We start from the raw sequence: 44,787 nt of genomic DNA on the forward strand, positions 1-44,787 counted from the left end.
GCCGAGCTGGCCGACCGGCAGGCGCTCAGCCTGGCGCAGCTGCTCGCGCCCGGTTTCGCACCGACGAGGCGGACGGTGCCGCAGCCGGCCGGGGTCACCGTACGGTCGGACCCGCACGACGGCGCCGCGACCGCACCGCCGCCGGACGCCCAGCAGCGCCCGACCCTGAGCCAGGAGTCGGTCGACGTCCCCTGAGCCGACCACCGTCTCGACGCAGCCGGAGGTCCTCGATGTCGCGCCGCGGTCGGTGGACCGTCGGCTGCTGCTCGTCCTCGCGGTCGGTGTCCTGGCGGTCGCGCTGGTCCTCGGCGGACTGACCCTGGTCGACCGGGTCCGCGGGGGTGCGTCGTCCCCGACGGTGCTCGCCGACGAGATCACGACGGCCCTGGACTCTTCGGACCTCGGCGCCGTGGTGCGCCTCGTCGAGCCGGGCGAGCGGGCGGCGCTGCGACGGGTGACCGAGGCCTGGTCGCACCGGCTCGCGAACCTCGACCTCCCGGACGCGGTCGGCGGTGGTAGGTCCGAGGGCCGGCCGTTGGACGGCCTCGACCTGACGTTCACGCAGGCGACGCCGCGGGTGGAGTCGCAGTCCGGCGACGTCGCCGTCGTCGGCCTCCCGAACCTCACGCTCCGGATTCGCAGCACGCCCGCCGCCGCGCACGGTTTGCTGCGCGCCCTGTTCACCTACGGACGGATCACCGAGCCGCAGGACGAGACCTACCCGGCTACCGCGCTCCCCTACGACCTCCCGCCGCGGTTCGTGGCGGTCGAACGTTCCGGGCGCTGGTACCTCAGCCTGTTCGCAACGCTGCTGGGCCCGGGCGTGGCGCAGAGCAGCACGCCGGACGTCCGCGCGTTGGAGCCGACCTGGTCACCGACGCCCCAGGCAGCCGTCGAGACCACCATCCGGGCGCTGGTCGGGGCGTTCGACCACGGCGATGTGGGCGCGTTCGCGCGGACCCTCGACGCGTCCAGCTCCGACGCCGTCCAGCTCTGGGCCTCGCAGGTCTCGCTCGGCGCCGCCAGCCGGCCCGGAGCGGTCGAGACCATCCGCACCAGCGCGGTGTCCGCCGATGCATCACGGGTCGCCGTCCGGGTGGACACCCTGCACGTGAGTGGGGGCTCGACCCTGGACTTCGCGGACGGCTGCGCCACGGTTCGACAGGTCCGGGCCTGCCTCCACCGCTCGGGCTACCGCTACGCCGACGGCATCCCCGAGCTGAGCAGCTTTGCACTCCTCGGGCACGACGGAGGGTTCTGGCTGACGGCCGTCCAGGGCGGGGGAGGGTGGCGCACCAGCCTGCCGGACAGCCTGGCCGACGCCCTCGTCGCGTACGCGGACCGCTTCACGCGCGAGCAGGCCCTGGCGGTGCTCCACCGACCCACCCTCGACGACGTGAGCGGGGAGCTGCGGGCCGATGTTCCGGTGGACGTGACGTTCACGAGTGCGGGCTACGCGCTGCGGACCCTCCACGTGGCGCAGACCGGTCTCTACCGGGTCGTGCCGAGCCCCGCCGGCCTCAACCGCGCGGCGGTCTACGACGCCGACGGCCAGCCCGCGATCCAGCCGTTCTACCCGAACGACTCGGTCTACCAGCTCGAACCCGGCGACCACCGGGTACTCGTCTGGGCCGATGACGCGTTCTCCGCGACCCTGGACCGCACCGACGCGCCGTACATGCAACGGGTGGAGATCCGCACGGTCCGCTGAGTCGCGTGCCTTCTGCCGTGGTTCCTCGTCAGGCGGGCGGGTGGCCCACGACGTTCACCACGGTCCCGCCCGGCAGGCGGACGAAGAACCGCCGCGGGCCCCACGACTCGGTGGTGATCGGGTAGACGATGTCGAGCCCGCGGGCCTGGGCATCGGCGTACGCGGCATCGACGTCACCTACGTCGATGCTCACGTCGACCTCGCGCAGCTTCTCGGCGGCGTCGGCGGAGACGGACGGGTCGCCGACGATCAGCTGGGTCGTCGGGACGTCCGGCGAGACCAGCATCATGAACCCGGGCTCGTCGACGGCCGGCTCGAAGCCGAGGAAGTCGACGAAGAACGCCCGGGTCTGCTCTGGGTCCTCACGGCGCAGGACCGGCATGGCGCGTCGCAGCGGCATGGACGAGACGCTACGCCCGCGGCTCGGCCGGTCCCTGGCGCCGGTGGTCCCGACTAAGCCCGGGTCAGGCGGCGGTGGGTCGCCCGGTGCGGGCGGGCGGCCTCGGCACCCAGGCGGCTGACCTTGTTGGCCTCGTAGTCGGCGAAGTTGCCCTCGTACCAGAACCACTTGGCCTGCTCCTCGTCATCGCCCTCCCACGCGAGGATGTGCGTCGCGACCCGGTCCAGGAACCACCGGTCGTGGGAGATCACGACGGCGCAGCCCGGGAACTCCAGGAGCGCGTCCTCCAACGACTGCAAGGTCTCGACGTCGAGGTCGTTGGTGGGCTCGTCGAGGAGCAGCAGGTTGCCGCCCATCTTGAGCGTGAGGGCGAGGTTCAGGCGGTTGCGCTCCCCACCGGACAGCACACCCGCCGGCTTCTGCTGGTCCGGGCCCTTGAACCCGAACGACGCCACGTACGCCCGCGACGGCATCTCGAAGTTCGCGACCTTGATGTGGTCGAGCCCGTCGGAGACGAGCTCCCAGACGTTCTTGCGGGGGTCGAGGCCCGAACGACCCTGGTCGACGTAGCTGATCTTGACCGTGTCGCCGAGCCGGAGCGCGCCCGCGTCGGGCTGCTCCTCACCGATGATCATCCGGAACAGGGTCGACTTGCCGACGCCGTTCGGCCCGATGACCCCGACGATGCCGGCACGCGGCAGGTCGAAGCTCAGTCCGTCGAAGAGCAACCGGTCGCCGAACCCCTTGACCACCCCGGTCCCGTCGAGGACGTTGCTGCCCAGGCGCGGGCCCGGCGGGATGTTGATCTCCTCGAAGTCGAGCTTGCGGTTGCGGTCCGCCTCGGCGGCCATCTCCTCGTAGCGGGTGAGGCGGGCCTTGTTCTTGGCCTGGCGGGCCTTCGGGTTCGCCCGGGCCCAGTCGAGCTCGCGCTCGAGGATCTTGGCCCGCTTGGCGTCCCGCTTGCCCTCGACCTGCAGCCGGGCGCGCTTGCTGTCGAGGTAGGTGGAGTAGTTGCCCTCGTACGGGTGGGTCTTGCCGCGGTCGATCTCGAGGATCCACTCGGCCACGTTGTCCAGGAAGTACCGGTCGTGGGTGACGGCCAGGACGGCGCCCGCGTACGACTTGAGGTGGCCCTCCAGCCAGTGCACCGACTCGGCGTCCAGGTGGTTGGTGGGCTCGTCGAGCAGCAGCAGGTCGGGCTGCTGCAGCAGCAGCTTGCAGAGCGCGACCCGGCGGCGCTCACCACCGGACAGCACGTCGACCATGGCGTCCGGCGGCGGGCAGCGCAGCGCGTCCATCGCCTGCTCGAGCTGGGAGTCGATGTCCCACGCGTTGCGGTTGTCCAGCTCGGTCTGCACGTCGCCCATCTCGGCCATCAGGGCGTCGAAGTCGGCGTCCGGCTCGCCCATGGCGGCCCCGAGCTCGTCCATCCGGCGCTGCAGGGTCTTGATGTCGGCGACGGCCTCCTCCACGTTCTCGAGGACCGTCTTGCCCTCGGTCAGCGGCGGCTCCTGCAAGAGAATGCCGACCGACGCGTCCTTGGCCAGCATCGTGTCGCCGTTGTTGGGCTTCTCCAGCCCAGCCATCAGCTTGAGCAGCGTCGACTTGCCGGTGCCGTTCGGTCCGACGACGCCGATCTTGGCGCCCGGGTAGAAGGACAGGGTGATGTTGTCGAGGACGACCTTGTCACCGAGGGCCTTGCGGACGTTGTGCATCGAGTAGATGAACTCAGGCATGAGCAGGCGAACCTTTGGCTTGGTGGGGTGGAGCGGCGTGCGAGCGGTCCGGACCGAGAGCGGTGGCCCCGCAGCCGCCCAGTATGCCAGCGTCGGGCACCGGCTCCCCTCGCTCAGGCGCGCAGCGCGGCCAGCAGCGCGGCTCCGTCGGGGCGGCCGAGGCCGGTGCAGGCGTCCCAGCCCGCCGCCGCGGGATAGCCGGGCGCCCCACTGACGGTGTTGCTGCCGCTGGTGATGTCGACGACGGGCCCGGCCGACGGCGAGGCGGAGGCGAGCGCGTACAGCGCGGCGTTCAGCTGGCCCACCGGGCTGCCCAGCGCGGAGTTGACGAGGGCGACGAGACCGGCCCACAGCGGGGCGACCGCGCTGGTGCCGCCGATCACGACGGACCGCCCGTCCACCACCACCTCGTAGCCGCTGGCCGGGTCGGCGTCGCCAGAGACGTCGGGGACGCCCCGGCCCTGACGTCCGCCCGGGTTGACCGAGACCGGAACCCCGGCCGTGGCCTGGTAGTCCGGCACCGGGAAGAGGTCGCTCACGCCACCCCCGGACGCGCCGCCCTGACCGTCGTTCCAGACCTGCTCGCTCACGATCTGGTCGCCCGAGACCTCGATCCGGGTGCCGCCGCAGGCGAGGACGTGCGGGCTGGAGGCCGGGAAGTCGGCGTGGGCCAAGCCGTCGGTGACCCGGTCGGCCGCCCCGTTGTCGCCGGAGGCGGCGCAGACGGTCACGCCCAGCCGGGCCGCGTCGGCGAACGCGTCGTCCATGGCCGTGGCCGCCTGGGCCGTCCACTCCGACTCCGCGGCACCCCAGCTGATCGAGAGCACCGACGGCTGGTGGGTGCTGTCGTGCAGCGCGGTGGTGATCGCGTCCAGGAAGCCCGCGTCGGTGTTGGGCGCGAAGTAGACCGCGATGGTCGCGCCGGGCGCGACCGCACCGGCGACCTCGATGTCGAGCAGCACCTCACCGTCGGCGCCGTTCGCGTCACCCGTCGGGGTGTTCGCGCTCCCGTCCACCCCGACGGCGACCACCGTCGGTACGGGGAGACCGAGGCCGGAGAAGTAGGTCTGCAGGTCGCTGTCGGCGTAGCCGCCGCCGAGCTCGATGATGCCCACGCACTGACCGCTGCCGTCGACGTCGGTCGGGAAGTCGTAGAGCGAGGCCAGCTGCCGCGCGGTGACCGACGTCCCCGCCGCCTGGGCGGCGGGCCGTACCCGGTGCCGGGTGGCGGCCTGAGGCCGGTCGTCCAGCCCGAGGACGGCCTGCACCCGCTCGACCAGCTCGGCGGGCAGGTGGACCGCTCCGACCCGTCCGCGGAAGGTGCCGGCCACTCCCTCGTAGCGGTGCAGCTCGACGCCGAACGCCTGCTGCAGCTCGGTCGCCGAGCCGGCCAGCCGTACGGTCCGGCGGGGACCGTCGGACCCGACCACCGTCAGGCCCTGCCGGGCCGCGAACGCGGCGACCGCCTGCAGGTCGGACTCGTCCGCCCCGGTGGCGGCGGCCAACTCGTCCCGGCTGAGGTAGGAGCGGCCGCGGACCTCCGCGGAGGTGAACCGCTGCTGCGCGGCGGGCTCGGCCGTCCCGCGGCGCGGTCGCAGCACGACCGTCACCTCCAGCCGCTCGTCGGCCGGCAGGGCCTCGAGCCGTCGGGCGTCCGCCGGAGCCTTGCGGTGGCTACCGGGCAGCGGCACCCGGTTCGTCTCGTTCGTCATGCTCGTCACGCTAGGGGACGGCTCTGACAACAGGCAGGAGCGTCAGTCCCCTTACCCGCGCTCAGTGCATCGCCACCGGTTCGTCGCTGACGGTGAACGACCGGCGGTCGACCCCGATCATGGTCCAGGCGATCGGGGCGGCCGCGGCCAGCCCGATGGCCCCGGCGAGGAAGACCCAGGAGTAGCCCTCGACCAGGGCCACCGGGCCGACGGATCCGTCAGCGGTCGCGGATGCGAGGACCGCGGCGTAGATGGCGGTGAAGACGGCGGTTCCGACGGAGCCGCCGATCTGCTGGGTGGCGGTGACGGCTGCACTGGCCACGCCGGAGTCGCGGGGCTCGATGCCGGCCAGGGCGACGTTCTGGAGCGGGACGAAGACCAGGGCCAGACCGACGCCCAGCAGCAGCTGACCCGGCAGCACCTCGGTGGCGTAGGAGCCGCCGACGCTGATCCGGCTCAGCCAGAGCAGGCCCGCTGCGGCCACCAGCGGGCCGACGGTCATCAGGACCCGCGGCCCCACGGTGCCCAGCAGCCGGGAGACGACCGGCGCGGTGACCACGATCGCTGCCGTCATCGGCAGCGACGCGAGCCCGGCCTGGAGCGGGGTCATCCCGAGCACGATCTGGAAGTGGAAGGTGAGGTAGAGCAGGGCCCCGAGCAGCGCGGCGCCGACCAGCACCGAGACCAGGTAGGCGCCACCACGGACCCGGTCGGCCAGCACGCGCAACGGCAGCAACGGGTGGGCCGAGCGCGCCTCGACCCGGACGAAGGCCGCCAGCAGCACCACGCCCAGAGCGAGGAAGGTGATGGTGTCCCAGCTGGCCCAGCCGGACTCCGCACGGGAGAAGCCGTAGACCAGGGACGCCAGCCCGCCGGTGACCAGCACCGCGCCCGGGACGTCGTAGCGGGTGTCGCCGTCCGCCCTGCTCTCCCGCAGCAGCACGATGGCGGCCACGATGGCCACGGCCGCGATCGGCACGTTGACCAGCAGGCACCAGTGCCAGCTCAGGTACTCCGTCAGCACCCCGCCGAGGACCAGGCCGACCGCGGCCCCGCCGCCGCCGATGGTGCCGTAGACCGCGAAGGCGCGGACCCGGTCGCGACCGCTCGGGAACGTCATGGAGAGGACGGCGAGCGCAGCGGGGGCCAGCAGCGCGGCGAACGCGCCCTGGAAGCCGCGCGCCAGCAGCAGCAGGGTGCCCGAGGTGGCGACCCCGCCGACGGCCGAGGCGAGCGCGAAGCCGGCCATGCCGATGATGAACGAGCGCTTGCGGCCGGCGTAGTCGGCGATCCGGCCGCCCAGCAGCAGCAGGGCGCCGAAGGCGAGGGCGTACACGGTCACGACCGAGCCGCGCTGGCCGTCGGTCATCCCGAGGTCGGCCTGGGCGGCGGGCAGGGCGATGTTGACGATGGTCGCGTCCAGCACGACCGTCAGCTGCGCCAGCGCCACCACGGCAAGCACCAGCCACCGCGATCCACCCCTGCCTCGGTCGAGGCCGGCGGGGGCCGGGGCGATGGGACGGGTGGCGACAGACATGGTTCTCCTCGATCGGTTTGCGTGAGTAACCGTACGAGTTGGTTCGGTCGAAGTCAAACGAACTAGTTCGACCGGTGTACGGTGGCCTCATGTCCGCCGCCACCGCCGTCGACGTCCGCAGCCGGGTGCTGCTGGCGGCGCGCGCGGAGTTCGCCGAACGCGGCCTCGCCGGCGCCAGGATCGACCGGATCGCGCACGAGGCCAGGGCGAGCAAGGAGCGGATGTACGCCTACTTCTGTGACAAGACCACCCTGTTCCAGGCGGTGCTCGACCTCGGGGCCGCCGACTTCCACGAGTCGGTCGATCTCGACCCGGCCGACGTGCCGGCCTTCGTCGCCGCGGCCTTCGACCATGCGCTGGCCCACCCCGAGCACCTGCGGATGCTCACCTGGGCGCGGCTGGAGGGGATGACCTACCGCCTGCCGGAGGGTCAGGCCGCGCCCGACGCCAAGATCGAGGCCCTCCGGGAGGCGCAGCGGATCGGCGCCGTCGATATCGCCTGGGTCCCGGAGGACCTGTTGGAGCTGCTGTTCTCGGTCGCGCACGCCTGGGTGCAGACCCCGATCCCGCCCGAGCAGCTGACCACCGGCACCGAGGACCACCGCCGAGCCGCCGTCGAGGCCGCACGACGGCTGGTCGCGCCCGCGAACGCCTGAGGATCAGCGAGGTGGTCGGCTAGGACCAGAACGGAGGGCGGTCGCGACGTCGCGGCTGCCCGTTCCACTCCGTCAGCGGAGCCGACTGCCACCACCACTCCGGGTCGTGGGGCAATCCCTCCACCCGGGTGCGTCCGGTGACGGCGAGCAGGAGCCGTCCGGGGTCGCCCAGAGTGGTGTCCACCCACGGGAACACGCGGTTGAGGGCACGGAGGGAGACGTCGGACGGCAGGTCGAGCTCGACACCGACGAGGTGCGCGGCGTCGCTCCCGTGCACCAGCAGCTCGGTCACCGCCATGCCCGACCAGCCGGCCGCATCGGCGAGGCCGCTGGGGTGCCAGGCGACGTCGCTCCCGAGATCGCGGAGCTGCCCCGCCAGCACGTGGGCGGCGGTCCGGGCGTTGTCGAGCTGTGCCGACGGCGGCGCCCGGCGGCCGTCCCGCAACACGGGCAGCCGGCCGTGGGCTCGACGGGCCACCTGACCGGCGTAGAAGAGCAGGGCGTCCACGATGTGCTCGACCGTGCGCGCGGCGGTCCACCCGGTCGGGCCGTCGTTGTACGCCCACACCGGGTCGTCGTCCCGGATCGTCCCCAGGGGCCCGATCGCGTCGGCCGCGCTGACGACATCCTCCGCCGCCCCCATCGCACCCCCCGTAGCTCGTCGCCTAGCCCCGGGCCTGCCGCAGGGCCGTCAGCGCGTCCTCGTAGCGCTGGCGCTCGACGGTCAACGGCTCCAGCACCAGGCGTTCGGTGACGGCGGCGATGGAGCGGCGGAGCGCCGACCGGGCCTGCCGGGCCCGCCGCCGGGCACCCACCGCCACCCCGATCCGGGACAGGGCGGCCACGAGCAGGCCGGCCACCACCCCGCCCAGCGTCAGCACCGTCGGCGCGGGCAGCCGCCACCAGAGCACGTCGGGCAGCGGCGGCAGCCGCAGGTAGGCCAGCACGAACGCCGAGCCCAGCCAGAGCAGTCCGGCCACCACGGCGGCGACCAGCACCCACTGCACCACCTGCACCCACCTCCACCAGCGACGGTGCCCGGCCAGGTCGAGGTCCGTGCCGGCGACGGCACGGTCCAACGCGTCGGGTAGCGAGGACTCCCCCGAGCGGACGGCCCGCCTCGTCGCGTCGGCCCAGCCGCGGCTCATACCGCTGGTCGCGGCGTCGGCGAGGCTGCGCAGCGCGCTGTCGACCCGGGCCCGTTGGACGCCGGTGGTGGCCGGCAGGGAGGTGCGGCCGAGCGTTGACGGGTCGATCTCGCGCCGCCGGCCGCCGACGCCCAGCCGGTCCAGGTGCAGTCGCCGCAGCGGGTCGGGCTTGAAGCGGGCCAGCCAGGCCAGCACCGGCCAGCCCGTGGCCAGGCCGCCGCGCAGCCGCCACGCCTTGTCGACGGCCTCGACCACCACGGGGACGGCCGCCGCCTGGGCGAACGAGGAGTTCAGCGCCTCCACCGCCGACTGCGGCAGCCCGGCCACGCCTCCCGTCCCGGACGCGGTCGAGAGCCGGTCGGCCGCGGCGGAGACGTCGGCGGCCAGCCGGGTGGCCGCCGCCTTCTTGTCCGCGACCCGCCGGGCCAGCCGGCTGCGCAGCTCGGGCAGTCCCGCTCCCGTCCGGGCGGAGACGCCCAGCACCTCCACGGCGCCCAGGCCCTCGGCGGCCAACAGCCGCCGCAGGTCGCGCAGGCACTGGTCCCGCTGCTCCGGGGTCAGGGTGTCGACCTGGTTCAGGACGACCATCATCACCGCCGCGTGCGAGGCCAGCGGCTTGAGGTAGCGATCGTGCAGGGCCGCGTCGGCGTACTTCTGGGGGTCCACCAGCCAGACCAGCATGTCGACCAGCTGCACCAGCCGGTCGACCTCCAGCCGGTGGGCGATCTGGGTCGAGTCGTGGTCGGGCAGGTCGAGCAGCACCAGGCCACTCAGCCCGGCGGCCGCAACCCCATCCACGGCCAGCCCGTGCCGGCGGGGGACGGCCAACCAGTCCAGCAGCTCCTCACCGGCATCGTCACCGAAGCTGGCCGCCAGCGGGCTCGAGGTGGTCGGCCGTCGGACGCCCACCGTCGCCAGGTCGGTGCCGGTCAGGGCGTTGAACGTGCTCGACTTCCCCGAGCCGGTGGCGCCGGCCAGGGCCACCACGGTCGCGGCTCCCGACACGGCCAGCCGACGGTCGGTCTGCGCGACGACCCGCTTCGCCTCGGCCACCGCCTCCTCGGCCGCCCGACCCTCGCACAGCTCCGCCGCCTCGCCAAGCGCGCGGACGCGGACGCTGAGCTGCTCCGTCTCGTCGCGTCGGCGTAGCAGGGCCAGGCCCTTGCCCGCCATCAGCGCAGCTCCTGCCGCGGGGCGGGCGGCTCCACCAGCTCGGCCTCCCAGACCTCGCCCCCGTCCTGGGTCCCGAACGGGAGCTGAGAGACCCGCGGCGCCTCGAGGGCCGGCCGTGCCGGGGCCGCCGCCAGGGCCGGCTCGGACTCGGGCGCGGCGGCGGGCAGGCCGCCTGCCCGCGCCGCCACCAGGGCTGCCGTGGCGCTCTGTAGCCGGTCGGCCGCGGCCGGGTCGAGCGCCAGCGCGTCCAGGACGGCGTGGTAGCGCAGCAGCTCGGCCGACATCAGGGCCTCGACCCGGAGGTCGAGCTCGGCCTTGGCGATGTCGGCCAGCCGGCGGACGGCCTGATCGCCGAAGACGGCCTCCAGCACCCGCTGGGCCAGCACAGCCGTCCCGCCGGCCACGCCCACCTCGGCGCCGACCAGCCCGCCGGTGTGGGCGAACGCGACGATCATCAGCGCGACCCCGAGGCCGTTGACGCCGAAGGCCAGGAAGCGGGCGCGGGACCGCTTGGTCATCCCCTCGTCGGCCACCAGGTCCAGGACGGCGCCCTGCCAGTCCCGGATCGCCCGGTCGACGGCCCGGTCGAAATCCACCGACGAGCGGGACAGGTCCTCCCGGGTCCGCTCCAGCACGGCCCGGCCGGCCGCGTTCGCCTGCCAGGACGCCTCGACTCGTTCGGCGGCGGCGTCACCCTCGGCCTCGACCAGGGACTCGAGGCCGGACTCGACGGCGACCTTCAGGTTGTCGGCCTCGGGCGGCTGGCCCTTGATCGCGGCGGTGACCCGGTCGCGCAGCCAGCTGACCTTCTGCTCCAGCGCCCGGAAGAACTCACCGGTGCCCACGAACTCGTGCCAGCGGGTCAACACCTCCCCGCGCAGCAGGGTGCCGTCGGCGGTCTGGACCTGCACCGTACGGACGGCCTCGGCGTAGCTGTGGTCGGCCTCGGCCCGCAGCCGCTCGACCGCCTCCAGCTGGTCCCCCAGCGCGGCGGCCACCCGCGGCGTCCGGGTGGTGAGGGCGGCGATCGCGCCGTCGAGGGTGCGGTGGACGACCGCGGTCCGGCTGGTCTTGTCGGCGGCCAGCGCGGCCAGCCAGCCGCGGATCGGCTGTACGGCCGACACGGGCAGCAGCCCGTCAGCGTCCACGGCGGTCTCGGGGACGGCGAACAGCGGCGATCCGGCCAGGCCCCGCTCGCTCATCATCTGACCCAGGTGGGGCGGCACGTCGGCCATCGCCCGCGGCGGCACCCGGTCCAGGACCACCGCGACGGCCGCGCTGCGCTGAGCGGCCGAGTGCAGGAAGTCCCACGGCACCTGGTCGGCGTAGCGGGCGGCCGAGGTGACGAAAAGCCACAGGTCGGCCGCCGCGAGCAGCTGGGCCGCCAGGGTCCGGTTCTCGCTCACCACCGAGTCGATGTCGGGAGCGTCCAGCAGCGCCAGACCGGGCGGGATGCTGTCGTCGGTGACCAGCTGCAGCGACTGCGTGTCGTTGCGGGCACCGGTCGAACGCGCGAGTCCCGGCAGGATGCGGTCGTCGGCGAACCAGTGCGCGTCGCTGCTGTGGTGGACCAGGACGGGCGCCCGGGTGGTGGGGCGGATCACGCCCGGCGCGGTGACCCGGCGACCGACGAGGGAGTTGACCAGCGTGGACTTCCCCGCGCCGGTGGAGCCGCCGACGACGGCGAGCAGCGGCGCGTCGATTCCGGCCAGCCGGGGCAGCACGTAGTCGTCGAGCTGGCGGGTGATGTCGGTGACCGTACGCGCCGAGTCGGCCGCCTCGGGCAGGGGCAGCGGGAAGGTGACCGGCGTGACCGCGGACCGCAGCTCGACGAGAGCCAGCTCGAGCGGGGTGCGTTCACTGCCGGGCATCGGCGCTCCTTCGCGGCTACGCCGCTGTTCTCATTCTCCGGGCGGCTTCCAGGTCGGGTCGACCTCCGAGTACTGGGTAGCAGTCTGCCCCAGCGGGTTCACCGCGGTCGGCGGGACTCCCGTGGGAGGGACGTACGGGGCCGCCGCGCGCGGAGCGGGGTAGTTGCCGCCCAGGCCAGCGGGGCCGGGATAGCTGGCCGGCGAGTAGGCCTGCGCGCCCACCGGGCGACGGCGCAGCTGCGGGTAGGCGGCTCGACCGGTGGGCTGGGTGATCGCCGCCCCGCGGAGCGTCCGGATCCGGGCCAGGAGCAGCTTTTCCCGCGACAGGCCGGTCTGGTCGACCAGGCCGCGCACCATGGCGTCGCGCAGGTAGGCCAGCTCGGTCACGGCCCGCTGCATCCGTACGGTGGCCAGCAGCACCGCCGGGCCGAGGAAGAGGGCGTGCCAGACGGCCCTGGTCCGGGTGCGCAACCGCGACAGCGCGACCGGGTCGTCGGCGGGCAGCCAGCCGACGCGGACGTAGTCGGTCAACCGCTCGCGGATCAGCCGACCCTCGCGGAAGAGCTGGCGGACGATGAACAGCACCAGGCCGATCACCACCGGCAGCGCCACCCCGAGGTAGATGTAGAGCAGCTGGCGGCCCGACACCAGCGAGGCCGTGGTGTTGAAGGCCATGTGCAGGAAGGCGGCGGCGCAGTAGCCGGCCAGCGGCGCGACGACGCGGACGATCTTGCTCCGCGACCTCATCGCCACAGCGAGCCCGATGCCGGTCATCGAGGTGAAGAGCGGGTGGCCGAAGAAGGTGAGCAGCCCGCGCAGCTGGAACGTCTGCTGCAGCGCCTCCAGCGGAGCCACCTGGCCGAAGGTCCGCGCGGCGTACCGGTAGGCGCGGCCGTAGTAGAGAATGTTCTCGACGAAGGCGAATGCCGCCCCCGACAGCCCCGCCAGCACGATCCCGCTGAGCCGGCTGACCCACTGGTAGCGCATCAGGATGGCCAGCCAGAACAGGATCGTGGCCTTGGCCGCCTCCTCCACGAACGGGGCGACGTAGATGGCGGCGCGGGCGCTGGTGGCCGGGTCACCGTCCCCGATGACGCTGAGGTGGGACGCGGCCCAGGTGTTGATCTGGGCGGCGACGAAGGTGGCGACGCAGGCGCCCCAGCCGAACGTCATCAGCCAGACCCAGAACCGCTGCGGCCGGAAGCGGTCCGCCCACAGGAAGAGCAGGGATAGCGGGACGGCCGTGATGGCGGCGTACTTGGCCGCGATCGGGACCGCCTCGGTCCCCAGGCCCGGGACGATGCCGCCCGGCACCTCCTGGTCGGGCACGACCTGGCGGTAGAGCAGTGCCAGACAGGCGACGTAGCCGAGGAGCACCACCACGGTGACCCAGAACAGGCGCGTCCTGAGCAGGCGCTTGGGCAGCGGCTCGTTCGGGTCCGGCTCGGCCGGCAGCCCGTTGCGGCTGAGGGCGCGCCGCTGCTGCTTGGGTACGGCGGAGGCGGCCACGGACATGCGGCCCAGGGTACCTGCGGCCTCTGACGCCCCGAGCGGTTCGGGGCTACTTGGCGAAGCGGGTCAGGAACGGCTCGACGACGGTCAGCACCTCGCCGGGCCGGTCCTCGTGCATCCCGTGCGGCAGGTCGAGCGACGCGAACGTGCCGTGCGGGAGCCGACCGGCCAGGTCGCGCAGTCGGGACTGTGGCAGGTAGCTCTGCTCGCCGCCCAGCACGAGGGTGTCCACGGTGATCCGATCGGCGTGGTCCCACCAGCCCGGGTGGTCGACGTTGCGCCAGCGGTGGACCGCGATCACGGCCCGCCAGTCGTGGTCGGCGGTCGGGTCCGGCTGGCGAGGGATCGGGCGGTGCGGCTCGGCGGCGTCCGGTGGCGGCATCTCCTCCAGCACCAGCCGACGGACCAGGTCGGGCTGGGTCGCGGCAAGCAGGTAGGCGGTGAGGGCACCCATCGAGTGCCCGTACGGGATGGCGGCCAGGATGCCGAGCTGGCCCATCAGGCCCACCACGTCGTCCCGCATCGCCTCGAAGGAGTAGTCGGCCATCCAGCTGCTCTCACCGTGCCCGCGGGCGTCCGGCGCGATGCAGCGGAAGTGCCGACCGAGCACGGGGCCGAGGTGGCGCCAGCCGGCGCTCGAGCTGCCGAGTCCGTGCAGCAGCAGGACCACGGCGCCGTCGGGCCGGCCCCACTCCCGGTAGCTCAGGGTGGGCCCGCCCGGGAGCGTTACGGTCGCCATGGGTGGCAGGCTATCGGCCCCGGATCCTCTGGGCGCACGAGGCGCTCGTCGGACCCAGCCCGACGGCCTTTCGACGACGTTGCGCCGCTTCGCCATCGTTGCGCCCTCTACGGACGGCGCAACGGTCGAGAAGAGGCGCAACGCCGTTCCGGTGAGCGCACCCCCGGTAGGAATCGAACCTACGACCGACAGATGAGAAGCTGGTCGGTCGCCTGCGCCCCCGGTAGGAATCGAACCTACGACCGACAGATGAGAAGCTGGTCGGTCGCCGCTCGAGTTTGAGATCACCTGCGCCCCCGGTAGGAATCGAACCTACGACCGACAGATTAGAAGGCTGCTGCTCTATCCTCTGAGCTACGGGGGCTTGGGACGCGCGGTCCGCCGTCCGGCATCCTAGCCGCCGAGCCCGTCGCGGGGGCCCGTAGATTCGGGCCCATGATCGGACCCGACCGACCAACCGACGGCGGTCGACTGCAGGGTCAGCAGGTGAGCTGGCGCTCCATCGCCGTCCCGGCGTACGGCCCCACCGTCCTCGTCTCGATCGGCCAGGGCGCCATCGTGCCCCTGGTCGCTCTGTCGGCCCGCAGCCTCGGGGCCAGCGTCACGGTGGCGGCACTGGTCGTCGCCCTCACCGGGATCGGCCAGCTGATCGGGGACCTCCCGGCCGGCGCGCTGGCGGCGCGGATCGGCGAGCAGCGGGCACTGGTCGCCGCCTGCCTGCTGGACGCGGTGGCCCTGCTCGGTGCCTTCCTCGCCCACAGCCTGCTCCTGCTCGCGGCCGCGGTGCTGGTCACCGGACTGGCCGGCGCCGTGTTCAGCCTGGCCCGGCAGGCCTACCTGACCGAGGTGGTGCCGATCCGGATGCGTGCGCGCGCGCTGTCCACGCTGGGCGGCACCTTCCGGATCGGGCTCTTTCTCGGCCCGTTCGCGGGCGCGGCCATCGTCACCACCTGGACGATCGGGGCCGCGTACGGCTTTGCCGCACTGATGAGCCTCTCCGCCGCGGCGCTGACCGCCTTCCTGCCCGACGTCACCCGTCAGGCCCGGGCTGACACCGTCTCAGCCGGCCAGAGCCCCAGGACGGTCCGCAGCGTGCTGGCCGAGCACCGCCGGGTGCTGCTCACCCTCGGACTCGGCGTCCTCGTGATCTCCGCCGCCCGGGCGACGCGGCAGTCGATCATCCCGCTCTGGGCCGAGGCCCAGGGCCTGGACGCGGCGACGACCAGCATCATCTACGGCGTCTCCGCCGGGGTCGACATGCTGCTCTTCTACCCCGGTGGCGCGATCATGGACCGGTTCGGCCGGGTCTACGTCGCCGTCCCCTCGATGATCGTCCTGGGGCTCGGGTTCCTGCTGCTGCCGCTCACCTCCGGCGCGGTCGGCATCGGCCTCGTCGCCTGCCTGATGGGACTGGGCAACGGCATCAGCGCCGGCATCGTGATGACCCTCGGCGCGGACGCGTCGCCGTCGGTCGGCCGGACCCAGTTCCTCGGCGGCTGGCGGCTCGCCGCCGACCTGGGCAACGCGTCCGGGCCGCTGCTGGTCAGCGGCGTCAGCCTGTTCGCCCCGCTCGCCGTCGCCGCCGTCGCGATCGGCCTGCTGAGCTGGGCCGGCTCGGGCTGGCTGGTCCGCTGGGTTCCGGTGTACGCCGCCGGCCCGCGCGGACGGACCCGGACCGTAAGGTGAGGGGCGTGCGCGACGTGATGGTGTGGGCCGACTGCGAGATGACCGGGCTCGACCTGGTCAACGACGCGCTGATCGAGGTGGCCGCCCTGGTCACCGACGGTCAGCTCAACGTCCTCGGCGACGGGATCGACCTGGTCATCAAACCCACCGACGCGGCGCTGGAGCAGATGGGCGACTTCGTGCGCCAGATGCACTCCTCCTCCGGCCTGCTCGCCGAGCTCGAGTCGGGCCTGGCCATGGCCGAGGCCGAAGAGCAGATCCTCGACTACCTCCGGGCGTTCGTGCCCGAACCGCGCAAGGCACCCCTGGCCGGCAACACCATCGGCACCGACCGGGCCTTCCTCGCCCGGGACATGCCGGCCCTCGAGAGCCACGTGCACTACCGCAACGTCGACGTGTCGAGCGTCAAGGAGCTGGCCCGCCGCTGGTTCCCCCGGGCCTACTACTCCGCCCCGGCGAAGTCGGGCAACCACCGCGCGCTCGCGGACGTCCGGGAGTCGATCGAGGAGCTCCGCTACTACCGGGACGCGGTCTTCGTGCCGCTGCCCGGGCCCGACTCGGCCACGGCCAAGGAGATCGCCGGCCGTCACGCCGGCGCCCTCACCGGCGCAGGTGCGGCCCCGGCGGCCCCGACCGGCAACTGATTTCGGCTCGGCCGGGCCGGACCGTTACACTCGACGCTGCCCCTGCGCCCGCCGCAGGAGCGATGGTGGGTGTAGCTCAGTTGGTAGAGCACCTGGTTGTGGTCCAGGTGGCCGCGGGTTCAAGTCCCGTCACTCACCCCATCGCCCGAGTCATCCCTGCCGGTGGATGGACGGGTCCACGACCCTCCGGCGCCCCGGCAGCAGCCGCTCGGCCGCGCTCGGCAGGTCGACGCCGCTACCGGGTGCCCTCCAGGCAGCCGGCCACCAGGCCGATTCCCCGGCTGGGCTGAGCCACCCGGCCGGTCGAGCGCGGGACGGCGGCTTCGACGCCCAGCACGAGACCCTTGGCGTAGCCGCGCTGGTCCGCCATCGTCATGGTCCGGCTGGTGACGCCGCCGGTCAGCGCGCCCATCTCGTTGTAGACCCAGGGCACGCTCGACAGCAGCTGCACGAGGGCGAGGTTGCCCGGTTCCAGCGGCGCCCGGCCGGTGTAGATGTTCTCGCGGACGCTCACGGGACGGCCCTGGGCCTGGCTCCTGGCCTTCGCGATCGCCGCGGCGGCCCGTTCACTCCGCCTAGCGACGCCGGCCCGGTCGAAGACCGTACGGTTCGCGCCACTCCCCCGGTACATCGCGTGGTAGCGCCCGGCGTGCTTCACCCCGCGCTGGGAGTAGGTGGCCTCGAAGTCCGCGGTCTGGCTGTGGTCGTCGTGCACGCTGATCGCGAGCACGGCGTTCTCGGCGGCCGCCATCCGCGCCCGGGCCGCCAGGCCGACCGAGTCGCGGGCTTGCTTCTTGGTGAGCACGACCCGGTAGCCGTCGCGGCGCAGCGCCTGCGCAGCGCACCTGCTGATGGCGAAGACCTCGTCGATCTCGGGATAGTTCGGGTAGTCGATGTCCCGGAGGCCCGTGGCCCGGTCGGTGCTGGTGATCGAGCGGCCGCTGTGGCCGGGGTCGATCAGGATGACGGGCTTGGGCGGGGGCGCGGGGGGCGAGCTGGGAGTCGTCGCGGGGGTCGGGCTCGGGCTGCGGGCGGGGGTCGGCGGAGACGTCGGCGTGAGGGTGGGCGTCGGTGGGGACGAGAGCGCGGGCGTGACGCTGGCGGAGACCTGCGGGGACGGCGACACCAGCGGGGGTGCCGGTTCCGCCGTGCAGCCCGTGAGGACCGCGCCCACCAGCCCGATCACGAGCAGGGTGCGCCGCGGTGCCCGGAACCCCACGACCATCCTCAGCGGCGGCGGCCGACGGCGAGGATGGCGACCAGGGCCGCGATGAAGATGACGCCCAGGACGGTGCCCTCGACCCCGTGGCCGCTGGCGATCAGGTAGACGCAGGCGGCGAGGAAGGCCAGCGTGACCACCACGCCGTAGTTCAGTCCGCGCGCGTTCAGCTCGGCGTCGCGCCGGTCCAGCAGGTCGATCCGGTCGAGCTCCTTCTCGATCACGGCCCGGGTCTGCTCGTCGGCCCCCGCGTAGACCTGCAGCGGGTCGGAGTAGCGCTCGGTTCCTGCGGGACGCTCGGTCATCGGCGGTCCTCCGGTCGGGTGGACGGTGGCGGCTCGGTCAGCCCGGCCTGCAGCAGGGCCTCACCGATCCGGCGGGGAGCAGCGTACGGGTCCACGGCGTCGACGCGCCGGTACGCCCGCTCGAGCCGCTGCTGGACCCCGGCCCGCCGGGCGGACGAGCGGGGCGAGACGTGGAGGTAGCTGAAGCCCCGGGCGAGAGATTCCGAGGGCCCGTCCGGGGGGCGAGGCCCCGTCCCGCCGGGCGCGGTGCCGGCCGTGCCCAGACGGTTCCGACCCGCCCAGACCAGGGTGACGACGTAGAAGAGGAGCGCAAGGACGATCACCACCGCCGCGAGCACAGCCACGACCGTCGACACACCGTCCACCGGGCACCCTCCTGCCCTCACCCTAGGCTTCCGGCGGCGACGCGACACCCGACCCGCCGCGACGGACCGCCCGTGCCCCCGGCAGGTGCGGCGACAATGGCTCCCATGCCCGCGCCGTCTGCTCCCCCACCCCTCGCCGGCCGCGTCCGGCTGAGAGGGGCCATCTGGGCCGGTCGGCTGGCCGCCGTCGCCTCCCGCGTGGCCGGTCGCGGGTCCGGCGCCTCGATCCGCGGCCAGGTGATGATGCGCCTCGACCCGGAGGCCCTGGCCAAGCTGCTGCGCGGCCGCCGGGTCGCGATGGTGTCGGGCACCAACGGCAAGACCACCACCACCCACTTCCTGGCGGGAGCTGTCCGCGCCTCGCTGGGCGACCAGAGCCGACGGCTGGTGCACAACGCGGACGGCGCGAACCTGCACCACGGGATCGCGTCCGCGCTCAGTGGCCAGCCCGACGCCGACATCGCCGTGCTGGAGACCGACGAGCGGGTCGTCGCCGACCTGGTCCGGCTGGGCCGGCCCGAGGTGCTGGTGCTGCTGAACTTCAGCCGGGACCAGCTGGACCGCCACCACGAGATCAAGGGCCTGGGCCGTAGCTGGCGCACCGCGCTTGCCGCCGCGGGCGAGGACGGGCCCGTCGTGGTCGCCAACGCCGACGAGCCGCTGATCGTCTGGGCGGCCGAGACCGCCCGCCGGGTGGTCTGGGTGGACACGGCCAGCACCTGGACCCAGGACGCGTCGCTGTGCCCGAACTGCGGCTCCGGCCTGGTCCGCGAGCAGCCCGGGAGCACCGGCGAGGGCGGCGGGCACTGGCACTGCTCGGGCTGCCGGCTGGCCCAGCCAGCCGCGGACTACCGGGTCGCCGACGGCCGGATCCTGGACCGCGCCGGTCAGGCCTGGGACCCGCAGCTCCGAGTACCGGGGGCCTTCAACGTCGGCAACGCAGCCTGCGCGCTGGCCGCGGCGGAGCTGCTGGGCGTGGACACGGCCACCGCGCTCGAGGGGATGCGGACGGTCACCGCGCCGGCCGGCCGGTTCGCCACCATGCAGGTGGGCGGGACGACGGCGCGGCTGCTGCTGGCCAAGAACCCGGCGGGCTGGGCCGAGGCGCTGCCGCTGGCCCAGACCGACACGGTCGTGCTGGCCATCGACTCCGCCGCCGCGGACGGACGGGACGTCTCCTGGCTGTGGGACGTCGAGTACGAGCAGCTGGCGGGGCGGACGGTGGTGGCCACCGGGCCGCGAGCCCAGGACCTGGCCGTCCGGCTGGCCTACGCCGAGGTCGAGTGCCGCTGCGTCCCGGACCTCGCCCAGGCGCTGGCCGGCCACCCGGCACCGGTCGACGTGATCGCGACCTACACACCGTTCCAACGGCTGCGCAAGCTGGGAGGGGTCTGATGAGCACCGTCGAGCTGAAGCAGGGGGTGGACCAGGGCCGGGGCCGACGCGTCGAAGTGGTGCTGGTCTACCAGTCGCTGCTCGGCATCTACGGTGACCGCGGGAACGCGACCGTACTGGCCAGGCGGCTGGCCTGGCGGGGCTTCGACGCCGTGCTCAGCACGGTCGAGCCGGGCGAGCCGCTGCCCGAGTCCGGGGACGTCTACCTGCTGGGGGGCGGTGAGGACGCGGCCCAGATCTCGGCGGTCAACGCGCTGCGCGCCGACGGCGGGCTGCACCGGGCGGTCGAGCGGGGCGCGGCGGTGCTCGCGGTCTGCGCCGGCTACCAGATCGTCGGCCGCTCGTTCACCGTGGCGGACGGGCCGGAAGACGCGGTGATCGACGGCCTGGGCCTGCTCGACGTGACGACCACCCGAGGTCCGGTGCGAGCCGTCGGGGAGATCCTCAGCCGCTGGGAGGGCCGGGACGGCGACGACCGGTGGCTGACGGGCTTCGAGAACCACGGCGGTTACACCGTCCTCGGCCCCGGCGCGAGCCCGCTGGCCCGGGTCGAGGTGGGCGTCGGCAACTGCGGCGACGGGACCGAGGGCGCCGTCGCGGGGACCGTCGTCGGCACCTACCCCCACGGACCGGTGCTGGCCCGCAACCCGGCGCTGGCCGACCACGTGCTGTCGCTGGCTCTCGGTGAGCCGATGGTGCCGCTGGACCGGCCCGAGGTGACCGAGCTGCGCCGCCAGCGACTGGCCGCGGTTCGGCGCTGAATGCCCCGGGTAGCGTCAGCGACGTGAAAACCAGACAACTCGGCCCCTACACCGTCTCCGCCATCGGACTCGGCGCCATGCCCGTCTCGATGAACAACGACAACACCTACCCCGACGAGGACGCGGCCATCGCGACCGTCCACGCCGCGCTCGATGCCGGCGTGACCTTCATCGACACCGCCGACATCTACTCCCCCAGCTGGGACACGATGGGTCACAACGAGCTCATCGTCGGCAAGGCCGTGAAGTCCTGGAGCGGCGACACCTCCGGCATCGTGATCGGCACCAAGGGCGGCATCACCCGCAGTGAGGGCGAGCAGTGGGGCCGCGACGGAACGCTTGCGTACCTGCGCTCAGCGGTGCAGAAGTCGCTGACCAACCTCGGCGTCGACGCTCTCGACCTCTACCAGTGGCACCGGCCCGACCGGTGGCTCGTCTACGGCGACGTGATCGCCAGCTTCAAGACCCTGCAGGACGAGGGCCTGATCAAGGCCATCGGCATCTCCAACGCCAACGTCGAGGAGATCGAGGTGGCGGTGCAGGTGCTCGGCGAGGGCGGTCTGGTGAGCGTCCAGAACGAGTTCTCGCCCCGCTTCCGCTCCAGCCAGGACGAGCTCGACTACTGCGGCGAGCACGGCATCGCGTTCCTGCCGTGGAGCCCGCTGGGCGGTACCGGCGGAGGCGCCAAGGCCGTGGCCGAGAAGTACCCGGCCTTCGCCCAGGTCGCCGCCGACCACGGGGTCAGCCCCCAGCAGGTCGTGCTGGCCTGGGAGCTCTCGCTCGGTGACCACGTCATCTGCATTCCCGGCGCCCGGCGACCAGAGTCGATCACCGACTCCGCTCTCGCCGCCGACCTGGAGCTGACCGAGGACGAGCTCGCCGCCTGCAACGCCTCCTGACCATGATCAACAGCCGCGTCGACGATGATCATGGTGTCCTGCACCATGATCATCCCGACGCGGTGATCATCGGCGGCGGCCACAACGCCCTGGTGGCCGCCGCCTACCTGGCCCGGGCCGGGCGCCGCGTCGTGCTGCTCGAGGCGCGGGACACCGTCGGTGGCGCGGTGGCCAGCGGCCGGCCGTTCCGTGGCGTGGATGCGAACCTGTCACGGTTCTCCTACCTGGTCTCGGTGCTCCCCCGGCAGCTGGTCGACGAGCTCGGTCTGGAGCTCGAGCTGGCCTCGCGCCGGATCGCCTCCTACTCCCCTCTCGGGGACGGCGGGCTGCTGGTGGAGCGGGTTCCCGGGCCTGCGACAGAAGCGTCGTTCACGGCGGTCGCACCGGCCGACCGTGCCGGCTGGCAGCGGCTGGAGGAACGACTCACTGCGCTGGCCGAGGTCGTGGCGCCCACGCTGATGCAGCCGCTCCCCCGCGAGGAGGACCTGCGCGACGGCGTCGAGCCGGACCTGTGGCGGAGCCTGGTGGAGCGGCCCGTCGGCGAGCTGCTCGAGGCGAGCCTCATCGACGACACCCTCCGTGGCGTGGTCCTCACCGACGCACTGATCGGCACCTTCGCCCGCGCGCACGAGCCGAGCCTGCGGCAGAACCGCTGCTTCCTCTACCACGTGGTGGGCAACGGGACCGGCGAGTGGCGGGTACCGGTCGGCGGCATGGGCCGGGTCGCCGCCGAGCTGGAACGGGTGGCCCGGGCGGCGGGCGCCGAGCTGCGTACGGGTGCTGCGGTGGTCCGGCTGCAGCCCGACCCGTCGGGTGGCGGAACCGTGACGCTGGCCGACGGCAGCAGGGTGACTGCTCCCTCGGTCCTCGTGGGCTGCGCACCGGCCACCCTCGCGGCCCTCCTCGGCGAGCCGGCGGTGCGGCCCGAAGGCAGCCAGACCAAGGTCAACCTGGTGCTGCGCCGGCTGCCGCGGCTACGGTCGGGACTCGACCCCGAGACCGCCTTCGCGGGCACCCTGCACCTGGCCCAGGGTTACACCCGGCTCGAGCAGGCCCACGCCGAGGCCGAGGCCGGCCGGATCCCCGACCCGCTGCCCGTGGAGGCCTACTGCCACAGCCTGACCGACCCGACGATCCTCGGGCCAGAGCTCCGTGCCGGCGGGGCGCACACCTTGACGCTCTTCGCCCTGCACACCCCGGCCCGGCTGTTCGCCGACGACCCGGACGGCCGGCGCGCCGAGGTCGGCGCGGCAGCGCTCCGCTCCCTGCAGGCCGTGCTGGCCGAGCCGCTCGAGGACTGTCTGGAGGTCGACGCCGACGGACGGCCGTGCGTGGAGGTGGTGACCCCGCTCGACCTCGAGGACGAGCTCGGCCTGCCCGGCGGTCACATCTTCCACGGCGACCTCAGCTGGCCCTGGCTGCCCGCCGGCGCGACCCCGGCCAGCGCCGCTGAGCGCTGGGGCGTCGCCACCGCGTACCCGGGCGTCCTGCTCTGCGGCTCCGGCGCCGTCCGCGGCGGGGCGGTCAGCGGCCTCGGCGGTCACGACGCCGCCATGGCCGTCCTCGAGCCGGGAGAAGTCGATTTCACCCCGCCGCAGCCGTTTGCTAATGTTGCTCCTCGCGCGCCGCTAGCTCAATAGGCAGAGCAGCTGACTCTTAATCAGCGGGTTGGGGGTTCGATTCCCTCGCGGCGCACAGACTCCCTAGCCAAACGGTTTCGGCTCGGTTCCACCCGATTCTCGGGGGCCCCAAGGACTGGTGCAGGGGCCAGGGCATCAGAACCGATGGCCCGGTAGTCAGCTCAAGTCGGTGTCGGTGTCGGTGTCGCGGTGGGACTCGGCCGACCCGACCTTGGACCGGGCCGGCTGATCTCAGCAGCCTCCGGTCCCTCACGCCACGTCGAAAGCGCACATGCGGGCGGCGAGTCGACCCAGGCGTTGCTTGAAGCCGGCGTCGGTCTCGGGTTCGGGGGTGAGGAAGGCCGGCCCGTACATGGTGCGGAGGATGCATTCCGCGTAGAGCGTGCGGGCCACCTCACCCGCCTGGTCGGGCGGGAGGGGTAGCGCAGCCGCTACGAGCCCCAGCAGTCGCTGGGACTCGGTCCCGCCGCGCCGCAGCAGGTCCGGGTCCGCGGCGGCCAGCGCGATCACCGGGCGCAGGAAGCGGTGATGCCGGCGGAACACCTCGGCCAGGCCGGCGGCGGCGTCAGCCGCCCGGGCCTCCGGCGGCGCCCCGAACGCGGGCCGTGCCTCGAAGACGGCTTGCTCGGTCGCCCGGACGGCGGTCATCCCTCGCTCGTAGACGGCGGCGAACAGCCCGGCTCGACCGTCCACCCGCGCGTACAGGCTGGGCGGGGACACTCGGGCCCGGCGGCAGACCTCGGTGATGGTGACCGCCTCGGCGCCCCCGTCCTCGAGGAGCTGGAGCCCGACCTCGAGCACCCGCTCCCAGCCCTGGCGACTGCGTTCCTGCTGAGGGACTCGGACCGTGGGGGCAAGGTGCGGGGGCAAGGTCACCCCTGCATCTTCTCTCAGCGGCATCCTCCTCAGTGCGGCGCCGAGGCCGGCTCGCGAACGCCCGTCCCCATCTCGGCGAGCTGGGCCACGATCTCGGCCGGACTGCGCTCGCCGACCTGCTTTTGCAGCAACGGCGTTCGGTTCAGGATGAGATCGCGGACGGGGCGGAGCGGGGCCGGAGCGTGGTGGAAGACCTTGCCGAGGATGTAGGCCTGCTGGACCTGGGCGGTCGTGTGCGGGATGCGGGTTTCTCGTACGCGAGGAGCGCGGCTGCTACGGCCCCGCTGTCGGTCAGGTCGACCCCGGCGAGCGCCTGGCCGATGAAGTAGCCGTCGCCGATCGACATCCCCGCACCGTAGGCCGCATACGGCGACGTCGCGTGCGCGGCGTCACCGGCAAGGGTGATGCGACCCTTCGACCACTTCTTCAGCGGCACCCGGTCCCGGATGGGCCAGCGCTGCAGGTTTCCCGCCGGGGTGGCGGCCACCAGCTGACGAAGGGCGTCGCCGAAGGGGGCCGCCGCCGCGGTCGCGTGCGCGTGCAGGTCAGCCGGCGCCGGTCGGGACGGCTCCCACGCCTCCAGCACCCACCACTGGTAGCCGTCGCGGCCCTCACTGCGGATCGAGGTGTAGGCACCCTGGGTGGTCGCGCTGTGCGCGACGACGCACTCCCCCGGCTCCGCCGCCGGTGGCAGCTCGAAGGTGTAGCCGCCGATGATCGCCAGCTTGTGTTCGCGTTTGGGCGTGTCACCCCACAGGTGCGTGCGCACCATGGAGCCGATGCCGTCGGCGCCGACCAGCACGGGCGTCCGTACCGTCGTCCCGTCCCGGAGCGTGAGCTCGACCAGCGGGCCGCGGTCGGCGATGCCGCTCACCTCCTGTCCGGTGCGCAACATGCCCTCGGGCAGGGCCGCGAGCATCCGCCGGTACAGGTCGGGGCGGAGCATGCCGATGAAGCCGCCGCCGAACTCCTCGACGACCTCGGAGGGGATCTGGACATCGGCCCGGACGCGACCCGTGCTGCTGCGGAACGTGGAGTGGCAGGGTGCCCCAAGGTCGCTCACGTCGACCCCCATCAGCGCCAGTGCCTTGATGGGCGGCGGCCACAGGTTCAAGATGTTGCCCGCCGGGCGGGCCTCGGTGTACCGCTCGAGGAGCACCACCGGCTGGCCTGCCGCGTGGAGGGCGAGGGCACTCGCCATGCCGGCGGGCCCGGCCCCCAGGACGACGATCGGTTCCTGCTGAGCTGCCATCAACCACTCCTTCGTGAGCTCGATGCGAGGACGCTAACCGCTCACCGCAGAAATGTAAAGGCCTTATAGTTGTGCCGTGACTACTCCGCCGGCCCACGAGATCACCTGGGTCGCGCACCGGGTCGACGTCGAAGACCTGGACGATGCGCGGCGGCTGGGCGAGGTCCTGGGGCTCGAGGTGCTCGCGAGCACCGAGTACCACGTGATGCTGCAGACACGCCGTGGGGACGTCATCGAGTACTGCGCGCCGGGCTACGACGCTCCCCCCTACCTCTTCGCCGACCAGGACGTCGTGCTGGGCTTCCGCGTAGCCGACCTCGACGCCGTCGTTCGCGACCTCGCGGCCAGCGGCTGGAGCCTGCTGGGCTCGGGGGGTGGGGCGGGGCCGGTGCGCTACCAGCACTTTCGAGGGCCCGCCGGGCGGGTCTACGGCCTGATCGAGGTCAGCGGCTCCGCCCCACCACCCTCCGCTGCGAACGTCGGGCAGCTCGCGGCCGGACCCGGTCTGGACGAGCACGCAGCGACGCCAGCCTCTGGGCAGCGAGCGCCACAGGAGCGGTGACGAGGGCCGCTGATGCTGCGCGACAGGAAGACCGGGTCAGAGCCCGCGGGCGAGCGCGAGCAGCAAGGCCCGCTTGAACCGGCCGCCTTGGCACGATTGGGTCAGCGCGTCGGCGGCTGCAGGTCACCGCCCGTCGGGAAGGGCGATCGACTCAGCTTGACCACAGCTCCGCCGCCCCGAAGCCGAAGACCCGGGCCAGGCTCCCTTGAACCGCCCCGGGTCTCGGTGTGAGGTCTGAGGTCTCGAGGGACGCAGATTGTCGGAGTCATCGACCTCGCCGGCTGGCGCTCACGACCGTGCTGGTCACGTCCGTCGGGCTTGCGTGCCGATGACGGCGCACCGGACAGGGTCAGTCTGCCCTGGGAGTAAGCCTTCAGCGGGTTGGAGGTTCGACACCCTCGCGGCCCTCCCGAGAGTCGTCGTCATCAGCGGCGACCTCGAAGCCCGGCTGCTTGAGCCGGAAGATCGAGCGGCGCAGCTGGATGACGCAGTCGTGCAGGATCGCCACCACCTCGTTGAGCCTCGACCGCGACTCCCCGTTCGGCATGTCCGCAGCCAGGCTGCTGGCCTTCAGGCCCGCGGCGTAGAGATCCTGGACGACGTCGTCGCGCAGGTTGGTGGCCAGCCGCTCGCGCTCGGTGACCAGCAGCAGCTGGTGGTGCAGGGTCCGCGCCGAAAGCACCTCGACAGCCAGGGCCAGCTGGGTGGTGAACTCGATCGCCCGGTCCAGCTCGAACCCGGAGAAGGCCGGACGGCCGCTGCGGCGCAGGACCACCATCAGACCGGACTGCCCGCCCTCGGCACCGAAGGGGAAGGCCATCAGCGGCCCCGCCCCGAGCCCGACGGCGGCCACACCCAGCGGGCTGCGCGGGTGATCGCCGGCCAGCGTCCGGACTCCCCGCCGCTGCTCGAGCGCCTGCCGCGCCAGGACGTCGGCCGTCGAGGGCAGCGGTAGCGTCCCTTCCCAGCCGGCGGCCGACGCCGTCGAGACGTCGTCGGGGCTGCTTGAGGTCCAGAGGGCGACGTGGTCGGCGTCGGCCAGCCGCTGCACCCCCTCGGCCACCAGCGCCACCGCCGTCCCCTGCCCGGCACTCCCGAGCAGGCCCGTGCTGAGGGTGGCGGCGTGCTCCAGCCAGACCTCCCGCTGCCGGGACTCCTCGTACAGCCGGGCGTTCTCGATCGCGATACCGGCGGTGAGACCGAAGCTGGCCAGGATGTCCCGGTCGGCGACACTGAAGGACCGCGAGCTCTCCTGGTGCACGTTGAGGACGGCGAGCAGGGTGCCGCGATAGGTGACGGGCACCGCCAGGTCTCCGGGCAGCCACGCAGCACCTACCTCCGGGGCGACCCGCTCGCGCGGAGACAGGCGACGCACGAGCTCGGGCCAGAGCCGGCTCACCAGCCGCGTCAGCTGCCCGGCGTCGGCCGGCTGGAGCTCGGTCGTGGTGGCCTCGCCGGTCGAGGCCCCCCACTCGAGCAGCTGGACCACCTCGCCGTCGGCGTTCAGCACGACGAGCGAGGAGGCCGACCGGTCGACCAGGCGACCACCGACGGCGGCGACCTGGCGGTACAGCGACGGCAGGCTGAGCTCGGCTGCGAGCAGCTTGTGCGCCCGCAGCAGCCGCTGGACCCGTCGCCGCCGGACGGAGCGGTCGAGCTCGTCCACCAGGCGTTCGTCCGCGCCCGCCGCCTGGCCCACCAGAGGCGTCGCCGGCGTCGCCGGTGAGCCGGCACGTTCGACTGCCGTAGCCGGAGAGGTGTCGGTCATCCACGCCCCTACCGCGGACCCGACGCTGCTGGGGGAAAGCGCCGCCGGCCCACTGTTCATGGTGCCCGTGCCCGGTCCGGGGGAACCGAGTCGCGTGCTCCCACAGTAGACCTCGCGTCAACGTCGCATCTCAGCCCAGACTGAGCCGCACCACCAGGTCGGCCGCGTCGCTCAGACGCTCGCCGAGATAGCAGCCCGGGACACCTGTCCGACTCCCCTCGAGCCCGAAGGCTGCTCCGGCGTAGTAGACGTCGACGCCCTGCTGAGCCGCAGCGGTGAGGGTCCGGACAGCTCCCGGCCGCCCCTTGAGAGAGTGCGACACCAGCACGACCGCCACGGGGCGGACCCGGGCGACGGCTGCGGCGACCGACCGCGTCGGGACGGCCGAGCCGAGACTGCGACAGTCGGCGCCTCGCTCGGCGAGCAGGGCCGCCATGCACTCCAGGCCCAGGCTGTGCAGGTCACTCGGACCGCACGCGAGTAACACCGTGCCGATCCGGTTCGGGGGGACCGAGTTCGCCAGTACCTGTCCCAGCCACATCTGCGTCGCCACTGTGGCCACGTGCTCCTCGCCCACGTCGGCTTGGCCGCTCTCCCACAGGCGTCCCACGAGGCGCATCGAGGGCATCACGATCTCATCGACCGTCGTTCCCAGTCCGAAGGTGGTCTGCGACTGGTTCAGCAGGAACAGCAGCCGTCGGATGTCGTAGGTCTGAGCCGCCTCGAGGACGTCAGGGATGACCGTCGTGGGACTGGTCTGGACAGGTGATAACACGTGCCTGGCTCCGAACGGGGGGTTGGATGGAGCAGCGCCACTGGAGGCTTGAGGTCAGCGTACCTGCGGTCCGGAGAGGCAGGGCGGGATCGACAACCTCCGGCTTCGTACCGCCCGGCGGAGCGGAATACCCCGGACTGATTTCAGGTTGTAGATTTCGAGATCGAATAGTTCGACCTCGGAACAGCAAGGAACGCTCATGTCACGCCTCACCACCCACCTCCGCTCCCGCCGCAACGAGCGCCGCTCCCGCCGTGAGATCGAGCGCGCCCTGGCCAACGCCAGCAGCTCGGCGATGCGGGAGGACCTTCTGATCGCGGCTCAGCGGCACAACACGCCGTTCGCCCGCTGACCTGCGGCCCGACCCAGCGAGGTTACCGAGCCCGCGCCTCGTCAGCGACGTCGAGCGCGTGGGCGACCTTCGGCTCAGCGTCCTCGGTGACCGACCGACCGCGGTACCAGCTCCAGAGCTTGCGCAGCTCCTGAACCAGGACGCCCATCGACACCGCGAAGGCGATGGCGATGACCATCGCCCAGACCGGGTGGGTGGCGATCCGGCCGCCGATGGAGCCGATGGTGGAGTAGATGCCCGCCCAGAGCGCGCAGGCGACCGTGTCGAGCAGCATGAAGCGCCGGACCGAGAACCGGGACAGGCCCAGCGCGACGATCACCGGCGTCCGACCGCCCGGGATCAGCCGTCCGGTCACCACCGCGTTGAAGGCGTTCCCCGTCAGGGACTGCTGAGCCGTCGTCACCCGGGTGCCGAACTTCGCCCTGTTCAGCCAACCCTGCAGACGACGGCGGCCGAGCCGAGCCTCCATCAGCATCACCGTGTCGCCCAGGACCGAGCAGATCCACGTGATCAGGAAGATCAACAAGACGTTGAGCTTGGAGTGGGCAGCGACTGCAGCCGCACCACTGACCATCTCACCGGTGGGCACGAAGGGGATCGCCGAGCCCACCAGGACGGACGCGGCCAGGAGCAGGTGGCCGTAGAACTGATTCACTCTCTCACGGTACGTCGGCCGGCTGAGCCGAGCCTGTGTCCGGCGGCTCCACAGGGTGTGACCCTTCAGACACAGGACTGGCGCAGTCGCGGGTTGCGACTGCGCCAGCTCTGGCTTCGAGCCCTTCGACGGGCTCAGGCGGTCCTACTTGACGCCACCTGCGGTGAGGCCGGCGACGATGCGGCGCTGGAAGAGCAGCACCGCGATCAGGAGTGGCACGGTCACGATCACACCGGCCGCCATGATGGAGCCGTACGGAGTGTCGAAGCCGGTCGTCCCGGTGAACTTGCTGATCGCCACGGTGGCGGTCTGCCGGTCCTGGTCGGTCAGGAAGGTCAGGGCGACCAGGAACTCGTTCCACGACCCGATGAACACGATGATCGCCGTCGTGAACACGCCCGGTGCCGCGAGCGGCAGGATCACCTTACGGAAGGCCACGGCCGGCGTGCAGCCGTCCACCATGGCCGCCTGCTCCAGCTCCACCGGCATCTGCTTGAAGAACGCGGTGAGGTTCCACACCGCGAGCGGCAAGCCGAAGCTGAGGCCGGGGACGATGACCGCCTGGTAGGTGTTGATCCAGTTGGGGAACCACTGGAACGGCGCCGTCGAGGAGAACATCTTCAGCAGCGGCGGAATCAGGATGATCAACGGGAACATCGAGCAGGCCATGATGAGCCACAGCACGGCGCCCTTGCCCTTGAACTGCAGCCGCGCCAGCGCGTACGCCGCCACGATGCCGAACAGGAGCGTGAGCACGGTGGTGGTCCCCGAGACGATCACCGAGTTGATCAACGCGCGCCCGAAGGCGTTGCCGCCCGCGAAGACGCCCTTGTAGTTCAACACCGACACCGGGCTGGGGATGAACTCCGTGCTGCGGCCCTCGCTCGGCTGGCGCAGCGAGGACACGATCATCCAGTAGAAGGGAATGACGCAGTAGAGGACGATGAGCGCCATCCCCACGTAGGAAGCGATCATCCCGAACAGGGCCTTGCCGCTCCGCTTCGGGTGCGAGAGCTTCGCGACCTCGGCCTGGGACAGGTGCGCCTGGGTGGGTGCCGTTACCGCGGTAGCCATCAGTGGTTCCCTCCCATCGCCTCGAGCGCAGGTGCGCCCTGGGCCTTGACCGAGTCCTCGCCGCCGACACCGGCGCCGCGTCCCCGCTTCTTCTTCTTCTTGGGCAGGCCCGAGTCACCGATCACGTCCGCACCGAGCACCTTCACGAAGATGAAGGCGACGAGCAGCACGTAGAGGAACAGCACGATGGCGTAGGCGGCCGCCGGCCCGTAGCGGGTGGCGGTCGCTTCCTGGTAGGCGAAGATCGACACGGTCTCCACCCGGTACTTGCCCTGCCCGACCATGCCCCAGGGCAGGTCGAACATGCGGAGGGTGTCGAGGGTGCGGAAGAGCACCGCCACCACCAACGTGGGCTTGACCATCGGCAGCGTGATGCGGACGAACTGCTGCCAGGTCGTCGCTCCGTCCACCTTGGCGGCCTCGTAGACCTCGGCGGGGATGGTCTGCAGCCCAGCGAGGGTCAGCAGGCCGATGAACGGCGCCGTCTTCCAGACGTCGGCGATCACGACAGCCCAGAACGAGGACGGCGAGTCGGCGAGCCAGAGGATCTGGGTACCGAGGATCCGGTTCATCACCCCGGCCTCGTCGAAGATGAGCTTCCACATCAGCGCGGAGACGATCGTGGGGATGGCCCAGGGCACCAGGATGCCGGCGCGCACGATCCCGCGGCCCTTGAACGCCTTGGCCATGATCAGCGCCATCGCCACCCCGAGAACGGTCTCGAGGATGACGCAGACGATGGTGATGGCGGTTGTGTTCAGGAACGCGTTGGAGAAGCGACCGATGGTGCCGTAGTTGCCGACCACCTTGTCCGGGTTGGTGAAGATGGCGGTGAAGTTCTTCAGCCCGCTGAAGCTCTCCCCACCGGTGATGATGCCCGTCGTGGGGTCAGGCAGGGAGTTGGTCTGGAAGAACGACTCGCGGATGGACAGCAGCACCGGGATGCCGGCCACCACGATGATCACGAGCAGCGTCGGGGCGAGCAGGATCCAGGCCAGCCGGCCCTGTCCGTCGCTGAGCGCGCTCTTCTTGTGTTTGTGACCGTCCTGCTGGACGGCGGGGAGACTTTGTGACTCCGCGGTGGCAGTTGCCATGCGGCCAACCTCCTTTGAGGAGAGATGCCCCGAGCCCCGGCGTGGCTCACGCCACGCCGGGGTCCGAAGAGCGAGGAACTACTTGATCAGCGTCTGGAGCTTGGTCTGCAAGCTGGCCATGGCCGCATCCGGCTGGGTCTGACCCTGCAGGGCACCGTAAGCGGCGTCCTGGATGGCCAGGGTGACGTCACCGTACTCGACCGCCTTCGGCCGCGGCTTCGCGGTCTCGATGCTCTTGAGCTGGATCGGCATGTAGGGGAACTTCTTGATGACGGCCGGGTCGGAGTAGATGCCCTCGCGGGTGGCCGAGGACGAGGTCGCGATCACGTTGGCCTTCATCACCTCTTCGCTGCAGAAGTACTTGATGAAGTCCGCGGCCGTGCCCTTGTTCTCGGCGTTGGTGGCGATGCCCTGGTTGTGACCGCCGAGGCTGGAGACGCCCGGACCGGCGATGCCCGGCAGCGGAGCCACCGCGTACTTGCCGACGATCTTGGACGAGCCGTCGGTCTTGGCGGCGAGGTTGTACACGTAGCCCCAGTTGCGGTGGAAGATCAGGTTGCCGGCCTGGAACGCGATACGGCCCTGCTCCTCCTGCCAGGTGATCGCACCCTTGGGGATGGTGCCGTCCTTGAACCAGTCAGCCAGCGTGCTCAGGCCCTTGATGGCCTCGGGGGTGTTCACGTTCGGCTTGCCGTCGTCGCCGACGATGACCCCGCCGGCCCCGTTGACGGCCTCGGCGAAGTTGACGGTCAGACCCTCGTACTTGTTGTACTGGCCGGCGAAGCACTCCAGCTTGGGGTTGTTCTCGCCCGCCTTGATCTTGGTGCAGTCAGCCTTCATCTCATCGAAGGTGGTGGGCGGCTGCAGGCTGTACTTGTCGAGCAGGTCCTTGCGGTAGTACAGCAGGCCGCCGTCGGAGGACTGCGGGTAGGCGTAGACCTTGTTGAAGTAGGTCGCACTGTCGACCGTGGGCTTGAGGAAGCCGTCGGTCGGGAACTGGTCGGCCGGCAGCGGCACCAGGATGCCCTTGGCCGCGAACTCCGAGGTCCAGACGACGTCGGTGCTCAGGATGCCCATCTTGGGGTTCTTGATCTGGGTGTTCTGGATCATCTGCGCCCGCTGCTGGTCAGCGTTGTCGGGCAGCTCGTGGATGATCACCTTGCCGGCCGGGTGCTGGGCGTTGAAGGCCGCCACCACGTTCTTCAGGTTCCCCGAGGTGTCCTTGCCGGTCCAGAGCTCGGTGTCACCCTGCTTGGAGAAGTCGACCCCCGGAGCCGAGGAACCGGCCGGGGTCGAGGAGCCACCGCCACCACAGGCGGCCGCGGCGAGCAATGCGGTTAGGGACGCTGCCGCGACAAGCACGCGGCGCGCCGGACGTGGAAAAGTCATTCAGGCCTCACTTCGTTGTAGAGGCACCCATCCGTGGTGCCACTTCGCCACACTAGATGATCTTCGTCACTCTGGAGCAACTCGTGCTGACCGAGTGTCGAGATTTGTTAAGGAGCCTCTCACACACCGACCCGGGCGGGAAGCAGTACCGGGAAGGCGGGGTCAGCCTCGGCGGCGGCGCGCGACCGCGCGGAGGACCACCACCAGGGACACGAGCCCTGCCGCGGCGCCGCCCAGGACGGCCAAGCGGTCGGTGCGCAGGTCGCCCCGGGCGTTGTAGACCAGCGACTTGGCGTTCTCGATCTCGGTGCTGACGAAGCGCTTGGCGCCGGCGATCTCGCGCTGCTTGATCCGCTGGGGGTGCACCTGGTCGATCAACGACTCGAGAGCTCCGGTGAGGCGGTCGCGCGTGGCGGCCAGGTCGGCTTCGATCTGGTCCTTGTCGCGATCCGGACGGCCCGAGCTGCTGCCTGCCATCATCACCACCCCTTCCCTGCTGCGGCCGACGCGGCAGCTGCCGGCGTCTGGGGGGCCAGCGTATTGCAGCGGCGCCGCAGGCCTGAGGGCGGCCGAGGATGGCGGCGGACGGGTACACGAGCATGGATGTCGGCGGCCCCCAGTAGGGTCGGAGACATGACGACCCGACTGACGACCGGCGATCCGGCCCCGGCCTTCACCCTGCCCGACGCCGACGGTCAGCCGGTGTCCCTCGCCGACTTCGCGGGCCAGCGGGTCATCGTCTACTTCTACCCGGCGGCGCTCACCCCGGGCTGCACCACCCAAGCCGTCGACTTCACGGCCGCGATGACCGACCTCAGCGCGGCGGGCGTGCACGTGCTCGGCGTCTCCCCCGACGCCCAGACCAAGCTGGCCACCTTCCGCGAGCGGTCCTCGGTGGGCTTCCCGCTGCTGTCCGACACCGAGCGCAGCACGCTCGACAGCTACGGCGCGTACGGGGAGAAGCTGCTCTACGGCAAGCTGGTCGAAGGCGTGATCCGTTCGACCTTCGTGGTCGACGTGAACGCCAAGGGGCTCGGCACGGTCGCCGTCGCGCAGTACAACGTCCGCGCGGCCGGCCACGTCGACAAGCTGCGCCGCGAGCTCGGCCTCTGACCGAGCCGGTGCCGAAGGAGGGACTCGAACCCTCACGCCCGTAGGCACAGGAACCTAAATCCTGCGTGTCTACCGTTCCACCACTCCGGCGGCGGCCGCAGCCTACCGCCTGGAGCCGTTCCGCCGGACGAGCCGGACGTGGGCGAACCCGTCGTGCTCCTCCCGCTCGGTCTGCCGCCACTGCTCGGGGTCGACGACCGGGAACAGCACGTCCCCGGGCGGCTCCTGGTGGACCTCGGTGAGCTCGAGGGCGTCCAGCCGGGCCCAGGCCGCGCGGTAGACCTGGCCGCCCCCGGCCACGAACACGAGCCGGTCGTCCAGCTGCAGGGCGCGGTCGAGAGCGGCGTCGAGGTCGCCGAAGACCACCACCCCCTCGGGGGCGTAGTCGGGGTCCCGGCTGACCACCAGGGTGGTCCGGCCGGGCAGTGGACGCCCGATCGAGTCGTGGGTGAGACGGCCCATGACCAACGGGTGGCCCATGGTCAGCCGTTTGAAGCGGGCCTGCTCGCCCGGGATACGCCAGGGGATGTCCGGACCGGCACCGATCACCCGGTTCTGGGCCACGGCGGCGATCGCGACCACCTCCGCTCGGGGGCTCATCGACGGCTCAGACCGCGATCGGGGCCTTGATGCCCGGATGCGGGTCGTAGCCCTCGATCACGATGTCGTCCATCGCGAAGTCGTCCAGGGACCCCACCGCCGGGTTCAGCACCAGCCGGGGCAGGGGGCGGGGCTCCCGCTCGAGCTGGCGTCGGGCCTGGTCCAGGTGGTTCACGTAGAGGTGGGCGTCGCCGAGGGTGTGCACGAAGTCACCCACCTCGAGGTCGCAGACCTGGGCCACCAGGTGGGTGAGCAGGGCGTAGGAGGCGATGTTGAACGGGACGCCGAGGAAGACGTCGGCCGAGCGCTGGTACAGCTGGCAGGACAGCCGGCCGCGGGTACCCGGCCCGTCAGCGGGGCTCACGTAGAACTGGAACATCGTGTGGCAGGGGGGCAGGGCCATGTCGCCGAGGTCGGACACGTTCCAGGCGCTGACCAGGTGTCGCCGCGAGTCCGGGTTGGTACGGATCGCCTCGACCGCGCCCGCCAGCTGGTCCACGTGGCCCGCCTCCGGCGTCGGCCAGGAGCGCCACTGGTAGCCGTAGACCGGGCCGAGCTCGCCGTCCGCGTCCGCCCACTCGTCCCAGATGCTCACGCCCTGCTCGTGCAGCCACTTCACGTTCGTCGACCCCGAGATGAACCAGAGCAGCTCGGCGACGATGGAGCGGACGTGCAGCTTCTTGGTGGTCAGCAGCGGGAAGCCCGCGCGCAGGTCGAAGCGCATCTGGTAGCCGAACGTGCTGAGGGTGCCCGTGCCGGTGCGGTCCCCTTTCGGTACTCCCGTGTCGAGGACGTGGTCGAGCAGGTCGAGGTAGGTCTTCACTCAGGACTCCTCCTGCGCATCGGTGGCCGCGCCCGGTCGGAGGCGGTGCAGCTCGGCGACCAGCACCGGCACGATCGCGGCGATGGCCAGGCCCCGGTGGCTGATCGCGTCCTTGGCCGCCGGGTCGAGCTCGGCGGTGGTCCGGTCGTGCCCGTCAGCCACGAAGAGCGGGTCGTAGCCGAAGCCATTGTCCCCTACCGGGGCCTCGACGAGCTGACCCGACATGGTCCCCCGGGCGACCTGCTCGGTGCCCTCAGGCAGCACCAGGGCCATGGCGCAGTGGAAATGGGCCCGCCGGTCGGCTCCGGTGAGGTCGAACAGCTGGCGCAGCAACAGCTCGTTGTTGCTCGCGTCGCTCGCGTCGACCCCCGACCAGCGCGCCGAGCGGACGCCGGGCATCCCGTTCAGCCGGTCCACGGACAGTCCCGAGTCATCAGCCAGCGCCGGCAGGCCGGTGGCCTCGACACAGGCCCGAGCCTTGAGCAGGGCGTTCTCCTCGAACGTGGCCCCTGTCTCGGCCGGTTCGGGGTACGCCGGGAGGTCGGCGAGGGCGAGCACCTCGATCTCGGGCGCCGCAGTGGCCACGATGCGTCGGAGCTCGGCCAGCTTCTTGGCGTTGTTGGTGGCCAGCACGACGACCGCCCCCGGAGCCTGTCGAAGGCTCACGCGCTCAGCGCGGCCTGCTGCAGCCGGGTCAGCTCGGCGCAACCGGCGGCGCCGAGGTCGAGCAGCTGGTCGAGGGTTCCGCGGTCGAACGGGGCGCCCTCGGCGGTGCCCTGCACCTCGACGAAGGTACCGGCGCCGCTCATCACGATGTTCATGTCGGTGTCGGCGGCGGAGTCCTCGGTGTAGCAGAGGTCCAGCATCGAGACGCCGCCGACCACGCCCACCGACACCGCCGCGACACTGTCGACCAGCGGTTCGCCGGCCAGCGCGTCCCGGCCCCGCAGCCAGGCCACGGCGTCGGCGAGGGCGACGTAGGCGCCGGTGATCGAGGCCGTCCGGGTGCCGCCGTCGGCCTGCAGGACGTCGCAGTCGAGCACGATCGTGTTCTCCCCGAGCGCCTTGTAGTCGATCACCGCCCGCAGGCTGCGGCCGATCAGCCGGCTGATCTCGTGCGTCCGACCGCCGATCCGGCCCTTGACCGACTCGCGGTCGCTCCGGGTGTTGGTGGCCCGCGGCAGCATCGCGTACTCACTGGTCACCCAGCCGAGCCCGGAGCCCTTGCGCCAGCGGGGCACCCCGACGGTGACGCTGGCCGCGACGAGGACCCGCGTCTGGCCGTACTCGACGAGCACCGACCCCTCCGCCTGGCTCAGCCAGTTCCGGGTGAAGCGCACCTCGCGCAGCTGGTCGAGTTCGCGTCCGTCGGCTCGGGTCATGGGCTCCACCCTAGGGGCGTGCACCGACAGTCCAGGAGCAGGCGGACCGGGCCAGCTCGATCGGGCCCTGGTAGTGGGGCGCCGCCTCGGCCAGCACCCGGTCCGGGTCGTGCCAGGGCGGGATGTGGGTGAGCACCAGCCTGCGCACCCCCGCCGCAGCCGCGGTCTCGGCCGCCTCGCGGCCCGAGAGGTGCAGCCCCGTCGGGTTGCCGGGCCGGTCGAGGAAGGCCGCCTCGGCCAGCAGCAGGTCGGCGTCGCGCGCCAGCTCGACCAGCGCGGGGCACGGGCCCGTGTCGCCGGAGTAGACCAGGGTGCCGCCGCCAGGACCGTCTCCGGTGACACGGAGGGCGTAGGTCTCGACGGGGTGGTCGACCCGGACGGTCTCGACCACGAACGGCCCGAGCCGCTGCTCGGGCCGCCAGTCCCGGTAGCCGAAGTGCTCGCCGATGCCGGGTCCGGGTTCGGGATCGACGACGCCGGGAGCGGTGACCTCGTAGGCCCGCACGATCCGCTCGCGGGTGCCGGACGGTCCCAGCACCGGGACGGGTGCCCACGGTGCCGTCGGGGAGTAGCGGGCGCCCACGTAGAACGCGCAGAGGTCCAGGCAGTGGTCAGGGTGCAGGTGGGTCAGCGCGATCGCGTCGACCTCGCGCGGGTCGAGCTGGGCCCACAGCCGGCCGAACGCCCCCGGCCCGAGATCGAGGACCAGCGAGTAGGTCCGGCCCTGGTACGGCGCCTGGACGAGGTAGCTGGAGGCGGGCGAGTCGGGACCCGACGTGGAACCACTGCAGCCGATGACGGTCAGGCGCACGACGTCAGCTCCTCACGCGAACTGCTCGACGTCGGAGACCAGGCCGCCCATCAGTCGGCGACCCACGCCCTCGAACGCCTCCGGGCTGCCGGTGGTGAGGAAGCGGTGGCTCGGCCTCCGCGGGTGGTCGTGGGTCAGGCCGCGGCGGGTCAGGGTGGCGTAGACCTCCAGCGCGCACTCGTCGGCGCTCGAGACCAGGCTGACCCCGTCGCCGAGGACGTAGGCGAGGACCCCGGTCAGCAGCGGGTAGTGCGTGCAGCCCAGCACCAGGGTGTCGATCCCGGCCGCCCGCAGCGGCTGCAGATACTGCTCGGCGCAGGCCAGCAGCTCGGGCCCACCGGTGACCCCGGCCTCGACGAAGGGAACGAAGCGGGGGCAGGCCACGGTGGAGAGCTCCACCTGCGGAGCGGCAGCGAACGCGTCGTCGTAGGCCTGGGAGGTGGCGGTCGCCTCGGTGCAGATCACCCCGACGCGCCCGCTCCGGGTGGTGGCCACGGCCCGCCGGGCGGCCGGCAGGATCACTTCGACCACGGGGACCCGGTACCGCTCGCGAGCGTCCCGCAGCACGGCCGCACTGGCCGAGTTGCAGGCGATGACCAGGGCTTTCACCCCTTGGGCGACGAGGTGGTCCAGGCACTCCAGGGCGAACTCGCGGACGCTGGCGATGGGCTGCTCGCCGTAGGGAGCACGTGCGGTGTCGCCGAGGTAGACCACGTCCTCGTACGGCAGCTGGTCGATCACCGCCCGCGCCACGGTCAACCCACCGAACCCGGAGTCGAAGATCCCGATCGGGGCCTCGGTGTCGGGAGTCACGGGCGATGAGTTTACGACCCGGCGCCGGTCCACCCCTCATGCCCACGCCCGACGCCCCGCCCCTGGACCTCGACGCGCCCGCCATAGACCTCGCACGCCTCGTGCTCGGCGTGACCGAGGAGCACCTGAGCCTGCCGACGCCGTGCCGCTACCCGGTGAGCGTGCTGCTGGTGCACCTCATCGGCCTCAGCCGCGCCTTCACCGACGCCGCCCGAAAGCTCGACGGACCCCTGACGCGAAGCGCCCCGAGCTCGGCGGACGTCGAGCTGGCGGCCGGATGGCGCGAGGAGCTGCCGCTCCGGCTGGCCGGGCTCGTCGGCGGCTGGCGTGACCCTGCGGCCTGGACGGGGATGACCGTCGCGGGCGGGGTGGAACTGCCCGGCACGGTGATGGGCGTCGTGGCCAACAACGAGCTGGTGCTGCACGGCTGGGACCTGGCGGTGGCGACCGGTCAGCAGATCCGGGTGGCCGAGGCGAACGTGGCGGCGTCCTGGCAGATGGTGTCGGAGACCCCGGACGACCCCGCCGCCCGACGGGGCCTCTTCGGGCCCGTCGTCCCGGTCGAGGACCAGGCTCCCCTGCTGCACCGCACGCTCGGTGCCGCCGGCCGGGACCCCGGCTGGGTGGCCGGCGCTCGGTGAGAGCTCAGGCCCAGACCTGGGTGTCCAGGAAGTCCTCGGTGGCGTCGAGATCGGTGGTGTAGGCGCCGGTGGAGAGGTACTTCCAGCCGCCGTCGCAGATGACCAGCACGATGTCCGCGGCCACCCCGGCCTTCTCGGCGCGGGCCGCCTGGGCCAGCGCTGCGTGCACGATCGCGCCGGAGGACAGCCCGGCGAAGATGCCTTCGCGCTCGAGCAGCTCACGGACGCGACGGACGGCGTCGCGGGAGCCGACCGAGAACCTCGACGTCACGTACTGCGGGTCGTACAGCTCGGGCACGAAGCCCTCGTCGAGGTTGCGGAGTCCGTAGACGAGCTCGCCGTAGCGGGGCTCGGCGGCGATGATCTTGACGTCGGGCTTCTTGTCGGCGAAGAAACGGCCCACGCCCATTAGGGTGCCGGTGGTGCCCAGACCGGCCACCACGTGGGTGACCTCGGGCAGGTCCTCGAGGATCTCGGGGCCCGTGGTCAGGTAGTGCGCCTCGGCGTTGGCGGGGTTGCCGTACTGGTAGAGCATCACCCAGTCGGGGTGCTCCGCGGCCAGCTCCTTGGCCACCCGGACGGCCTCGTTCGAGCCGCCCGCGGCCGGGGAGGACACGATCTCGGCCCCCCACATCGCGAGGATCTGGCGTCGCTCGACCGAGGTGTTCTCCGGCATCACGCAGATCAGCCGGTATCCGGCGAGCTTGGCGGCCATGGCCAGCGAGATGCCCGTGTTGCCGCTCGTGGGCTCCAGGATGGTCGAGCCCTTCCGCAGCTGGCCCGAGTCCTCGGCCACCCGGATCATGTTGAGGGCGGCACGGTCCTTGATCGATCCCGTCGGGTTGCGGTCCTCGAGCTTGGCCCACAGGCGCACCGTCGGGCTCGGGGACATCGACGGCAGTCCGACCAGCGGGGTGTGGCCGACGGAGTCGGCGAGGGAGTTGTAGCGGACCACGCTCAGCCGCCGGCGACGGCCGGGAGCACGACCACGACGTCCCCGTCCGCGGTTGCCGCCTCGAGCCCACCGGAGAACCGGACGTCCTCGTCGTTGACGTAGACGTTGACGAAGCGGCGGAGGGTGTCGGCCTCGATCAGCCGCGACTTGATCCCCGGGTGCCGGGAGTCGACGTCGTCGATCACCTGGGCCAGCGTGGCGCCCGTGCCGTCGACCCTCTTCTCCCCGCCCGTGAAGGTGCGCAGGATCGTCGGGATCCGTACCTCTACCGCCATGTCCGCCTCTTTCTGACCAGGCCGCCACGTGCCGCGGCGTTCTCCGTCCGAACGCGCGCCCACCAGGCACTATTCCGAGATCGCGAGCTCTTCCTCGGTCACGACACCGTCGAGGATCCGGTACGAACGAACTGAGACCCTCTCCTGAAGGGCGGTCGAGACCAGCACGTAGTGCGCCTGCGGCTCGGCGGCGTAGGAGATGTCGGTACGCGACGGGTAGGCCTCGGTCGCGGTGTGGGAGTGGTAGACGACGACGATCTCCTCGTCCCGGTCGTCCATCTCCTGGTAGAGGTGCAGCTGCTCGGTCGGGTCGAAGCGGAAGAAGGTGGGCGAGCGGTCGGCGTTGGTCATGGCCAGGATCCGGGTCGGGACGTCGGACCCCTCCGGGCCGACGATCACCCCGCACGCCTCGTCCGGGTGGTCGGCGCGGGCGTGGGCCACCATGGCGTCCACGTGGGACTGGGCGATGCTGAGCACGGCGGCGAGCCTAACCGGTACCCGCCCTTCGACGGGCTCAGCAGACGGTTACAGGGACGAGATCAGGGTCTCCTGGGCGAAGCCGAGCCAGTCGTAGACGCTGACCATGAAGCTGCGCGGGTCCTCCTCCGGCAGCTGGGCCAGGTCGTCGGCGCTCTCGGCGTCGGTGATCCCCAGCCGCGTGGCGACGGCGAGCCGGACACTGGTCAGCGTCCGCAGCCAGGCGTCCGCCTGGGCCGGGTCGACCCGCAGGTCCTTCGCGCCGGCCTCCGTCTCCCCGAGGGCCCGAAGCACGACCACCGCGTCCTCCACCTTCTTGCCCCGCAGGTCGCGCTCGGTGAAGCGCCGGAAGTCCGAGGACGCGGCCGCGTCGTGGGGGTAGGCGTTGGGGAACAGCCGCCGGAGCACGGGGTCGTCGGAGACCTCGGGCTCGTCGGGGTCGGCCTGCAGGTCGCGGACCAGTCGCTCGAACGAGTCCGCCTCCCCCTCGGCCGGCGCGTACTGCTCCGGCTCGCCGTCGGATACCAGCTCCACCAGCTGGTTGACCAGGGACGTCAGCAGCTCGACCTCATAGCCGCTGAGGGAGGTGCTGATCACGCCACGGCGCCGGGAGAACTTCCTCACGTGTCGGCCCCCATCACTCGTCGGACTTGTCGATGGTGGCCCAGAGGCCGTACTCGTGCATGGCGTTCACGTCGCGCTCCATCTCCTCCCGCGAGCCGCTCGAGACCACGGCCTTGCCGTCGGAGTGGACCTGCATCATCAGCTTGGTGGCCTTGGGCTTGGCGTAGTGGAAGTAGGTCACGAACACGTGGGTCACGTACGACATCAGGTTCACGGGGTCGTCCCAGACGATCGTCACCCAGGGGGTCTGCGGGAGGACCTGCTCGAGCGGCCGCTCGACGACTGCGGTGCCGCCGGCAGGGACGGCGCTGCCACCCTCGGTTTCGGCCATGCCGACCATTGTGACAAACCCGGCGCGGCGGTCGCACCAGTGGCGCTCGTTAGGCTGACCGTCGTGACCGCTTCTCCACGCACCGGCACCGACGTGTTGTCGACCGGCGCCACCTCCTGGGGACCCCGCGAGGTGCCGACGACCGCCCTGCTCACCGACCACTACGAGCTCACGATGCTGCGGGCCGCGCTGGAGGCCGGGACGGCGAACCGGCGCTGCGTGTTCGAGCTGTTCGCCCGACGGCTGCCCCCGGGCCGCCGCTACGGCGTCGTCGCCGGGGTCGGCCGGGCCCTGCGGGCGCTGAACCAGTTCCGCTTCGACGAGGAGTCGCTGCGGTTCCTGCAGGAGGCGGACGTGGTGGACACGGCCACCGCCGACTGGCTGGCGGGCTTCCGCTTCGACGGCGACATCTGGGGCTACCCGGAGGGCGAGATCTACTTCCCCGGCTCGCCGATCGTGGTCGTCGAGTCGAGCTTCGCCGCCGGCGTGATGCTGGAGACGGTGCTGCTCAGCATCTACAACCACGACGCCGCGATCGCCTCGGCGGCCTCCCGGATGACCCTGATGGCGGGCAGCCGGCCGTGCATCGAGATGGGCTCGCGCCGGACCCAGGAGCTGGCCGCCGTCGCCGCGGCCCGGGCGGCCTACATCGCCGGCTTCGAGGCCACGTCGAACCTGGAGGCCGGTCGTCGCTACGGCGTCCCGACCCGCGGCACCTCGGCCCACTCGTTCACCCTGCTGCACCCCACCGAGCGGGAGGCGTTCGCCGCCCAGATCGCCGCGCTGGGTGAGGACACCACCCTGCTGGTCGACACCTACGACGTCGAGGCGGCCGTCCGGACCGGGGTCGAGCTGACCGGCGGCCGGCTCGGGGCGGTGCGGCTGGACTCCGGCGACCTGGCCCTGCGCGCCACCCAGGTGCGCGAGCTGCTGGACTCCCTCGGCGCCACGACGACCCGGATCATCGTGACCAGCGACCTGGACGAGTACACGATCGCTGCGCTGTCCGGGGCGCCGGTCGACGGCTACGGCGTCGGCACCTCGCTGGTCACCGGCAGCGGCCACCCGACCTGCGGCTTCGTCTACAAGCTGGTGGCCCGGGCCGGCTCCAATGACCCCGGCGCGCCGCTGGAGCCCGTGGCCAAGAAGAGCACCGACAAGATCTCGGTCGGCGGACGCAAGTACGCCGTCCGCCAGCTCTCCCCCGACGGCGTGGCCGAGGCCGAGCTGATCGGGGTCGGGGCGGTCTCCCGGCACGACTCCGACGACCGTGAGCTGCTGGTGCCGCTGGTCCGCGGCGGGGAGGTCATCGGGGACGAGCCCCTCTCGGCCGCCCGCGAGCGGCACGTCCGCAGCCGCGCCGAGCTGCCGATGGAGGCGTCCAAGATGTCCCGGGGAGAACCGGTGCTGGAGACCGTCTACGCCGGTGCCGGGATCCCCGACGGCAACCCCTTCGCCGCCCGGCTCGGGGCCGTGGCACGGGCGGACGCGTGAGCACCGCGCTGGTCGTCGTCGACGTGCAGCGCGACTTCTGCGAGGGCGGGTCGCTGGCCGTCGCCGGTGGGGCTGCCGTGGCGGCCGCGGTCACCGGACTGCTGGCCGGCGACCACCCCTACGACGTGGTCGTGGCCACCCGCGACCACCACATCGATCCCGGCAGCCACTTCTCCGACTCCCCCGACTTCGTCGACAGCTGGCCCCGGCACTGCGAGGTCGGGACGCCCGGCGTGGAGTTCCACGACGCCCTCGGCTTCCGTGACTTCGACGCCGTCTTCGACAAGGGCGAGTACGAGGCCGCCTACTCCGGCTTCGAGGGCCGCTCGGCGCAGGGCAGCCGGCTGGCCGACTTCCTCCGCCAGCACGGGGTCGAGGCGGTGGAGGTGTGCGGGATCGCCACCGACCACTGCGTCCGCGCCACCGCCCTGGATGCCGCGCAGGCCGGCTTCGCCACCACCGTGCTGCTCAGCCTGACCGCCGCCGTGGCCCCGGACCGGCTCGACGCCACCCTGGCGGAGCTGGCGGACGCCGGAGTCAGCACCCGCTGAACCCCCACCTATCGTGGGCGCGTGACGTGGACCGCTGACCAGATTCCCTCCCAGGCCGGACGGACCTTCGTGGTCACCGGTGCCAACAGCGGGCTGGGTCGGGTGACGGCGGCCGAGCTGGCTCGCGCCGGCGGCCGGGTGGTGCTGGCCGTCCGCGACCGGGCGCGCGGCGAGGAGGCGGCCCGGGCCATGACGGGCGACGTCGAGGTGCGGCTGCTGGACCTGGCCGACCTCTCCTCGGTCCGCGCCTTCGCCGCCGGCTGGACGGGGCCGCTGGACGTGCTGGTCAACAACGCCGGCATCATGGCCGTCCCCCGGGGCACGACGGTCGACGGCTTCGAGCGTCAGTTCGGCACCAACCACCTCGGCCACTTCGCCCTCACGCTGCTGTTCCTGCCGGCCATCACCGACCGCGTGGTCACCGTCTCCTCCGGCCTTCACCGACGGGGCCGGATCGTGCTCGACGACCTGCAGTTCGAGCGTCGCCGCTACACCCCGTACGCGGCGTACGGGCAGTCCAAGCTGGCCAACCTGCTGTTCACCCTCGAGCTGGAGCACCGGTTGGAGCAGCAGGGCTCTCCCATCCGCGCTCTGGCGGCCCACCCGGGCTACGCGGCGACGAACCTGCAGGGCCGCTCCAGCAACCCGGTCGCCCGTGCGGCGATGGCCGTGGCCAACCGCGTGTTCGCCCAGAGTGACGCCCAAGGGGCGCTGCCGAGCCTGTACGCGGTGGTCACCGACCTACCCGGCGGCAGCTACGTGGGCCCGGACGGACGGAACGAGATGAGCGGGTACCCGACACTGGTCGGGCGCAGCGCGGCCGCGACGGACCCCGAGGTGGCCCGACAGCTCTGGGTGGCGTCGGAGCAGCTGACCGGGGTCGCCTACCCCGCCTGACCGCGGCGTTCGGCGCCAGGGCCATGCCGTCAGGGCCGCGAGGTCAGGGCCGCGAGGTCAGGGCCGCGAGGTCAGGGCCGCGAGGTCAGGGCCG

General features: G+C 72.2%; 48 protein-coding genes and 4 tRNA genes. 18 read left to right on the forward strand and 34 right to left on the reverse strand.

Going from position 1 to position 44,787, the window contains the following annotated elements:
• Together ACFE60_RS02585 and ACFE60_RS02590 are read left to right on the forward strand one after the other, a co-directional pair.
• A partial coding sequence (locus ACFE60_RS02585) for a hypothetical protein (RefSeq protein WP_375387278.1) occupies positions 1-195 on the forward strand: 195 nt, incomplete at its 5' end.
• A gap of 52 nt (positions 196-247) precedes the next feature.
• The gene (locus tag ACFE60_RS02590) at positions 248-1,711 is read left to right on the forward strand and encodes a hypothetical protein (protein WP_375387279.1); all 1,464 of its coding nucleotides are present in this window, start codon (positions 248-250) and stop codon (positions 1,709-1,711) included.
• A 28-nt stretch (positions 1,712-1,739) separates the two neighbouring features.
• On the opposite strand, the gene ACFE60_RS02595 is transcribed toward ACFE60_RS02590, so the two are convergent.
• The 4 genes from ACFE60_RS02595 to ACFE60_RS02610 form a co-directional block, all read right to left on the reverse strand.
• On the reverse strand, positions 1,740-2,111 hold the full coding sequence (locus ACFE60_RS02595) for a VOC family protein (protein WP_375387280.1): 372 nt from the start codon (positions 2,109-2,111) through the stop codon (positions 1,740-1,742).
• Positions 2,112-2,164: 53 nt separating this feature from the next.
• Positions 2,165-3,847: an energy-dependent translational throttle protein EttA gene (gene ettA / locus ACFE60_RS02600; protein ID WP_375387281.1), complete on the reverse strand. Its 1,683-nt coding sequence runs from the start codon at positions 3,845-3,847 to the stop codon at positions 2,165-2,167.
• 113 nt (positions 3,848-3,960) lie between these two features.
• Entirely contained in the window at positions 3,961-5,559 is a 1,599-nt protein-coding gene (locus tag ACFE60_RS02605) for a protease pro-enzyme activation domain-containing protein (RefSeq protein ID WP_375387282.1), read from the reverse strand.
• Positions 5,560-5,620: 61 nt separating this feature from the next.
• Complete coding sequence (locus ACFE60_RS02610) at positions 5,621-7,096, reverse strand: MFS transporter (RefSeq protein ID WP_375387283.1); 1,476 nt, start codon at positions 7,094-7,096, stop codon at positions 5,621-5,623.
• 89 nt (positions 7,097-7,185) lie between these two features.
• Here ACFE60_RS02610 and ACFE60_RS02615 point away from each other — a divergent pair, with 89 nt between their 5' ends.
• Positions 7,186-7,752, forward strand: coding sequence for a TetR family transcriptional regulator (locus ACFE60_RS02615; protein WP_375387284.1), 567 nt, complete (start codon positions 7,186-7,188; stop codon positions 7,750-7,752).
• A gap of 19 nt (positions 7,753-7,771) precedes the next feature.
• Here the strand turns inward: ACFE60_RS02615 and ACFE60_RS02620 are convergent, their stop codons facing one another.
• From ACFE60_RS02620 to ACFE60_RS02645, 6 genes are all read right to left on the reverse strand, one after another.
• Positions 7,772-8,395 (reverse strand): hypothetical protein, encoded by a 624-nt coding sequence (locus ACFE60_RS02620; RefSeq protein ID WP_375387285.1) that lies wholly within the window; start codon positions 8,393-8,395, stop codon positions 7,772-7,774.
• 22 nt (positions 8,396-8,417) lie between these two features.
• Positions 8,418-10,073 (reverse strand): YfjP family GTPase, encoded by a 1,656-nt coding sequence (locus tag ACFE60_RS02625; protein ID WP_375387286.1) that lies wholly within the window; start codon positions 10,071-10,073, stop codon positions 8,418-8,420.
• Positions 10,073-11,944 (reverse strand): dynamin family protein, encoded by a 1,872-nt coding sequence (locus ACFE60_RS02630; RefSeq protein ID WP_375387287.1) that lies wholly within the window; start codon positions 11,942-11,944, stop codon positions 10,073-10,075. Before ACFE60_RS02630 ends, ACFE60_RS02625 begins: the two co-directional genes overlap by 1 nt.
• Before the next feature lie 30 nt (positions 11,945-11,974).
• Positions 11,975-13,459 (reverse strand): PrsW family intramembrane metalloprotease, encoded by a 1,485-nt coding sequence (locus ACFE60_RS02635; protein WP_375387288.1) that lies wholly within the window; start codon positions 13,457-13,459, stop codon positions 11,975-11,977.
• Between the two features lie 46 nt (positions 13,460-13,505).
• Entirely contained in the window at positions 13,506-14,195 is a 690-nt protein-coding gene (locus ACFE60_RS02640) for an alpha/beta fold hydrolase (protein WP_375387289.1), read from the reverse strand.
• A 291-nt stretch (positions 14,196-14,486) separates the two neighbouring features.
• A tRNA-Arg gene (locus ACFE60_RS02645) sits at positions 14,487-14,559 on the reverse strand.
• A 122-nt stretch (positions 14,560-14,681) separates the two neighbouring features.
• On the opposite strand from ACFE60_RS02645, the gene ACFE60_RS02650 reads away from it, so the two are divergent.
• From ACFE60_RS02650 to ACFE60_RS02660, 3 genes are all read left to right on the forward strand, one after another.
• Positions 14,682-15,881 carry an MFS transporter gene (locus ACFE60_RS02650; protein WP_375387290.1) on the forward strand — a complete coding sequence of 400 codons (1,200 nt, stop codon included), beginning with the start codon at positions 14,682-14,684 and terminating at the stop codon, positions 15,879-15,881.
• Positions 15,882-15,898: 17 nt separating this feature from the next.
• The gene (gene orn, locus ACFE60_RS02655; protein WP_375387324.1) at positions 15,899-16,525 is read left to right on the forward strand and encodes an oligoribonuclease; all 627 of its coding nucleotides are present in this window, start codon (positions 15,899-15,901) and stop codon (positions 16,523-16,525) included.
• Between the two features lie 65 nt (positions 16,526-16,590).
• Positions 16,591-16,666 (forward strand) — tRNA-His (locus tag ACFE60_RS02660).
• A 94-nt stretch (positions 16,667-16,760) separates the two neighbouring features.
• Here the strand turns inward: ACFE60_RS02660 and ACFE60_RS02665 are convergent.
• The 3 genes from ACFE60_RS02665 to ACFE60_RS02675 are packed head-to-tail and all read right to left on the reverse strand — an operon-like array spanning position 16,761 to position 18,414.
• Entirely contained in the window at positions 16,761-17,744 is a 984-nt protein-coding gene (locus ACFE60_RS02665) for an N-acetylmuramoyl-L-alanine amidase (protein WP_375387291.1), read from the reverse strand.
• Between the two features lie 8 nt (positions 17,745-17,752).
• Positions 17,753-18,049 carry a hypothetical protein gene (locus ACFE60_RS02670; protein ID WP_375387292.1) on the reverse strand — a complete coding sequence of 99 codons (297 nt, stop codon included), beginning with the start codon at positions 18,047-18,049 and terminating at the stop codon, positions 17,753-17,755.
• A complete protein-coding gene (locus ACFE60_RS02675; protein ID WP_375387293.1) occupies positions 18,046-18,414 on the reverse strand; it encodes a hypothetical protein in 369 nt (122 codons plus the stop codon). The genes ACFE60_RS02670 and ACFE60_RS02675 overlap by 4 nt, the downstream gene beginning before the upstream one ends.
• 105 nt (positions 18,415-18,519) lie before the next feature.
• Between ACFE60_RS02675 and ACFE60_RS02680 the strand changes: the two genes are divergently transcribed.
• From ACFE60_RS02680 to ACFE60_RS02700, 5 genes are all read left to right on the forward strand, one after another.
• A complete protein-coding gene (locus ACFE60_RS02680) occupies positions 18,520-19,809 on the forward strand; it encodes a MurT ligase domain-containing protein (protein ID WP_375387294.1) in 1,290 nt (429 codons plus the stop codon).
• A complete protein-coding gene (locus ACFE60_RS02685; protein ID WP_375387295.1) occupies positions 19,809-20,570 on the forward strand; it encodes a type 1 glutamine amidotransferase in 762 nt (253 codons plus the stop codon). Before ACFE60_RS02680 ends, ACFE60_RS02685 begins: the two co-directional genes overlap by 1 nt.
• A gap of 23 nt (positions 20,571-20,593) precedes the next feature.
• Positions 20,594-21,469: an aldo/keto reductase gene (locus ACFE60_RS02690; RefSeq protein WP_375387296.1), complete on the forward strand. Its 876-nt coding sequence runs from the start codon at positions 20,594-20,596 to the stop codon at positions 21,467-21,469.
• A gap of 2 nt (positions 21,470-21,471) precedes the next feature.
• Positions 21,472-23,109 (forward strand): phytoene desaturase family protein, encoded by a 1,638-nt coding sequence (locus ACFE60_RS02695; protein ID WP_375387297.1) that lies wholly within the window; start codon positions 21,472-21,474, stop codon positions 23,107-23,109.
• A tRNA-Lys gene (locus ACFE60_RS02700) sits at positions 23,092-23,164 on the forward strand. Before ACFE60_RS02695 ends, ACFE60_RS02700 begins: the two co-directional genes overlap by 18 nt.
• 194 nt (positions 23,165-23,358) lie before the next feature.
• On the opposite strand, the gene ACFE60_RS02705 is transcribed toward ACFE60_RS02700, so the two are convergent.
• Together ACFE60_RS02705 and ACFE60_RS02710 are read right to left on the reverse strand one after the other, a co-directional pair.
• Positions 23,359-23,985, reverse strand: a complete 627-nt coding sequence (locus ACFE60_RS02705; protein ID WP_375387298.1) for a TetR/AcrR family transcriptional regulator — start codon at positions 23,983-23,985, stop codon at positions 23,359-23,361.
• Positions 23,986-24,127: 142 nt separating this feature from the next.
• Positions 24,128-25,237 (reverse strand): FAD-dependent oxidoreductase, encoded by a 1,110-nt coding sequence (locus ACFE60_RS02710; RefSeq protein WP_375387299.1) that lies wholly within the window; start codon positions 25,235-25,237, stop codon positions 24,128-24,130.
• Between the two features lie 76 nt (positions 25,238-25,313).
• On the opposite strand from ACFE60_RS02710, the gene ACFE60_RS02715 reads away from it, so the two are divergent.
• The gene (locus ACFE60_RS02715) at positions 25,314-25,799 is read left to right on the forward strand and encodes a VOC family protein (protein ID WP_375387300.1); all 486 of its coding nucleotides are present in this window, start codon (positions 25,314-25,316) and stop codon (positions 25,797-25,799) included.
• A 373-nt stretch (positions 25,800-26,172) separates the two neighbouring features.
• On the opposite strand, the gene ACFE60_RS02720 is transcribed toward ACFE60_RS02715, so the two are convergent.
• The gene (locus ACFE60_RS02720; RefSeq protein WP_375387301.1) at positions 26,173-27,567 is read right to left on the reverse strand and encodes a GAF domain-containing protein; all 1,395 of its coding nucleotides are present in this window, start codon (positions 27,565-27,567) and stop codon (positions 26,173-26,175) included.
• Positions 27,568-27,697: 130 nt separating this feature from the next.
• Positions 27,698-28,342, reverse strand: a complete 645-nt coding sequence (locus ACFE60_RS02725) for a B12-binding domain-containing protein (RefSeq protein WP_375387302.1) — start codon at positions 28,340-28,342, stop codon at positions 27,698-27,700.
• Positions 28,343-28,541: 199 nt separating this feature from the next.
• Between ACFE60_RS02725 and ACFE60_RS02730 the strand changes: the two genes are divergently transcribed.
• A complete protein-coding gene (locus tag ACFE60_RS02730) occupies positions 28,542-28,694 on the forward strand; it encodes a hypothetical protein (protein WP_375387303.1) in 153 nt (50 codons plus the stop codon).
• A 22-nt stretch (positions 28,695-28,716) separates the two neighbouring features.
• Here ACFE60_RS02730 and ACFE60_RS02735 read toward each other — a convergent pair whose 3' ends face one another.
• From ACFE60_RS02735 to ACFE60_RS02755, 5 genes are all read right to left on the reverse strand, one after another.
• Positions 28,717-29,349, reverse strand: a complete 633-nt coding sequence (locus ACFE60_RS02735; RefSeq protein ID WP_375387304.1) for a DedA family protein — start codon at positions 29,347-29,349, stop codon at positions 28,717-28,719.
• A gap of 144 nt (positions 29,350-29,493) precedes the next feature.
• Entirely contained in the window at positions 29,494-30,423 is a 930-nt protein-coding gene (locus ACFE60_RS02740) for a carbohydrate ABC transporter permease (RefSeq protein WP_375387305.1), read from the reverse strand.
• The gene (locus tag ACFE60_RS02745) at positions 30,423-31,517 is read right to left on the reverse strand and encodes a carbohydrate ABC transporter permease (RefSeq protein WP_375387306.1); all 1,095 of its coding nucleotides are present in this window, start codon (positions 31,515-31,517) and stop codon (positions 30,423-30,425) included. Before ACFE60_RS02745 ends, ACFE60_RS02740 begins: the two co-directional genes overlap by 1 nt.
• Before the next feature lie 78 nt (positions 31,518-31,595).
• Positions 31,596-32,849 (reverse strand): ABC transporter substrate-binding protein, encoded by a 1,254-nt coding sequence (locus ACFE60_RS02750; protein ID WP_375387307.1) that lies wholly within the window; start codon positions 32,847-32,849, stop codon positions 31,596-31,598.
• Between the two features lie 219 nt (positions 32,850-33,068).
• A complete protein-coding gene (locus ACFE60_RS02755; RefSeq protein WP_375387308.1) occupies positions 33,069-33,383 on the reverse strand; it encodes a DUF3618 domain-containing protein in 315 nt (104 codons plus the stop codon).
• A gap of 156 nt (positions 33,384-33,539) precedes the next feature.
• Between ACFE60_RS02755 and bcp the strand changes: the two genes are divergently transcribed.
• The gene (gene bcp, locus ACFE60_RS02760; RefSeq protein WP_375387309.1) at positions 33,540-34,019 is read left to right on the forward strand and encodes a thioredoxin-dependent thiol peroxidase; all 480 of its coding nucleotides are present in this window, start codon (positions 33,540-33,542) and stop codon (positions 34,017-34,019) included.
• A 9-nt stretch (positions 34,020-34,028) separates the two neighbouring features.
• Here the strand turns inward: bcp and ACFE60_RS02765 are convergent.
• From ACFE60_RS02765 to murI, 7 genes are all read right to left on the reverse strand, one after another.
• Positions 34,029-34,109, reverse strand: a tRNA-Leu gene (locus tag ACFE60_RS02765).
• Between the two features lie 12 nt (positions 34,110-34,121).
• Positions 34,122-34,619, reverse strand: coding sequence for a dihydrofolate reductase (locus ACFE60_RS02770; protein ID WP_375387310.1), 498 nt, complete (start codon positions 34,617-34,619; stop codon positions 34,122-34,124).
• A gap of 7 nt (positions 34,620-34,626) precedes the next feature.
• Positions 34,627-35,442, reverse strand: coding sequence for a thymidylate synthase (locus ACFE60_RS02775; protein ID WP_375387311.1), 816 nt, complete (start codon positions 35,440-35,442; stop codon positions 34,627-34,629).
• Positions 35,443-36,075, reverse strand: coding sequence for an RdgB/HAM1 family non-canonical purine NTP pyrophosphatase (gene rdgB, locus ACFE60_RS02780; protein ID WP_375387312.1), 633 nt, complete (start codon positions 36,073-36,075; stop codon positions 35,443-35,445).
• Between the two features lie 29 nt (positions 36,076-36,104).
• Positions 36,105-36,824 carry a ribonuclease PH gene (rph, locus tag ACFE60_RS02785; protein ID WP_375387313.1) on the reverse strand — a complete coding sequence of 240 codons (720 nt, stop codon included), beginning with the start codon at positions 36,822-36,824 and terminating at the stop codon, positions 36,105-36,107.
• A 10-nt stretch (positions 36,825-36,834) separates the two neighbouring features.
• Positions 36,835-37,635, reverse strand: coding sequence for an MBL fold metallo-hydrolase (locus ACFE60_RS02790; RefSeq protein ID WP_375387314.1), 801 nt, complete (start codon positions 37,633-37,635; stop codon positions 36,835-36,837).
• Positions 37,636-37,647: 12 nt separating this feature from the next.
• A complete protein-coding gene (gene murI, locus ACFE60_RS02795) occupies positions 37,648-38,448 on the reverse strand; it encodes a glutamate racemase (protein ID WP_375387315.1) in 801 nt (266 codons plus the stop codon).
• A 38-nt stretch (positions 38,449-38,486) separates the two neighbouring features.
• Here murI and ACFE60_RS02800 point away from each other — a divergent pair, with 38 nt between their 5' ends.
• A complete protein-coding gene (locus ACFE60_RS02800) occupies positions 38,487-39,089 on the forward strand; it encodes a TIGR03086 family metal-binding protein (RefSeq protein WP_375387316.1) in 603 nt (200 codons plus the stop codon).
• 4 nt (positions 39,090-39,093) lie between these two features.
• Here the strand turns inward: ACFE60_RS02800 and ACFE60_RS02805 are convergent, their stop codons facing one another.
• The 5 genes from ACFE60_RS02805 to clpS form a co-directional block, all read right to left on the reverse strand.
• Positions 39,094-40,044 (reverse strand): PLP-dependent cysteine synthase family protein, encoded by a 951-nt coding sequence (locus ACFE60_RS02805; RefSeq protein ID WP_375387317.1) that lies wholly within the window; start codon positions 40,042-40,044, stop codon positions 39,094-39,096.
• 2 nt (positions 40,045-40,046) lie between these two features.
• Positions 40,047-40,319, reverse strand: a complete 273-nt coding sequence (locus tag ACFE60_RS02810) for a MoaD/ThiS family protein (protein WP_375387318.1) — start codon at positions 40,317-40,319, stop codon at positions 40,047-40,049.
• A gap of 69 nt (positions 40,320-40,388) precedes the next feature.
• Positions 40,389-40,796, reverse strand: a complete 408-nt coding sequence (locus ACFE60_RS02815; protein ID WP_375387319.1) for a Mov34/MPN/PAD-1 family protein — start codon at positions 40,794-40,796, stop codon at positions 40,389-40,391.
• A 48-nt stretch (positions 40,797-40,844) separates the two neighbouring features.
• Positions 40,845-41,420 (reverse strand): DUF2017 domain-containing protein, encoded by a 576-nt coding sequence (locus tag ACFE60_RS02820; RefSeq protein ID WP_375387320.1) that lies wholly within the window; start codon positions 41,418-41,420, stop codon positions 40,845-40,847.
• A 13-nt stretch (positions 41,421-41,433) separates the two neighbouring features.
• Entirely contained in the window at positions 41,434-41,751 is a 318-nt protein-coding gene (clpS, locus tag ACFE60_RS02825; protein WP_375387321.1) for an ATP-dependent Clp protease adapter ClpS, read from the reverse strand.
• Between the two features lie 96 nt (positions 41,752-41,847).
• On the opposite strand from clpS, the gene ACFE60_RS02830 reads away from it, so the two are divergent.
• The 3 genes from ACFE60_RS02830 to ACFE60_RS02840 are packed head-to-tail and all read left to right on the forward strand — an operon-like array spanning position 41,848 to position 44,693.
• Positions 41,848-43,245 (forward strand): nicotinate phosphoribosyltransferase, encoded by a 1,398-nt coding sequence (locus ACFE60_RS02830; protein ID WP_375387325.1) that lies wholly within the window; start codon positions 41,848-41,850, stop codon positions 43,243-43,245.
• Positions 43,242-43,796, forward strand: coding sequence for an isochorismatase family protein (locus tag ACFE60_RS02835; protein ID WP_375387322.1), 555 nt, complete (start codon positions 43,242-43,244; stop codon positions 43,794-43,796). Before ACFE60_RS02830 ends, ACFE60_RS02835 begins: the two co-directional genes overlap by 4 nt.
• A 21-nt stretch (positions 43,797-43,817) precedes the next feature.
• Entirely contained in the window at positions 43,818-44,693 is an 876-nt protein-coding gene (locus ACFE60_RS02840) for an oxidoreductase (protein WP_375387323.1), read from the forward strand.
• Positions 44,694-44,787: the final 94 nt, after the last annotated feature.

Origin of the sequence: uncultured Amnibacterium sp. (assembly GCF_964245895.1) — a bacterium.
Classification (GTDB): domain Bacteria; phylum Actinomycetota; class Actinomycetes; order Actinomycetales; family Microbacteriaceae; genus Amnibacterium.

Coding starts and splice junctions, on each gene's coding strand:
- ACFE60_RS02595 (WP_375387280.1), bottom strand. CDS start 2,111: ATGCCGCTGCGACGCGCCATGCCGGTCCTGCGCCGTGAGGACCCAGAG.
- ettA (WP_375387281.1), bottom strand. CDS start 3,847: ATGCCTGAGTTCATCTACTCGATGCACAACGTCCGCAAGGCCCTCGGT.
- ACFE60_RS02605 (WP_375387282.1), bottom strand. CDS start 5,559: ATGACGAACGAGACGAACCGGGTGCCGCTGCCCGGTAGCCACCGCAAG.
- ACFE60_RS02610 (WP_375387283.1), bottom strand. CDS start 7,096: ATGTCTGTCGCCACCCGTCCCATCGCCCCGGCCCCCGCCGGCCTCGAC.
- ACFE60_RS02615 (WP_375387284.1), top strand. CDS start 7,186: ATGTCCGCCGCCACCGCCGTCGACGTCCGCAGCCGGGTGCTGCTGGCG.
- ACFE60_RS02620 (WP_375387285.1), bottom strand. CDS start 8,395: ATGGGGGCGGCGGAGGATGTCGTCAGCGCGGCCGACGCGATCGGGCCC.
- ACFE60_RS02625 (WP_375387286.1), bottom strand. CDS start 10,073: ATGGCGGGCAAGGGCCTGGCCCTGCTACGCCGACGCGACGAGACGGAG.
- ACFE60_RS02630 (WP_375387287.1), bottom strand. CDS start 11,944: ATGCCCGGCAGTGAACGCACCCCGCTCGAGCTGGCTCTCGTCGAGCTG.
- ACFE60_RS02635 (WP_375387288.1), bottom strand. CDS start 13,459: ATGTCCGTGGCCGCCTCCGCCGTACCCAAGCAGCAGCGGCGCGCCCTC.
- ACFE60_RS02640 (WP_375387289.1), bottom strand. CDS start 14,195: ATGGCGACCGTAACGCTCCCGGGCGGGCCCACCCTGAGCTACCGGGAG.
- orn (WP_375387324.1), top strand. CDS start 15,899: ATGGTGTGGGCCGACTGCGAGATGACCGGGCTCGACCTGGTCAACGAC.
- ACFE60_RS02670 (WP_375387292.1), bottom strand. CDS start 18,049: ATGACCGAGCGTCCCGCAGGAACCGAGCGCTACTCCGACCCGCTGCAG.
- ACFE60_RS02680 (WP_375387294.1), top strand. CDS start 18,520: ATGCCCGCGCCGTCTGCTCCCCCACCCCTCGCCGGCCGCGTCCGGCTG.
- ACFE60_RS02685 (WP_375387295.1), top strand. CDS start 19,809: ATGAGCACCGTCGAGCTGAAGCAGGGGGTGGACCAGGGCCGGGGCCGA.
- ACFE60_RS02695 (WP_375387297.1), top strand. CDS start 21,472: ATGATCAACAGCCGCGTCGACGATGATCATGGTGTCCTGCACCATGAT.
- ACFE60_RS02710 (WP_375387299.1), bottom strand. CDS start 25,237: ATGGCAGCTCAGCAGGAACCGATCGTCGTCCTGGGGGCCGGGCCCGCC.
- ACFE60_RS02720 (WP_375387301.1), bottom strand. CDS start 27,567: ATGACCGACACCTCTCCGGCTACGGCAGTCGAACGTGCCGGCTCACCG.
- ACFE60_RS02730 (WP_375387303.1), top strand. CDS start 28,542: ATGTCACGCCTCACCACCCACCTCCGCTCCCGCCGCAACGAGCGCCGC.
- ACFE60_RS02740 (WP_375387305.1), bottom strand. CDS start 30,423: ATGGCTACCGCGGTAACGGCACCCACCCAGGCGCACCTGTCCCAGGCC.
- ACFE60_RS02745 (WP_375387306.1), bottom strand. CDS start 31,517: ATGGCAACTGCCACCGCGGAGTCACAAAGTCTCCCCGCCGTCCAGCAG.
- ACFE60_RS02755 (WP_375387308.1), bottom strand. CDS start 33,383: ATGGCAGGCAGCAGCTCGGGCCGTCCGGATCGCGACAAGGACCAGATC.
- bcp (WP_375387309.1), top strand. CDS start 33,540: ATGACGACCCGACTGACGACCGGCGATCCGGCCCCGGCCTTCACCCTG.
- ACFE60_RS02770 (WP_375387310.1), bottom strand. CDS start 34,619: ATGAGCCCCCGAGCGGAGGTGGTCGCGATCGCCGCCGTGGCCCAGAAC.
- rph (WP_375387313.1), bottom strand. CDS start 36,824: ATGACCCGAGCCGACGGACGCGAACTCGACCAGCTGCGCGAGGTGCGC.
- ACFE60_RS02800 (WP_375387316.1), top strand. CDS start 38,487: ATGCCCACGCCCGACGCCCCGCCCCTGGACCTCGACGCGCCCGCCATA.
- ACFE60_RS02810 (WP_375387318.1), bottom strand. CDS start 40,319: ATGGCGGTAGAGGTACGGATCCCGACGATCCTGCGCACCTTCACGGGC.
- clpS (WP_375387321.1), bottom strand. CDS start 41,751: ATGGCCGAAACCGAGGGTGGCAGCGCCGTCCCTGCCGGCGGCACCGCA.